The following is a 57671-nucleotide window of genomic DNA, read 5'->3' as shown; positions in this document are numbered from 1 at the left end:
GACTTCGCGGCAGATCTTGCGCGTCACCGCCTCGTTATCGCCCGTGATGACCTTCACCGCAACGCCGTGCTGATGCAGGGCGGCGATGGCCGTGGCGGCCGTGTCCTTCGGCGGATCGAGGAAGGCCAGGCAGCCGATAGCCGTAAGGCCACTTTCATCGCCCACGCCATAGGCACGCTTCGCCGGCGGCTGATGCTTGATCGCAACGACCAGCACGCGAAGGCCATCCTCGTTGAGACGACGCGTCATCGCCTTGATGTCGGCGCGCATCTCGTCCGTCATCGGCAGAATCTCGTCGCCCGCCTTGACGCTGACGCAGATCGACAGCATCTCCTCGACCGCGCCCTTGCACACCAGCAACTCGTTGCCGTCACCATTGCCCAGCACCACCGACATGCGGCGACGCTGGAAGTCGAACGGAATCTCGTCGACGATGCGGTAATGCGCCGCGGCCTCTTCGAGATCGCGATGGGCCAGCACCGCCTTGTCCATGAGGTTCTTCAGGCCCGTCTGGAAGCGGCTGTTGAGGTAGCCGTACTCCAGTGCCTCGTCCGACTCTTCACCGTACAGGTCGAGGTGGCGTTCGAGCACGATCTTGTCGAGGGTGAGCGTGCCGGTCTTGTCCGTGCACAGCACGTCCATCGCGCCGAAATTCTGGATCGCGTTGAGGCGCTTGACCACGACCTTGCGCTTGGACATCGCCATGGCGCCCTTGCCCAGGTTCGCGGTGACGATCAGCGGCAGCATTTCCGGCGTCAGGCCAACGGCGACGGAAAGGGCGAACAGGAAAGCCTGCAGCCAGTCGCCCTTGTCGACCCAGTTGATGAGGAAAACGATCGGCACCATCACCGCCATGAAGCGGATCAGCAGCCAGCTGACGCTGTTCACGCCACGATCGAAGCTGGTCTGCACGCGCTGGCCGACGATGGTTCGGGCGAGTGAGCCCAGGTACGTGCGCGAACCGGTCGCGACCACGACGGCGCTCGCGGTGCCGCTGACGACGTTGGTGCCCATGTAGCAGACCGTCGGCAGATCCAGCGGATTGTCGTGCTCGTCGCGGCCGCCGAATTCGGCCACTTGTGCAGGCGTGGGAGCCGCTTTCTCCACCGGCAGCGATTCGCCGGTGAGGATGGCCTGGCTGATGAAAAGGTCTTTCGCGCTGAACAGGCGCAGGTCGGCGGGCACCATGTCGCCCGCGGCGAGATGCACGATGTCGCCGGCAACCAGTTCGCCGACCGGCACTTCGATCCGTTCGCTGTGACCATCGGACGCACGGCGGGTCACGGTGGCGGTATTGCGCACCATGGCTTTGAGCTTCTCCGCGGCCTGCGACGAGCGGAACTCCTGCGTGAAACTGAGCAGCACGCTGATGGCAACCATCACCGCGATGATGATCGGGCCGGTAAGGTCTTCGTCATCGGTGAACAGCTGCACGCCGGCGAGCACCAGCAGCACGATGATGAAGGGGTTCTTGAAGGCGCGCAGGAGCTGGCGCGACCAGTGCGGTGGCTTCTCGTGCGATACCTCGTTGGCGCCGTCGCGGTCGAGGCGCTCGGCGATCTGTTCTTCGTTAAGGCCGGCAGCGCTGGTGTCCAGCGCGGCAAAGAGGGCCTCGTTATGGCGGAATGCTTCCAATGCGACGGCGACGCGCACGGGGGCGGACGCGCCCTTGCCGGCCGCCTTGCCCGCTACGGTCTGGGTGGAGTGCTTCAACATGACTCGCTTCCATGATGCTGGTGGTGCCCGGGCGGATCAGCGAGTCGGCGGCGTCTTCGCCGCGAATCCTGATCGCCTGCTAAAGCCGCATGTGCGGCCCGCGCCATCCCACTGGCGGGGGCCACCCTTTGCGCGGCGCAAGGCTGGCGGGGATGCGATGCATCAGTGGCTCGAGACCAGGCGCAGCGCCGGCTTGGCAGCATGTCCGTGCCAGCGGGCTTCCGGACGCTGGCCCTTGGTGTTGCTCGTCCAGTGCATGTCGATGACCTGCGCCTGGGGCTTTTCCAGGGGCGCGGGGACGGTGATCGTCCAGGCACGGCCAACGGACGCACGGCGGCCGCCCGCGAGGGCACGACCTGCGGTGCGCAGACGGAAAAAATCGCGAAGGAGCTTCATAGCCCATCTCCTCGTAACGGCGCCTGGGGCAGCCGTCAGGGATGGGCCGGTCTTCCCTAGTCGAGGAAAGCGCCGGCCGACCGCAGGCGGTCGCCGCAGGCAATCAGCTTGTATTGCAATGCCGGCACCCGATGCTCGCGGATGTCGACGTTGCGACTAGGGTAAACGTCCATATGCCTTGGTTTGGTCGGACAGGAATGTCCACAGGCGCAGCGCGCCGGCGGGCGCGCGAATTGTCTTGCTGCGGTGCGGGAGTGTCAAGCCTAAATGGCTGATCGCGGAGCGAATGTTCTTGCGTTAAGGCGCGGTAGGGATTGGGCGGCCCGACGCCGCCCGATCCGGCCGCAAGCGTCACCGCCCTCAGGCGGCGCGCTGGAACTCGAGACCCTGCTGAACCAGCGGATCGACCAGCCAGTGGTCGGCCAGCAGGAAGGCAAACAGCGCCATCAGGTACACGATGGAGTAGTTGAACACCTTCATCGCGTAGAACTCGTCCGGCGGATTCAGGAGCCGCACGGCGTAGTAAAGGAACGCCAGGCCCAGCACAACGGCGCCGGCCAGGTACACGATGCCGCTGTAGCCGGTCACCGCCGGAAGCAGGGTCACGACGAACAACAGCACGGTGTAGAACAGCACGTGCCAGCGCGTGTACACCACGCCATGCGTCACGGGCAGCATCGGCACCTGCGCACGCGAGTAGTCCTCGCGACGGAAGATCGCCAGCGCCCAGAAATGCGGCGGCGTCCACACGAAGATGATCAGGCACAGCTGCAAGGCGAAGGCATGCATCTCACCCGTGACGGCCGTCCAGCCCAGCACCGGCGGGATCGCGCCGGCGAGGCCACCGATCACGATGTTCTGCGGCGTGGCGCGCTTGAGGTAAGCGGTATAGACCACCGCATAACCGATCAGGCCGCCGAAGGTGAGCAGCGCCGTCAGCGTGTTGACCAGGAACACCAGGACCAGCATCGAGATCACGCCAAGCGCGAGCGCAAATGCCAGCACCTGCTTCGGCGTGAGTTCACCCGTCGCCAGCGGGCGATGCGACGTACGCGCCATCACCTTGTCGATGCGCTGATCGATCAGGTGATTGAAGGCAGCCGCCGACGCGGAGGCGAGCCAGATACCGATGGTGCCGAACACCAGCGCGCGCCACGGCGGAATGCCCGGCACCGCGAGGAACATGCCAATCACCGCACAGAACACGAGCAGCGCGACGACGCGCGGCTTGGTCAGCTCGAGAAACGCACGGAAGGAATGCAGCAAACTGCCGCGTGCAACTGCCTTAGTCATGGCCCGTCCCCTGCAGGCTTTCGGTTTTCTGGGTGCGTGCCAGCGTGGCGATCAACACCGCCAGCAACAGTGCCGCCACGCCGTTATGCAGCGTTGCCACCGGCAGCGGCAGGCCGAAGTGCACGTTGCTGATGCCGAGCACGACCTGGCAAACGAGCACGACGCTCAACAATACGGCGAATGCGCGAAGGCCGCGACGCGAGGCGCGGAACGCCAGCCACAGCACATAGCAGAACACCACGAGCGCGCCGATGCGATGCGCAATCTGGATGGCGCTTCGTGCGGCCATGTCGAGCACGCCGCCTTCGTAGTTCACGCCGATACCGCGCCACAGCACGAACGCTTCCTTGAAGTCGGTCGGCGGTGCCCACTGGCCCAGACACTTCGGGAAGTCGGTGCCGCAGGCGAGTGCGGCGTAGTTGGCGGACGTCCAGCCGCCCAGCGCGATCTGCGCAATGAGCAAGACGATGCCCAGCACGATCCACTGGCGCAGATCGGCGAGGCCATGGTCCGGCGCACCGAGTCCGGCAAAGCGCAAGCCGGCATAGGCCAGCAAAGCGAACGTGGTGATACCGCCCAGCAGATGACCCATCACGACAATGGGTTTGAGCAGCAGCGTCACCGTCCACATGCCAAGCATGGCCTGGAAGATGATCACGGCCAGGGCAAGCACACTGATGCGCCATGCGCCCGGTCGCTTCAGCCCGATGGATGCCAGCAAGGGCAGGCCGATGGCGAAGGCGGACAACACCGACGACCACACGTGTTCGCCGCGCATGTACATGGTGACGCCGATCGCTGCGAAAATCGCACCGGCAATCACGCACCAGCGCGCCCATGCGGTACGCCAGCTCGCGATCAGTGCGAGGGCGAGTACGAGCATGCCCAGCGTGCCCGCGAGGAAGCGATGCACCTGCTCACGCCAGGCCTTGTGCGTTTCAAAGGGGCGATCAGGAAACGCTTCGTTGGCTTGCACGATTTCGTGTTGATGCTCCGGCCACGCGACTTTGCCGTAGCAGGTGGGCCAGTCAGGGCACGACAAGCCAGCGTTCGACAGGCGCACGAACGCGCCAAACATCACCACGCCGAACGCGAACACCGCGGCAAGCAGCGCAATGCCGCGCAGGATCTTGACGGTGCGGGGAGCCATCAGCGAATCACCTTCTGAAGGTCCTTGCGCAGACCGGTGGGATCGAAGCCTTCAGGATACAGCGCCAGCGCCGTGCCGTTGGATTCGACCAACAGCGCCGACACGCTGTCGGGCTGGGTGGCGCGCCACGATGCGAGCTTCGCGTCGACATCGGTGCCGAGCTGCCACTGGAAGTCGACATTCGCGTCGGGCAGCCATGCGCCCTTCTCCACCTTGCCAACGGCCGGAGCGTCGCCGACCAGCAGCAGGCGCAGGCGCGGCGCATTGCGATTGAGCGTGACACGTGCGGCGGCCATCTTGTTGAGCGTTTCCACGCAATGCGCGGCGCAGCCCGGTCCCGGCATGGCGATCAAGGTCAGCTGCGGCTCGGCGTTACGCCAGGCCCAGTCGCTGCCGGTCGCCGTCTGCACGCGCAGCTTTTCTTCCTCGAAGTTGCGCTGCGGCGTGATCGGCAGGCCGTTGGCCTTGCCGGTCGGCTGCCAGCCACTCAGGGTCAGCAGGCCTGCAGCAAGGATCGGCGCGATGAACACCGCCATGACGAGAATGAGTTTGAGGCGGCTGCTGCGCTGCGCCGGGTTTGCGGGCTGATTCATGGTGAGTCCGACTTGGGCTTTTTTCGCTTGCGATGCAGGATCAGGAAGATCACCACCGCAGCAACGGCGAAGGTGAACCACTGGAAGGCGTAGGCGCGATGACGCGCGGGCGGCATCGACGAGAAATCAGGCTGGTGTTCGCGCACGTAGATCGCGGCGGGATCGGCATCGAGCGACACGACACGCGGGTACAGCGGCTGACCGAGGTCGCGGGCCACCTGCGGGATGTCGAGATAGATCGTGGTTTTCGGCCAGGCGGTCTGGCGTGACAACGCATCGCCGCCCATCTCGAAGCCCACGCCCGGCGCCGGCTGGTACAGGCCATGGACATCCTGCGGACCTTCGGGAAGCGCGGGTATCTGCGGCGCCTTGTCGGTGCCATTGCCCGGCAGGAAGCCCAGGTCGACCAGCACCCACTGTGTCATGCCTTCGGGGCGGAAAGGCGCATAGACCTCCACGCCGCCACGTTGGTCATGCCGCGGGTTGTCGAGCAGGTAGAGGCGGTCGGCCAGGTAGGTGCCACGCAGGCGAACGCGGGGAAAACCATCGTCGGCCGGGGCCGTAGCGACCGCGGCAAAATCGCGCAGTGGCGCGGTTTCCGCTGCGGCATAGCGCCGCAGAATTTGCTCTTTTTCGTTGGCACGGTCGAGCTGCCAGACGCCTAAACGCAGGAACAGCAAGGTTCCGGCGAGCGTCAGCAACACCGCCCACCAGGCGGGACGCCTCAACAGGCTCATGCAGTGCCACCGCAAGCGGCCGCTATACTGCGAATGTCAACGTCGTTCGGGCCAATCACGTGGAAACCATCTACAAATACGCGCTGGTGATCCTGCTGCTGGTGGTGCTGTTCAATCTCGGTCAAGCGCTGTATTTCATGATGACCGACAAGGATGGCAGCAAGCGCACGGTGTGGGCTTTGACCCGCCGTATCGGGCTTTCGGTGCTCCTCATCCTGATGGTCGTTCTCGGCATCTGGATGGGCTGGCTGCACCCGCACGGCGTGGGTCAGTAATTGTAACTGCCCGCCCGCCTTCGCGCTCCGGGCGCGACAAAAGCGCGCGGGTGTTGTCGGCCTTCAGCCCTGGGGAGGGTTGAGAGGCCCCGGCCCGAGGCCGATCCCTCCATCGCGGGGCTTTGACCCGAATCGAAACACTGGCCTGCCTAGCGCCATGCCGGGCCGAGCAGCCACGCCTTCTTCATTCTTCCCGTCACGGCTTCCGTCGCTGGTTGCCTCGGCCCGGCTCTCGCTTCGAGCATCCGTTCCTATGAGCACCCTCCCCTCATCCCACCCTTCGGGCCATCGTCTTCCCGCTTGTTAAGCCGGTTACATCTTTGCGCCCTCCCCGCGTACCCCGGCGGGGACGAGGCATAAAAAAAGCCCGCCAGTGGCGGGCTTTTTCGTACCTCGATCCCTGAGGATCAGAGAATGTAGACGAACATGAACAGGCCGAGCCAGACCACGTCCACAAAGTGCCAGTACCAGGCGACCGCTTCGAAGCCGAAGTGGTTTTCCTTGGTGAAGTGGCCCTTGGCGCAGCGCAGCCAGATGATCGCCAGCATGATCGTGCCCAGGGTCACGTGCATGCCGTGGAAGCCGGTGAGCATGAAGAAGGTCGAGCCGTACACACCGCTCTGCAGCGTCAGGTTCAGTTCCTTGTAGGCCTCGATGTACTCGTGGGCCTGGAAGTAAAGGAACGTGGCGCCCAGCAGGACCGTCAGGCCCAGGAACCAAAGGATCTTGCCGCGGTGACCGGCCTTGAGGGCATGGTGCGCGATGGTGATCGTGACGCTGGAGGTGAGCAGGATCAGGGTGTTGAGCAGCGGCAGGCCCCACGGAGCCACCGTCTGGAAATCGCCACCGATGCGGGCCGGGCCGCCACCGCCATTGGAACCCCAGGCTGCCGCGTAGTCACCCCAAAGGAACTGGTGGGTCAGCACGCCATGGCCTTCGCCGCCGAGCCACGGCACCGCGAACATGCGGGCATAGAACAGGGCGCCGAAGAAGGCGGCGAAGAACATCACCTCGGAGAAGATGAACCACAGCATGCCCATGCGGAACGAGGTGTCCACCTGGTGGTTGTAGCTACCTGCGAGGGACTCACGAATGACCGAACGGAACCAGCCGAAGAACATCAGCAAAATGCCGATGAAGCCGATCGTCAGCAACGACTTGCCGAAGCCAGCCTGACCCGGTTCTGCGTTGAGCCAGTGAGCGGCACCGAACACGGTGACGAACATGACCACCGCTGCCACGATCGGCCAGTAGCTCTTGGTCGGTACGAAATAAGCGCCTTGCTGATGACCCATGGTGAGATCCCCGTGGACTTCTCTTGTTACTTAAACCCCGCCAAACCGCGCGGGAAATACAAAACCTTTGGCCTTACGAGAACTTCAGCATCTGAATGATCGAGAGCGCGAAGATGGCGATGGCAATAGCTGCCGCAATGATCGCCGTACGTCGTGCACTTTTCTTTCGAGCTTGCTTGACCGCTTCCGCGTCTTGCCGGTTCATCGTATGCCTTGCCTAATCCGCCCCGGTCGCTAGCGGCCGGGGCGTTTATTTACTGATCAGTCATCGACGTGGCCGTGAGCCAGTTCGTCGTCATGAATGACCGGCGGGACTTCGAAAGTGTGGTACGGCGCCGGCGACGGCACGGTCCACTCCAGACCCTTGGCACCTTCCCACACGCGGTCGGTCGCCTTCTTCTTCGAGAACCACACGGCGTGGATGATGACGCCAACGAAGATGAGCTGCGAGGCGCCGAACAGGAAGCCGCCGATGGAGCTGATCATGTTGAAGTTGGCGAACGCGACGTTGTAGTCCGGGATACGACGCGGCATGCCGGCCAGACCCAGGAAGTGCTGCGGGAAGAACAGGACGTTCACCCAGATCACGCTGTTCCAGAAGTGCATCTTGCCCCAGAACTCGCTGTACATGTTGCCGGTCCACTTCGGCAGCCAGTAGTACGCGCCAGCGATGATGGCGAAGACAGCGCCGGTAACCAGCACATAGTGGAAGTGAGCCACCACGAAGTACGAGTCGTGGTACTGGAAGTCGGCCGGAGCCAGCGCCAGCATCAGGCCCGAGAAGCCACCGATGGTGAACAGGATGACGAAGGCGACCGCGAACAGCATCGGGGTCTCGAAGGTCATCGAGCCGCCCCACATGGTGCTGACCCAGTTGAACACCTTCACGCCCGTCGGCACGGCGATCAGCATCGTGGCGTACATGAAGAAGATTTCGCCACCGAGCGGCAGACCCACCGCAAACATGTGGTGAGCCCACACGATGAACGACAGGAAGGCGATCGAGGCAATCGCGAAGACCATCGCCTTGTAGCCGAAGATGGGCTTGCGCGAGAACGCCGGGATGATCTCAGACACCAGGCCGAAGGCCGGCAGGATCATGATGTACACCTCGGGGTGCCCGAAGAACCAGAAGATGTGCTGGAACAGGACCGGGTCACCGCCACCGGCGGCATTGAAGAAGCTGGTGCCGAAGTACTTGTCGGTCAGCAGCATCGTGACCGCACCGGCGAGGACCGGCATCACGGCAATCAGCAGGAACGCGGTGATCAGCCAGCTCCACACGAACACCGGCATCTTCAGCAGGTCCATGCCCGGAGCGCGCATGTTCAGGATGGTCGCGATGATGTTGATCGCGCCCATGATCGAGCTGATACCCATCAAATGGACCGCGAACACCAGGTTGGCGACCGAGTCACCCTGCAGCGACAGCGGCGGGTACATGGTCCAGCCACCGGCGGGGCCACCGCCCGGCATGAACAGGGTGGACAGCAGCATCGCGAAAGCGAACGGCAGGATCCAGAACGACAGGTTGTTCATGCGCGGCAACGCCATGTCCGGCGCACCGATCATCAGCGGAATCATCCAGTTGCCGAGGCCGACGAAGGCCGGCATGACCGCACCGAAGATCATGACCAGCGCATGCATCGTGGTCATTTCGTTGAAGAAGTACGGCTGGACCAGCTGCAGGCCGGGCTTGAACAGCTCGGCGCGGATGACCATGGCGAAACTGCCGCCGATGAAGAACATCAGCAACGAGAAGACCAGGTACAGCGTGCCGATGTCCTTGTGGTTGGTGGACATGCACCAACGCACGAAGAAGTTCTTCGGCGCGCCGTGATGATCGTCGTGGTGATCGTGGGTGGCTGCGTGGGCCATGGCCTTGCACCTCTACCTAAAGCGAAAAACGTGAGACTGCCGGAAGCAGCGGATCAACCCTGGGGGGCCGTGGCGGGAGCAACCTGTGCGGTGGCCGGCGCAGCTGCGGTCGAAGCGGCGGCGGGCGCGGCCGGAGCGGCCGGCTGCTTGGCAGCCTGCTCCTTGGCAGCGAGCCACTGCTCGAACTCAGCCTTCGGCACGGCCTTGACCACGATCGGCATGAAGCCATGGTCCTGACCGCACAGTTCGGCGCACTGGCCGCGGTACACACCCGGCTCCTTGATATTGGTCCAGGCGGCGTTGACGATGCCCGGGATCGCGTCCATCTTCCAGCCGAGCGCCGGCACCCACCAGGAGTGGATGACGTCACCGGCGGTGATCACGAAGCGGATCTTGGTGTCGGTCGGGACGACCAGCGGCTCGTCCACGTTCAGCAGATACGTGTTGTAGCCGTCGACTTTGACTGCATACGGGTCCATGCCCGACTTCAGCTGACGGGTTTCGTCGCTCTCGCGGTCGAGCTTGGACATGAAGCCGACCTTTTCCACGGCCTTGCCCTGGTAGTCGACATAGTCATAGCGCCACTTCCACTGGTAGCCGGTGACCTTGACGGTCATCTGCGAGCCGGTGGTGTCGGCGAAGGTCTTCAGGCCACCGGTGGCCAGGTAGGCCAGCACGATCAGGATGATGACCGGAATCGTGGTCCAGACCACTTCCAGCATGGTGTTGTGCGACCACTTTTCGGCCACGGCACCGCGCGACTTACGGAAGCGGAACATGGCGACGAACATGGCGCCGAACACCAGCACGCCGATGACCACGCAAACGCCAAGCGCGACATTGTTGAGGAAGTACGGCTCCGACGACCATTCGGTCACGCCGCGCGTCATGTTCAGCTGTCCCGGTTCGGGATTGGCCCATGCCGCGCCACAAAAGAGCGCGCAGGCCATCGCCACCCATGCCTTGATCCTGATGCCGCCAGATGTCATGTCTTGCACCTTTGTTGAACCTACCTGCGCGGCTGGTGGTTGATCTCCGCCAGCAGCACCATGAGTCTCTTTGACAGCTCGGCGCGTTCCCCCTCATTGAGGAATGCCCCGATCTCCAGTTCGCGCCCGTGCGAGCTCAGCAGCAGACGACGGCGTCCGGTCCCTTCCTTCAGCTGCACTCGCACCCAGTAAGGCTGGAAGCGCGCACTGCGGCGGGCTGGCAGGGATTGCACCTCCAGCGACGACGTGTCGAGGGTGATGCGCTCGCTGCGGTCCCCGGCCCGCCAGGCTACGCCAAGGGCGAAAGCCACCGCGGAGGATTCGACCAGGGCGAACAGTGGGGCAAATACATTGCCCTGCCACGCGCCCAGACCGGCCGTTGTCAGCGCCAGAGCCGCCAGAACCATGATCAGTCGACGCAGATCGCGCCGACTGAGGGCGCGATTGGGCTTGAGCCACAAAGTCGCGCACGGCAGGCCGGCGGCAGCTGGTCGAAGCACGATCATGGGTATACCGGCGTGCCTGGAACCCGCGAATGATAGGGCGCGGGGAGGCTTCGGGCAAGAATGACGCAGTGCGTTGACGCGAATCAGCGTGCTGCGACCGCGTGCGCCTCCGCATGGACCCAAGCAAGTCCAATAAGAAATTCCGAATGCTCTCAACGCAGATTCGGACATCGTCACCACGCTTCCCGGCTCGGGCCTACCCTCCGGCACCCGACGGGGAGCACGGGACCGACCCACGCCCGGTCGACGCCGGCATGCCCCATGGTCCGGCCCGATCCCCCGCAGGCTCACCCCTGACGCGCCAAGGGCGTACAATCGGTGGATTCTGCATCCCCCACCCCATTGACAACCGTGACCCAGCCCATTCTCAGCCCCGAAATCCCCACCGGCGCCGAGCCGGCCCGCGCGCGCATTACTGCCGCCTGGCTGCGCGACGAGACCGAAGCGGTCAACGACCTGCTCGCTCAGGCCACGCTGCCCGCCATTGAACGCGAAAAAGTGATCGACCTGGCCGCCGACCTGGTGACCCGTGTGCGCGCCCGCGCCAAGGACCAGAGCGCGGTCGAGTCCTTCATGCGCCAGTACGACCTCTCCAGCGAGGAAGGCGTGCTGCTGATGTGCGTCGCCGAAGCCCTGCTGCGCATTCCCGACAAGTCCACGGCTGACAAGCTCATCCGCGACAAGCTCGGCGAGGCCAACTGGGAAAAGCATCTCGGCAAGAGCGAATCGCTTTTCGTCAACGCCTCCACCTGGGGCCTGATGCTCACCGGCAAGCTGGTGAACCTGGCCGAAGACACGCGCCACAACGTCACCGGTGCCCTGCGTCGCCTTGTGGGCCGCGCGGGTGAACCGGCGATTCGCCTGGCCGTGCGCCAGGCCATGCGCATCATGGGCCATCAGTTCGTGATGGGCCGCAGCATCAACGAGGCACTGGATCGCTGCGCACAGAAGGAATACGCGATGTATCGCTATTCCTACGACATGCTGGGCGAATCGGCGCTCACCTCGGAAACCGCCGAGCGCTACCAGCAGGATTACCGCAACGCGATCGCCGCCATCGGCGGACGCGGCCCGTTCGCGAACCACACCGACGCGCCGTCCATCTCGGTCAAGCTGTCGGCGCTGCATCCGCGTTACGAAGTGGCCAAGCGCGAGATTGCCCGCCGCGACCTCACCGCCAAGCTGCTGGAACTCTCGCAGCTGGCGATGAAGCAGGGCATCGCCCTGTCCGTCGACGCCGAAGAATGCGATCGCCTGGAGCTGTCGCTCGACATCATGGGCGACGTCTTCGCCCATCCGTCGCTCGAAGGCTGGAACGGCCTGGGCATCGTGGTGCAGGCGTACTCCAAGCGCACGCCGTTCGTCATCGACTGGCTGATCGAAACCGCGCGCGCCGCCAAGCGCCGCTGGTACGTGCGCCTGGTGAAGGGCGCCTACTGGGACGCCGAGGTCAAGCGCGCGCAGGAAAACGGCATGCCCGGTTACCCGGTGTATACGCGCAAGCCCAACACCGACGTGTCCTACCTGGCCTGCGCACGCAAGCTGTTCGATGCCGGCATCGAGCTGATCTACCCGCAGTTCGCCACGCATAACGCGCATTCGATCGCCGCGATCAATCATCTGTCGCAGGGTCGTCCGTACGAGTACCAGCGCCTGCACGGCATGGGCACCGATCTGTACGCCGAAGTGATCGGCCCGCAGAACCTCAACGTTCCGTGCCGCGTTTACGCGCCGGTCGGTACGCATGAAGACCTGCTGCCGTACCTCGTGCGTCGTCTGCTTGAGAACGGCGCCAATACCAGCTTCGTCAACCGCGTGGTCGACGAATCGCTGCCGGTGCGCGAACTGGTCGCCGATCCGTGCGAGACCGTGCGTGCTTTTGCCTCCATCCCCCACCCGCGCATTCCGCTGCCGGTGAATCTCTACGGTGAACTTCGGAAGAATTCCATGGGCGTCAACTTCTCCAACGACAACGAACTGAAGGCTCTGGCCGAGTCCATCAACGCCAAGTCCGGCCCGTGGACCGCGACCCCACTCGTTCCGGGCGCCAACAGCGCCGGCGCGACTGTTCAGGTCACCAACCCGGCCGATCGTCGCCAGGTCGTGGGTAGCTATGTCACTGCCGACAGCGCCACGGTCGAAAAGGCACTGGGCAACGCCGTCGCTGCGCAGCATGCGTGGGATCGCCTGCCGGCCGCCAGCCGCGCCGCCATCCTTGAGCACGCTGCCGACCAGCTCGAAGCCCGCCGCGCCGAATTCATCGCGATGTGCGTGCGCGAAGCCGGTAAGAGCCTGCCCGACTCGATCGCTGAAATCCGCGAAGCGGCCGACTTCCTGCGCTACTACGCCACGATGTCGCGTCGTCACTTCGCTCATCCGGAACAGCTCCCGGGCCCGACCGGCGAGAGCAACCAGCTCTTCCTCAACGGTCGCGGCGTGTTCGTGTGCATCAGCCCGTGGAACTTCCCGCTCGCGATCTTCCTCGGCCAGGTCAGCGCCGCGCTTGCTGCTGGCAATGCCGTTATTGCCAAGCCCGCCGAGCAGACCAGCCTGATCGGCTACGCCGCCGTGAAGCTGCTGCAGGACGCCGGCGTGCCGGCTGACGTGCTGCAGTTCCTGCCCGGCGACGGCGCCACCGTGGGTGCCGCCCTCACGCGCGATCCGCGCATCGCTGGCGTGGCCTTCACCGGCTCGACCGAAACCGCCTGGGCGATCAACCGCGCCCTCGCCGCACGCAACGCGCCGATCGCCGCACTGATCGCCGAAACCGGCGGCCAGAACGCGATGATCGCCGACTCCTCGGCGCTGCCCGAGCAGATCGTCAAGGACGTCATCTCGTCAGCGTTCCAGTCCGCCGGCCAGCGTTGCTCGGCCGCGCGCGTGCTGTTCGTGCAGGAAGACATCGCCGACAAGGTCTGCGACATGCTCGCCGGCGCCATGGCCGAGCTGAAGGTCGGTGACCCGGGCCAGCTGTCGACCGACGTCGGTCCGGTGATCGACGAAGACGCGAAGAAGATCCTTGTCGACCATGCCGCGCGCATGGACAAGGAAGCGAAGAAGATCGCCGAAGTGGCCATCGACGCCGACGTGGCCGCGAACGGTACGTACTTCGCGCCGCGCGCCTACGAAATCCCGTCGCTCGCCACGCTGACGCGCGAAATCTTCGGCCCGGTGCTGCACGTGATCCGCTGGAAGTCCGATGAACTGGGCAAGATCGTCGACCAGATCAACGCTACCGGTTTCGGTCTGACGCTGGGCATCCACAGCCGCATCGACGACACGGTGGAGTTCATCCAAAGCCGCGCCCGCGTCGGCAACTGCTACGTCAACCGCAACCAGATCGGCGCCGTGGTCGGCGTGCAGCCGTTCGGCGGCGAAGGCCTCTCCGGCACCGGCCCGAAGGCCGGCGGCCCGCACTACCTGTTCCGTTTTGCCGGCGAGCGCACGCTCACCATCAATACGACGGCTGCCGGTGGCAACGCGAGCCTGCTGACGATCGGCGAGTAATTCGCAAGGTCGGTTGGAAAAAAAACCGATTGGAAAAAAGGAACCGCGCTCATGGCGCGGTTTCTTTTTTTGTGCACGTGGAAAGTTTCGTCACTTCTGCGCAGGCGTATGGACCGAAGACGTGGCGACAGGTATGTCAGGACATGGTTGAAACCTCTGCCGTAACGAGCAGGTCAGGTGGGGTATCGCACCGATAAACGTCGCGGCCACTGGATGCCGGCCTTCGCCGGCATGACGGCAGGGTGGAGAGGATGAGACGGTCATCGAGTGTGATCGCCACTGGGTGCCTGCCTTCGCAGGCAAGACGGCATTCTTGGGATATGCCGTGAAAACGTGCGTGGTCGCCCATGGACGACGGCGCGGGATTGTGCGCGAGAGCCATTGCGGTGGGCGGATAGCAAACAGTCGGACGTTAGTTGGCCTCACCGGTAATCACTTGAGACCGCGTGTCCCGTGAGACACGTATCTAACGTGAGCGCACACCGCTCTCATGCCATTTTCTTTGGGTTACTTTTCTTTTGGGCAAGCAAAAGAAAAGTGACTCGGCCGGCGGCAGCCGGTCGAAACGCCCGCTGCGTAAGCGGCCCGGTCGCGGTATCGCACAGATGAGCGTGATCGCCCCTGGATGCCGGCTTTCGCCGGCATGACGACGTGAGAGGGTGAGGCGACAACCGTGTGTGGTCGCCACTGGGTGCCTGCCTGCGCAGGCATGACGGTGTTTTTGGAGCTTGCAGTGAAACTGTGCGTGGTCGCCCCTGGATTATTCGCTGCGCCCATCCCTTCCGGACCGATGTTGGGTCGCCCCCCAACCCCGCTTTCGGCGGTGGGGCGGATAGCCAACGGTCGGACGTTAGTTGGCCTCACCGGTGATCACTTGAGCCTGCGTGTCCCGTGAGACACGTATCTAACGCAAGCGCACCCCCGGGCTCTTAGGCCATTTTCTTTGGGTTACTTTTATTTTGGGCCAGCAAAAGAAAAGTGACTCGACCGACGGCAGTCGGTCGAAACGCCCGCTGCGTAAGCGGCCCGGTCGCGGTATCGCACAGATGAGCGTGATCGCCCCTGGATGCCGGCTTTCGCCGGCATGACGACGTGAGAGGGTGAGGCGACAACCGTGTGTGGTCGCCACTGGGTGTCTGCCTGCGCAAGCATGACGAAGATGGGGAGTGTGAGGCGACAGGCGAAGGTCCCCGCCGGGCTCCGGGATGGCATGGATGGGGTGGCGACCTTTACTCCCACCCTCTCTTTAAACGCAGGCAGAAGCCCAGTGGCGATCACACCAGGTTGTCGCCACGCGCTGTCATTCCTACATCAGTACGGTACCGGCGTAATCAACGCCCGCTCCGCCTTGCACTGCCCTTCCGGCATCGGCGCCGACGACGCACGCACCGCATCGAGCTCCTTCTTCGCCGCCGCAATGTCCGCCTGATACGCCGGCTCCATCTGCACGCGCATCATGATGGTCGCGCCATTCAACATGCCCATCTGAATGGCGCTGAGATTGTGCGCACCGCACACCACGCGGCTTTCGGCGTAACTGCGTGCGCGCAGCATGATCGGCGTGATGCGATCAGGCGCCAGCTCCGACAACACGGTGCCCACGGTCCAGCCCCAGGTGGAATGGCCCGACGGATAGTCGAAGCTGTTCTTCAGACGATCCTTGGCCTGGCAGATGTTGCCTTCGTCGATCAGGAACGGACGCAGGCGCTGGTTGGTCTTCTTCGCCGGGCCGGTAATGCGGTCCGTATCGACTTCCACGCGCTTCAGTACCTGCGTGAGTCTGGGCAAGCGCGCGCTGTCGAGCGACACGCCCACGGAGCAGCTGAAGTCCTGCAGCATGTCCGGGATATCGGTCTTCACATCGCTGGTGGCCAACGCCCAGCGCGGCGAGCCTTCGAGCTTGCGCGTCTGGCGGAACACCTCGCGATCGGCCTCGTAACGCACCGAGCCTGCCTGCGGAGCCGCTGGCAGCACCTCGGCCATGGTCAACTGCGTGGGTTCAGCCAGATAACCTGGCGGCCGGCCGTTCTGCGTCGTCTCGGCTGGCTTGGGGCTCGTCGCCGTGCACGCGCCCAGTGCCAGCACACACAGGCCCAGGCCCATGGTTCGTATCGTTGCGCGTGCGTGCGTCATGCCGTTTCCTCCCAAGCAAACGGTTGATGTAACCCGCATCGGTCCCGCGAGGCAAACTGCCAAACGTCATACGCGTGGCAGTGAATCGCGGCGCGGACGAGACGCACCCCGCTGGCGCCGATGGTGCAACGCGAAAGCAGGCCCCCGCGCTCGCGTGCTATAGAAGTCCCCTTGTCGCCGGCCGTGGCCGGCATGTTTCCAGGGGTTCAACACACGATGGCACGTCCAGCCGCCCTGGTCGGCGCAGCGCCGGCCACTGTCCATCCGTCTCTGGCGGAGGACCCGCGTTTCACCGCCGCCGAGTTCCCGCCCAACAAACTGCTCTATCTGATGCAGATGGGCGATGCGCTGGGCATCGACAGTCGCGCGTGGTTCGCGGGGCTGGCCCTGACGCGCGCGCAGCTGGCGGATCCTGCCCTGCGCGTGTCGTATCGCCAGGCCAGCGTCTTCGTGCGTCGCGCACTGCAGGCGCTGAGCGTGCCGGGCGCGGGCCTGCGCATCGGCAGCGAAGGCACCATTGGCGGCTTCGGCCTGCTGGGCCTGGCGATGATGACCTCGCGTACGCTGGGCGAAGCCATGATGGCGGGCATCGCGCATCACAAGATCTGCGGCTGCCTGCTCGAGCTGAACATCGAGACGCTCAGCGAGCGCGAGGTCGCCCTGGTCGCCTGGCCGCGTTTTGGCGATACCGAACTGTTGCCTTTCTTCTGCGAGGAGCTGTTCGCCAGCTGCGTGATGATCGCGCGCGAACTGGTCAGCGCCGACCTGCGCCCGACGCGGCTGGAGCTGGCCTATCCCGAGCCGGCCTATGCAGGGAACTACCAGGACGTCTTCGGTTGCGAGGCGCGCTTTGGCGCCGCGCAGTGCCGCATGGTCATCGACACGCAGTGGCTTTCCCGCCTCTTGCCCGGCCACAACCCCCTGACCGCCAAACAAGCCCTGGCCCTGTGCGCCCAGCAAATGACGCCCGATGGCGGCGAACCGCACCAGGAAATCGTCGCGGCCGTCGAACGCCTGCTGCGCAGCCAGCTGCGCGACCAGCCGCGCCTGCAGGACGTGGCCAAGACCCTCAATCTCAGCGAGCGCTCGCTGCGCCGCAAGCTGGCCGAGAGTGGCCGCATTTTCCGCGAGATCCACGATCGCGTCCGCGCCGAACGCGCCCTGGAACTGCTCCAGGCCGGCGCGCTCAGCGTCGCCGAGATCGGCTCGGAAATCGGTTTCAGCGACCCGCGCGAGTTCCGCCGGGCGTTCAAGCGCTGGACGGGGATGCCACCCCAGGCCGCGCGACGCGCCGCTTGAGCACGAGCCCGGCTTCGGCCGGGCTCTTCATATCGGCCGGGCAATTTCCATCCACCCCTGACTCCTTACACCCTCCCCCGATCTTGGCCCTTTTGCCCCCCTCCCCTTGGCCGTTTTACCCTCCCTCCCGGGCCTCTGTTGAGCAACAGTGAAGGTCGGGCTGCCCGCGGGCGGCAATGTCTTAGGTTTCGGTTCCTGGGGAGGTACACCGGACATGCGTAAGTTGATTCTCACCGTCGCCATCGGCGCGGTTCTGGCGGGTTGCAGCGGCGGCGAACAGCCGGCAGCACAGAGCGATGCCGACGCGGCCTTCAACGCCAAGCTGCAGCAGCAGTTGCTTGATGCCAAGCCGGGCACGGTCATCGATATCCCGGCCGGTCATTACTCGCTCAAGCGCGGCCTCAGCCTGCGTACGGACGGCGTGACCATCCGCGGCGCCGGCATGGACAAGACCGTCCTGTCCTTCAAGGGCCAGGTCGTGGGTCCCGAAGGCCTGCTGGTCAATGCCAGCGACTTCACGATCGAGAACCTCGCCCTGGAAGACACCAAGGGTGACGCGCTCAAGATCAACCAGGGCAAGAACATCACCATCCGCGGCGTGCGCGTGGAATGGACCGGCGGCCCGAAGACCACCAACGGCGCCTACGGCCTGTATCCGGTGAAGACGCAGAACGTGCTGATCGAGGATTCCGTCGTGATCGGCGCATCGGACGCCGGCATCTACGTCGGCCAGTCGCACAACATTGTCGTGCGCCGCAATCGCGCCGAGTTCAATGTCGCCGGCATCGAAATCGAAAACTCGGTCAATGCCGACGTGTTCGAGAACACCGCCACCAACAACACCGGCGGTATCCTGGTCTTCAACATGCCGAACCTGTCGCAGGCCGGCAAGGCCACGCGCGTGTTCAAGAACCAGGTGCATGACAACAACACCGGCAACTTCGCCGCCAAGGGCGCCGCGGTAGCCAGCGTGCCGGCCGGCTCGGGCGTCGTGGTGAACTCGAACGACAAGGTGGAGATCTTCGACAACGACGTCGCCAACCACCAGACGGCGAACGTGATCATCTCCAGCTACTTCTCGACCAACTACTACAACGCCAAGGGTGTCGCGGCCGATTACAACCCGTACCCGAAGGGCATCTACGTCTACGACAACCGCTTCGGCCCGGCCGGCGAATCGCCCGACGGCATGAAGCTGAAGATGCTCAAGACGGCCGTCTATGGCGTCAGCGGCAAGTTCCCGGACGTGCTGTGGGACGGTTACGCCGATACGAAGTCGATGGTGAACGGCAAGCTGCCGGATGACGATCGCATCTGCATCGTCGGCGCCAATGGCGTGCTCAACGCCGATGGCCCGAACGATTACAAGAATCCCAGCACCGATACCAAGCCTTACGAGTGCACGCTGCCCAAGCTGCCGCCCGTGGTTCTTGAGCCGGCACCGAAAGCTTGAGGTAGACGTTGATGTGGATGAAGTCGTTGAAGCGCACGGCGGCACTTGCCGCCCTGCTCTGCCTTGCCGCGTGCAACCGCGGCATGGATCCGGTTGCCTATCACGCCGATGGGCGACCGGCGAAACTCAGTGAATGGCACGTGGTGGAAGTGCGTGGCGGCAAACTGGTGCTGAACCAGGGCGTCGTCCCGTACGACCTCAACACGCCGCTGTTCACCGATTACGCGCACAAGCTGCGCACGGTGTGGATGCCCAAGGGCGAGTCGGCCAAGTACAACCCGACCGACTCCTTTGACTTCCCCGTCGGCACGGTGATCAGCAAGACCTTCTATTACCCGAAGGTGGCCGGTGGCCAGAAGGACGACGTCGCGCGGACCTACGACAGTTCGAAGGACTTCGCGGGCGAAGGTCTCGACCTGGCCAACGTGCGCCTGATCGAAACGCGCATCCTCGTGCATCGCCCGGATGGCTGGGCCGCGATCCCGTACTTGTGGAACGACAACCAGTCCGATGCGGATCTCGCCCGCACCGGCGCCGTGCTGCCGTTGACTCTCGTGGCCGACGACAAGTCGCGCGAAGACTTCAACTACGTCATGCCCGACGAAAGCCAGTGCGCCAGCTGCCACGCCCAGGACTGGGTGTCGCGCAAGGTGCATCCGATCGGCCTGAAGGCGCGTCACATCAATCGTGACTACCACTACGCCGATGGCAACGAAAACGAGATCGCGCACCTGATGAAGGTGGGTTATCTCACTGGCGCACCGGCACCGGCCGAGGCACCGCGCAATGCCAACTGGCAGGACCAGCACGCCTCGCTCAACGAGCGCGCGCGCGCCTATCTCGACATCAACTGCGGCCATTGCCACAACCCCAACGGTGCGGCCAATACCACGGGACTGACGCTCGACATCAGCGCCCCCGATGACGATCGCCACATGGGCATGTGCAAGCCGCCGGTCGCGGCTGGCCGTGGCACGGGCGACCACATGTTCGACATCGTGCCGGGCAAGCCCGACGACTCGATCCTGCCGTACCGCATGAACTCCGCCGAGCCGGGCGAAATGATGCCCGAGATCGGACGCAGCACCGTGCACAAGGAAGGCGTTGAACTGATCAAGGCGTGGATTGCGGCGCAGCCGGGAACCTGCGTCACGCTGCGCTGAACGCGTTGAGGGGAATCCACCACGCCGGGCGGGGGCCCGGTGTCGACTCTTCCCGTCTTGCGCCGGAATGGGGGCGCGCAGGGCGGGAAGAGGGGTGGTCTTCGGCACGCACCATTCGAATAAACAAGGCAAGAGAAGCCAGGCAGCCGCCCATGCGGCTCACCGAAAAGGGGAGAAGTTGGTGATGAGCATTCGTCCACGTCCGTTGTCCATGTGCCTGCGCCAGTTGCTGGGCGGCACCGCATTGCTGCTCTGCATGCAGCCGGCCTTCGCCGACGACACGCCGCAATCGCAGGACAACACCGCCGCGCAGACGAATGCGCCGGCTACCGATTCGAAGGCCGATCCGAACAAGGCCAAGCTGCTCGACAACATCACCGTGACCGCGCAGAGCCGCAGTCAGGAAATGCAGTCGGTGCCGATTCCGCTGCAGATCGTCACGGCCAAGCAGATCGATACGCTCGCCGCGACCGACATCAGCAAGATGGACATGTTCGTTCCCGGCCTCGTGGTCGGCGGCGACCAGCCCACGCAGCCGCGTTATCAGTTGCGCGGCATCTCGACGGGTGACTTCGGCGTCGGCACCGAGCCGGCGGTCGGCGTGTACATCGACGGTGTCTATGCCGCGCGCTCGGGCGGCGCCATGCTCGCGTTCAACGACGTCCAGCGCATCGAAGTGCTGAAGGGCCCGCAGGGTACGCTGTTCGGTCGCAATGCGGCGGCCGGCGCGATTTCCATCGTCACCAATGAGCCCAGCGATCACCTGGAGCTGAAGGGCCGCGTGCGCCTGGGTAACGAAGGCAAGCGCTACGCCGACGCACTGATCAACCTGCCGATCAACAAGGACATGGCCCTGCGCGTCAGCGCGCTGACCAACCAGAGCGAAGGCTGGATCAAGGACGCCGCCACCGGCAAGCGCTACGGCAAGGACGACGACTGGGGCACGCGCACGGTGTTCCGCTGGAACTTCACCGACAACACCCGCATGCTGTTGTCGTGGGATCACGAAAAGCTCAACCAGGCGCCGCAGCCGGCCATCGGCCTGATTTCGCTGTCGAATGACACGAACCAGCGCCCGCCGTTCCCCGCCGATCCGAACACCTATCTCAACCCGCTACACGCCCCGCTCTACAACGACGCGGTCGGCGCCGCCGAAACGCGTACCTTCAATGGCGTGACGCTGTCGTTCGATCATTCCTTTGGCTGGGGCAGCCTGGTGTCGACGACCGCATGGCGCGGTTTCGACACGCTCAACAAGGGCGATTACGACGGTACCAACCACATCGTTTCCTACCTCGATACCGCCAACATCGAGCACAACAACAGCTGGTACCAGGAGTTCAAGCTCTCCGGCACCACCGGCATCGCCGACTGGGTGGGTGGCGTCAGCTACTACCAGGAGCAGGCGCGCCAGACGAGCCAGACGAATATTTTCACCGATAGCCTCGATACGATGGCTATGAACCTGTACCACCTGGATGCGCCCCCGCTGGCTTCGATCGGCGAAGGGCTCACAGCTTTGGGCTTGCCGGTTTCGCTCCTTGGCGACCCCTGGCACGAAGCCATCAGCAACGAAGGCAAGTTCAAGGCGTACGCGGCGTTTGGCGACGTTATCTGGCACGTCACCGATCGCTTCAACGTCACGACGGGTATTCGCTACACGCGCGATGAGAAGCAGTTCTCCTGGTACAACATGCCGCGGAGCGCACCGCAATACGATGCGACTGTCGCCATGCTCCAACAGGCTGGCGTCATCGCCATGCTTCCGCCAGAAGCGCAGTTCGCACTCGCCCAGTTCAGCAACAACGTGATCTTCACCGACGCCATCGGCGTTCCGGTGCAGAAGAAGAACACCTGGAACAACGTCAGCCCGCGCCTGGTGCTCGACTACAAGTTCACCGATGACGTGATGGGCTACTTCTCCGTCACCAAGGGCTACAAGGCCGGCGGCTACAACAGCGTGCAGGTCGGTTCGCAGTTCGCGCCGGAAAAGGTCATCAACTACGAAGCCGGCGTGAAGACGGTCTTCCCCGAGCAGAACCTGATGCTCAACAGCTCGGTGTACTACTACCGCTACGACAACAAGCAGTCGCTGACGCTCGATCCCAACACGGCCGGCTCCGGCGTCCCGCGTTACCTTGTCAACAGCACCGACCAGGAAGCGAAGGGCCTGGAGGTCGAAGCGCTGTGGCAGCCGATCACCGGCCTGCGCCTGAACTTCACCGGTGCCTACATCGATGCGACCTACCGCAAGGCCATGGCCGATTCGGGCGTGGACCTGACCGGCCAGCCGACGGGCGAACCAAAGTTTTCGTACACCGCCGGCGTCGGTTACACCTTGCAGGGCGTGTTCGGTGGCGCGATGGAGTTCGACCTGAACTACGGCTACCGCGGTCCGACGCGCTGCAATGACGACTCGCGCCTGCAGGGCACCTGCGTGATCAGCCCGAACTTCAAGGTCGGCGAAAGCCAGCAGCGCACCGACGCACGCATCGACTGGCGCGCACCGGGCGATCACTGGGGCATCGGCCTGTTCGCCAACAACCTGTTCAACAACCGCTACGTCACCGGCGTGAACAACATCAGCACCACCGTGTTCGGCACGCCGTTCGCTTCGGTGACGCCGCCGCGCACCTGGGGCGTGGAGTTCCGCGCCAAGCTGTAAGGCATCGCGTTCGCTACGCGTGCCTCAACGGAAACGTCATCCCCGCGCAACCGGGGATGACGTGGAATACGTGAAAGTCATTGATTGTTTGCCATGTTGACCGCATGGAGACACGCCTATGCAAACGTCCTTGCCACTGGATCCCGGCCCGCGCCGGGATCACGCCGACGAGATGCTCAACCGCGCTGCCGATGGCAGCTTTCGAAGCGTACCCATGAACGACACGAACGAGCTTTCCGTCCTTCTCCAGCGCATGCGTGATGCCCACGGGCGCGATCCGATGCCGGCCTGGGCTGTCCGCGCCAAGCGTTTGCGCGCACTCGAAACACTTATCGTCGAGCATCGCAACGAGATCGCCCGTGCCATCGACGCCGACTTCGGCGGTCGTCCTGGCGAAGAAACCGATCTGCTGGAGATTTTCCCAAGCCTCTCCGGCGTACGTCACGCACTCAAGCACGGCCGCCGCTGGATGAAGCCGCGCCGCAGCCTGCCAGGCATACTTTTCATGCCCGCTCGCAACGAGATGCTGCCGCAGCCGCTGGGTGTCGTCGGCATCATCGTGCCCTGGAATTACCCGTTGTATCTCGCCGTGGGTCCGCTGGCGGATGCACTGGCCGCCGGCAACCGGGTGCTGGTGAAGATGAGTGAGTTCACTCCGGCGTTCTCGGAGCTCTTCGCCAAACTGGTGTCGCGTTACTTCCAGCCCGACGAAGTGCATGTCGTGACAGGCGATGCGTCGGTGGCGCAGGCGTTCTCCGCGCTGCCGTTCGATCATTTGTTGTTCACCGGCTCCACGGCCGTAGGTCGCCACGTGATGAAGGCGGCGGCCGCGAACCTCACGCCGGTCACGCTGGAGCTCGGCGGCAAGTCACCGGCGATCATCGGCCCCGGCGCACGCATGGACAACGCCGTCGAGCGCATTCTCGTCGGCAAGCTCTTCAACGCCGGCCAGACCTGCATTGCACCCGACTACGTGCTGGTCCCGCGCGAGCGCATGAGCGAGTTCGTTGGCCGCGCGCGCGAGATGGCGCAGAACCTGTATCCCCTGCCGACTGAGAATGATCAGTACGCGAGCATCATTTCAGAGCGCCAGTACGCGCGCCTGGCCAAACTGCGTGATGACGCGGTTGCTTCGGGTGCCCGCGTGGAAGCGCTGGGCCAGGGCCAGGATCGCGCTGCGCAGCGACGCATGATGCCGGTGATGTTGACCGACGTGCGCGACGACATGTCGGTGATGCAGGAAGAGATCTTCGGCCCGTTGTTGCCCCTGGTGCCGTACGACTCGCTGGACGAGGCGATTGCCTATGTCACGTCGCATCCGCATCCGCTTGCGCTCTACGTGTTTGAAACCGACGCCGCGCTGATCGACAAGGTGCTGACCCGCACTTCCGCCGGTGGCGTCAGCGTCAACGACACGCTTTATCACATTGCGCAGCATGAGCTGCCGTTCGGTGGCGTGGGTCCGTCGGGCATGGGCGGGTATCACGGGGAGGCGGGGTTCCGCACGTTCTCGCATCTGAAGCCGGTGTTCCGGCAGGCGCGATTCAACGGGGCGGGGTTGCTGAATCCGCCCTACGGGGCGCGCTTCAAGAAGATGCTTGGGATCATGTTGAAGCGGATGTAATCGGGGATATCCGCGCCCATCACTGCCGTCATTCCGGCTTTCGCCGGAATGACGGGAAAAGAAAACCCCGCCAATGGCGGGGTTTTCTTTTTCTCCATTCCGATCTTCGATCAGAACTTGTACTGCGCCGAGATGCTCAGCAGATTGCCGTAATCGTCCGACTCGCCGGTGAGCACGTCGCCGGTGGAGCTGGCCACCTGCATGTGCGCCTTGTTCACGAAGATGTGGGCGTACGAAGCATTGATCTCGAAGTTCTGCGTGGCCTTGTAGCCGACGCCGACCGAGAAGAACTGGCGGGTCGAGTCCGGCACGCGCGGGCTGCGGGTGGAGGCATGCGTCGGGGTCGAGTCAATCGCGATACCGCCGCGCAGGGTCACCTTCTCGTTGAGGTAGTAGTCACCACCGATCGAGGCGAACCAGGTGTTGCGCCACTGGTAGTTTTCAACCGTCGGCGGCTGGGCCGGGTTGGCGTAATCCACTTCCAGCGTCTTGAACACGTCCCACTTGGTCCAGGCCAGGTCCATGCCGAAGCCGAACTTGTCTTCCTGGTGCCAGTAGCTGGCCGAAGCCGTGGCCGGGGTGGTGAAGTCGGCGGTGCCGGCGGTGTGCGTGAACGGCAGACCGTTGGCGAACAGGCCGGCGGCCAGCGGGTTGGCCATCAGCGCCTGCACGTTGCTCGGCACGGTGAAGTTCGCGGTGCCTTCGAGCTTGTGCGAGATCTTCGAGCGGTAGTTGAGCGCCAGCTTGTCCTGCGGGCTGAGCTTCCAGAAACCACCGACCTGCCAGCCGTAGCCCCAGTCGTCACCCTTGATGCGGGCATAACCGTCCGGGCCGCCGTACGGGGTGGCAGCGGCCACGCCCTGGATGATCTGCTGGCCGACAGCCAGCGGGATCTGGCCAGCCTGGATGCCCTGGGCAACCTGCTGCTGGATGCCAAGACCCACGGCATTGAAGTTGATCGCCGAGGTCAGCTCAGCGGTGGTCTTCTGCGCGATGAAGCTGGCGCCCAGCGCGAAGGTGTCGGTCACGTCGAACGACGCCGACAGGGTCGCGTCGTACGACTCGAACTTGGACTTCACGCCGTTGTAGCGACCCACCCAGTTCTTGTCGTATTCGGTGACGAAGCCGAACGGCACCGAGAAGCCGGCGCCCAGGTGCCAGCGATCGCTCAGCTGGGTGGCGAAGAACAGGGCCGGAACCGGCAGGGTGGTACCGGCGTCGCCGCCGTTGTTGCCGGAGATCGGACGACCCACCACGTCGTGGGCCGAACCGCTGAACTTGGTGCTGAAGTTGATGGCGGTAACGTCAGCCTGGAAATAGGTGCCCTTGAGTTCGGTCATCGCGGCGGGGTTGTTCACCACCACGGACACGTCACCACCGGCAGCAGCCGAACCGGCATAGGCGCGGCCCAGGCCCTTGGCGCTGTTTTCCTTCAACTGGAACGCGCTGGCCTGTGCGGACTGCGGGGCAGTCAGGGCACCGATGACGGCCAGGCTAAGTGCGGCAAGCGCGAACGGACGAGCCGCGCGCGAAATGGAACGAGAGAACATCTGCATCGGATAGCTCCTGCTTATCGTTGATCCGGCTCGGGAACAGTCGAGTGTAACGCTTTATTTACAAGCATCGTTACGGGGGCCTATCGGCACAAAAATTCATACGCGCGTTTGACACCCCTGCCCGGCACTGTGCCGGCTGGCCCTGACCCTTGCAAGTGCGGTTGCAGCAAAGGCCGGGGTTCGGGCGTGTTGCGCTCCGTTCGTGACGGATAGGCGCATGATCGGCACCGCACGCGTTGACCCCGGACGTAACTGAGGGGACCATGGCGGATTGCCGATGGCGCCCGGATTCGCGGGCGGCCGTTGCCTTTCCTCCATCGGGGTTCCTTCCATGCAGTGTTTTGTCTACGCGAGCCAGCGCAAGACCGATACCTATCTGTGGCTTGCACGCCGCGACGACTTTGCCATCGTGCCGGCCACGCTGACGACCATGCTGGGCCAGCTGCGCTTCGTCCTCGAGGTCCAGCTCGACCCGGAACGGAAGTTGCCGCAAGAAGATGCCCGCGCGGTGCTCGATCACCTGAGCACCCAGGGTTGGCATCTCCAGGTGCCGCCACCGCAATCGCTGACGTCGGCCAATCATTTGCCGTACAACGAAGCGCCGCAGGATCTTTCCGACGAAGCCGGGAAGCGTTGAGCTGTTAACGCGGGATTACCTTCTGCCGTTCTGACGATTCCTATACTCCCCGACCATGTCCTATTCCAAATTGCGCCGCCCGACGCCTTTCCTTCAGGCCCTTCTGTGGTTCGTTCCCGGCCTGATCGCCGTGGCGATCGCCGCACTGAGCGACCATCCGCTGTCGCTCATACCGTTGCTGCTGGCGAATGCCCTGACGATGGCGGCGGTATCGCACGCGATAGGCTTCGATCCGGAACCCCATTTCCTGCGCACGGTGATGCGCCGGGGCGCGGCGCATCTGGTGATGACCTCCGCCTATGTGGTGCTGGTGTTCGTGCTGGTGGCCTGGCCCATGCTCAAGCTCAGCCAGGAACACAGCCTGGGCGCGACGCTGATGCTGGCGGCGTCCCTGGTGATCGCGCTCGCCGCGCTGTGGCGCATGTGGCCCGCGTTTGGCCTGGTGTATCTGTGGGACGACGCCTATCCGCCGCAGAGTGATGGCTCGTGGATTTTCACGGCCGTCGCGCGCAGCGTCGCCTTCGGCAAGCACCTGTCCCGGGAAGAACGCTTCTTCACCCATTTCCTGCCGGCGGCGCTCGCGTTGCTGGTGCTGGCGTTCACCGCCATCGTGCTGTCGGGCCTGTATGGCGTGCTGCCGTCCGAGCTGCGCATCACCGCGCTGGCTATCTATGGCGTGGTGCTGCTCCCGTTGTGCTGCCTGATCATCGCCAACCGCACCTTGCGCGCCTTGCTCTGCGAGGGCCGCCGCCCTTTAAGGCAACCGGCGGGCGGCGTCGAGGAACCGCGCCGCGCGCCGGTTCCGAAGGCCGCGCCGCCGGTGCTGAGCGAGGAAGAACGCACCGCCGGAACGCCGGAACAGGCACAGGCACTGCTGGCAGCGACCCGCGACGGTGATATCGAGCGGGCCCTGGCCCTGGTCGAAGCCGGCGCCGATCCGAACACGGCACCCGAAGCGGGCGATCGCGACCAGCGTCCGGTCCTGATGCTCGCCGCGCTCCTCCCCGACCCGCGCCTGCTGCGCGCCCTGATCGCCAAGGGTGCCAACGTCAATCATTCCAGCGGCGGCTTCACCCCGCTGCTGGCGGCCACGCGCGACAGCTGGCATGGCCGCCCGGATGCGGTGATGACTTTGCTGGCCAATGGCGCCAGCCCGCTGGCTACCGATCTCGAAGGCAACACGGCGCTGCACGGGGCCGTGCTCAGTGGCGAGCCGATCGTGGCGGCGATGCTGCTCGATGCGGGTGCGCCGGTGAATGCGCTCAATCGCCAGCGCGTCAGTCCGCTGGCGGCCGCCTGCCGTGCGGCCAACTGGCCGCTGGTGAAGTTCCTGCTTGAGCACGGCGCCAAGCCGACCGTGCCCGATGGCGAGCCGGCGCTGGTCGCCGCCGCCGGCATCGCCGACGACGATGTCGAAGGCGTGCGCATGTTGCTCAAGGCCCGCGCCAGCGTGAACGCCGTCGATGCACGCCATCGCAGTGCGTTGATGGAATCGGCCAGCGAAGGTCATGAACAGATCGCGCGCGTGCTGTGCGCGGCGGGAGCTGACGCTTCGCTCATCGACCAGCGCGGCAGCACCGCCTTGATGGAAGCGGCGCGCGCCGGTGCCGTCGGCATCGTGCAACTGCTCGCCGAGGCACAACCGGATGCGCGCGTGCGCGACAGTCATGGTCGCGATGCGTTGACGCTTGCCTGCCAGTCGCCTCACGCCCACGCAGAGACCATTCGCGCGTTACTCGCGCTCGGCGCGGAGCCCAAAGCGCTGGGCAGCGATGGCCGCAGCGCACTCGATCATGCGGCCGCTGCCGGACGCTGGGATCTGGTGACCCTGCTCGATCCCGAAACGCCGCTGCCCACCAACCTGCGTTTCGACGAAGCCATGCCGGAGGGCGCCGACAGCCCGGCGCATCTGCTGGACGCGCTGCGCTTCGGCCATTGGGCCGTGGTCTCCACCTTCGTGCACCGCGTGCGCGAGTGGTCGCAAGGCCAGCTCGCCCAGCTCTACCTGGACCTCGCCGGCCCTGGCCTCGGCGCCGCGCGTCGTTGGCTGCTCGATCATGCGCTGACCGCCGAAGCGCGTTTGCAGCCGCAGCTGGTCGACGACGCCGACATGGTGGAGGGCGGCGATGTTGCGCTGCCGCCGCTGGGTCGCCGCCTGTTCGACGCACTGCTGCTGCAGCTGCCGACGTCCATCGAAGCGGTGCAGGACCTGCTCGACGCCGGCGCATCGCCCGCCGGCACCGGCCTGCTGGCGCAGGCGCTGCAGCGTCTTGACGGCAGCGCCAACAGCAACGCCTTTGCCTTGCGCCTGATCGAAGGCGGCGCCGATCCGTTTGGCCCGGATGCGCGCGAACGCACGCCCGTCCACCTCGCTGCCGCACAGGCCCAGCTGCCCGTGCTGCAAAACCTCCTTGCCCGCGGATGCAACCCCAACACGCGCGATGCCCAGGGCCGCACGCCGCTTTTCGCCGCCCTCGAACATGGCCAGGCATCCTTGCCGCTGGTGCGCGTGCTGGTGGCGCACGGCGCGGATGCGGAAGCCACGGACGCCAATGGCGAAACGCCGATGGGCCTGGCCTTTGAGCATGGCGATGTCGAACGCTGGCTCGACTGGGGCGAGTGGCCGCGCCCGACGCGCACGCTACGCGAAGAAGACCTGCCCGCCGCCGCGGCGGCCGGTGGCCTCGCCGCCGTGGAACGCCTGCTCGAACTCGGTTTCAACGTGAATACGCATGACAGCAAGGGCGCCACCGCACTGCTGCACGCCTGCGGCATGGGTCATCGCGAGATCGCAGCGCGCCTGCTCGATCACGGCGCGGATATGGGCCTGGGCGCACGCAATGGCATGACGCCACTCGTCGCTGCGGTCAGCGGCCGTCGCGATGCACTCGTCGCCCTGCTGCTCGAACACAACGTCGCGGTTGACCAGCGACTGCCCGGTGACGCCACCGCGTTGATGGTGGCCGCTGCGATGGGCTTCCCCGACATCGCCGAGCAATTGCTCGATGGCGGCGCCGACATCCAGGCGGTGGATGCCCGTGGTCACAGCGCACTTCATGCCGCGGCGCAGTTTGGCTTCGAGCACAACGACAGCCTGCGCGCCCGTCGCCTGTTCGATGCGCTGCTCAAGCGGGACGCCGACGCGAACCTCGCCGATAGCGAAGGCAAGTCGCCGCTGCTCCTGCTGCTGGGTGCACATCTGCGCCCGGGCAGCGATTGCGATCCGACCCATGTCGGCGCCCTGTTGCCGGTGTTGCTCGACGCCGGCGCACGCATCGAACAGGCCGACCAGCGCGGCGTGACCGCCCTGCACGCCTGCGCGATGCATGCATTGCTGCCGCCCGCACGCGTACTGCTCGCACGTGGCGCCGATCGCAGCGCCGCCGACGCCTTTGGTCGCACGGCCGCCGATGTCGCTCGCCACCTGGGCTTTGTCGACATCGCCCACGAGCTGGCCGCACGTCAGGGCGCCATGCCAAGCGTGCGCCAGACACTGCGCCAGCCGGCCAGCGAGTAAGCCCCGACGAGGCACTTGGCCGGCATGCCGGCCGTGCCTTAGGCTGGATCCGCTTGTTCTGGCGAGTTCGGGGGGACTCATGACGCTGCGCCACGATGCGTTCAAGCCGCTGATGGTCTCGGCGGCTTTTTTGTTCTTGCTTTGCGTATGCGCCGATGCCGCCGGAAAGCGGGGCGACAAGGTCGCGCCCGCCGCAGCCAGCAGCATCAACGCGCCCGCGCAACTTTCCCCGCTTTCGCCCGACGCGCCACAGGACAAGCCGCGCGTCCTGGAGCGTGATGCCATCGATGCCTTTCGCGCAGCCACGGCGCCCTATCGCGAGCAGGCGAAAGCCGCCTATCCCGCCGCGAAGTCCCGCTATCTCGCCGGGCTACCCGCGGGCCAGCATTTCTACGTCACCGTCACGCTGCACTCCGCAGGCAAACAGGAATCCGTCTTCCTTGAAGTGCTTTCGATCAAGGATGGCGTCGTCCGTGGCCTGCTCGCCTCGCAGATGCAGTTATTGACCGACTACCAGCCAGGCCAGGCGATGGCGGTTTCCGAATCAGACATCGAAGACTGGACCATCACCTACCCGGATGGGCACGAAGAAGGCAACTTCGTGGGTAAGTTTCTTGATACCTATCAACCGCCGGGTGGGTGAAACGAAACGCGCGGGGCCATGGATGAAACCGGTGGAGGCATGCACTGCCGGCCAAGGGACTAGCGGTCGCCTTACCATCACAAGGAGCTACAGGTGAAGCAGGAAATCCACGTTGCCGGCGTGAAGTTCATCGTTGACGATCCCAACGGCAACCTGGCGCAAGTCCAGGCGCACGAACGCAAGGTCGCACACGAGGACTGCGCCCCGGTCGAAGTGACGGTGCGCGAGGCGCGCGAGCGGCAAGCTCAAGTGGTACCCAACACCTACGACCCCATCGGCAGTATCCGGGGCCGCACCATGGTGTTCGAGGCGATGGCGGACCAACGCATGGGACCCTTTGGACTGATCGTCAGCTGGTTCGCCATCGGCCTGCCCTGCGCGCTCGCCCTGTGCTTCATCGCCACACTCGAGTGGCAACACCTTGCATACCTGCAGGGTCCGGTCGGCCACGACATCATGCGGGCGATAGCACTCCTTGGTGCGGGAATCATGGTCGGTGCGATCCTGAGTCTTCCTGTGCGCGCGACGCTCGGGTATGTGCGCAGACGCAGGGGCGCTTGAGGCACCCGAACGGACGCCCTTGCCATCGAAGTCACATGCACCGTGCTTACTATCCGGCGACTGAAGCCATCGCGGAGCAACCGTCCGTGCATCCCTCACAGGCCATGACGCAAAGTGCATCGCGCCTGATCCATGCCGATCCGGGCACGATCTATCGCGCCTTTCGCGGCAGGGACGCCATGGCGCACTGGCTCGCGCCGCGCGGCGCCAAAGCCGTGATCGACGTGTTCGAGCCGGTTCCCGGGGGACGCCTCGCCATGACGCTCATCTTCGAGAACGCGCCTGGCAAATCGTCCGAACACACGGACGAGATCACCGGACGCTTTGTTGATTTCGCACCTGATCGCCGCATGGTCATGACGGTCGAATTCAAATCCACCGACCCGACGTTCGCCGGCACGATGACCATGACGTGGCAATTGGATGCTCGTCCGGACGGCACACAGGTGACCGTCGAGGCAACGGACGTGCCTGCGGGCATCGATCCGCGCGACCACGAGGAAGGCATGCGCTCGACGCTGGCCAACCTCGCCGCCTACGTCGAGTGATCAGCTTTCGTCGCTGACGGTATTTTCCACCTTCGCGGTTTCGCGCTCTTCCTTCGCCGCCGGATCGTCGTCGGCATCGAACAGGTGGATGAGGTCCTTGAGGGCCTCCTGCGAGGTCTGCACCAGGCGGGTTTCGTCGTCATAGACGAGGTACTGCGCCTTGAGCAGCTTGACGTCATGCTGGCGGAACCGCTCGACGCGATCGGCCGCCAGCTCCGGCGAAAGCCCCAGCGCTTCGAGCGTCTTGCGCGTCATTTTCAGGCTGGAATAGAACGTTTCGCGCACCGGCTCCTCGACACCCAGGTCCATCAGGCGGAAGACGTGCTGGCGATTGCGTGCGCGCGCGACGATCTTCAGATGCGGGTATTGGCGGCGCACCAGGCGCGCGATGCGCAGGTTGGCGTCCGGGTCATCGGTGGCCAGCACGAACACTTCCGCCTGGTCGGCCTGCGCCGCGCGCAACAGGTCCGGGCGCGCCGGATCGCCGAAGAACAGCGACGTGTTGTTGAAGCGGCGCAGCGTGTCCATCTGCTCCACCGAGGATTCCAGCGCCACGAACGGGATGCGCTGTGCGCGCAACGTACGACCCACGATCTGACCCATGCGCCCGAAGCCGGCGATGATCACGCGCGGCGGCGCGGTGTCGATGGTGTCGTATTCGCGATCGGGCTTCTTGGCCTTGGTGTCGATGAGGCGACCGACCGCCGCCACCATCAGGGGCGTGATCGCCATCGACAAGGTAATGGCCAGCACCACCGTGCCATGCAGCGACGGACGGATGATGTTCTGCTCCAGCGCCTGCTTGAGCACCACGAAGGCAAACTCGCCGCCACACGCGAGCAGCACCACCATGCGCAGCGAATCGGCATGATTGAGGCCACCCACGATGCGTCCAAGCGGCCACAGCATCAGCGCCTTGGTCAGCAGCACCGCGGCCGTCACGCCAAGCACCAGGCCCGGCTTGGACAGCAGCAGGTGCATGTCCATCGACATGCCCACGCTGATGAAGAACAGGCCAAGCAACAAACCCTTGAACGGCTCGATCTGTGATTCGAGGTCGTGGCGATATTCCGAGTCGGCCAGCAGCACGCCGGCAAGAAAAGCGCCGAGTGTCGAGGACACGCCGACCTGTTCCATGATCCAGGCGGTGCCCAATACCACCAGCAGCGCCGTGGCGGTGGACACTTCCTGAGCATTCGCGCGCGCCACGAAACGGAACACCGGCCGCAAGAGATAGCGACCGCCGACGATGACCACGACGATGGCGCCCACGGTGCGCAGGGTGGCGTGGACATCCAGACCATGAGCCGACGACGTGCTCGCCAGCAAGGGCACGGCAGCGATCAGCGGAATGGCGGCCAGGTCCTGGAACAGCAGGATGGCGAAGGTCTGGCGCCCGTACGCGGAGCCGGCCTCTTTGCGTTCAGCGAGGATCTGCAATCCGAATGCCGTCGATGACAGCGCAAGACTGCCACCAATGATCGTGGCGGCGTTCGCGGTAAGGCCCAGCAGGAAATAACACCCGGCGCCAATCACCACGCTGCACGCGAGCACCTGCAACAGGCCCGTGCCGAAGACCTGCCGGCGCATGACCCACAAACGCTGCGGCGAAAGCTCCAGGCCGATCACGAACAGCATCAGCACGACGCCCAGCTCGGAGATCGTCGCCACGCCTTCGGTGTCACCCACCAGCCCCAGCACCTGCGGCCCGATCACCACGCCAGCCAGCAGGAAACCCATCACGGCGCCAAGCCGGAAGCGTTTGGTCAGGGGTACGACGACCACAGTCGCCAACAGGAACACCAGCGCGGTGTTGAGGAAGGAGTGGTTTTCCACGTACGCGCCCAACAGCGGAGGGATGGGCGATTATTTCACGGTGCTACGCACCGTGCGAATCCGGCGACGGGAGCCGGCTGTGAAGCCGCCCGCAAAGCGGGCTATGAATGGTGAATGGTGAATAGGAAATGCGGGCCAAGGTGGCCGTGAGCCGCTCTTCCCTGTTCACCATTTACAGCGACGCGCAGTGAGCGCCCTCACAGGGGCGCGTCAATGCCCCGGCCTCACTCGCCCTTGAGCCAGCGCGCGGCGTCAATGGCGTAGTACGTCAGGATCGCGTCAGCACCGGCCCGCTTGAAGGCCACCAGCGATTCGAGCACCACGGCTTTCTCGTTCAGCCAGCCATTCTGCGCGGCCGCCTTCAGCATCGCGTACTCGCCGCTCACCTGGTAGACGAAGGTTGGCATGCCGAAGGCGTCCTTCACGCGGCGAAGTACATCGAGATAAGGCATGCCGGGCTTCACCATGACGGCGTCTGCGCCTTCAGCAATGTCCAGCTCCACTTCGCGCAGGGCTTCGTCGCTGTTGCCCACGTCCATCTGGTAGGTGTGCTTGTCACCCTTGCCCAGGTTGGCGGCCGAACCGACGGCGTCGCGGAAGGGGCCGTAAAAACTGGAGGCGTACTTGGCCGAATAAGCCAGGATGCGGGTGTGGATGTGACCGGCCTCTTCGAGCGCGTCGCGGATGGCGCCGATGCGGCCGTCCATCATGTCCGACGGCGCCACGAAATCCATGCCCGCCTCGGCCTGGGCCAGCGACATCTTGATCAGCGCCTCGATGGTCGGCTCATTCATCACGTAGCCGTTCTCGTCGATCAGGCCGTCCTGGCCGTGGGTGGTGTACGGATCGAGCGCCACGTCGCCGATCAGGCCCAGCTGCGGATACTTGGCCTTGAGCGCACGGGTGGCACGCTGCATCAGGGCATCCGGATTCCAGGCTTCGCGCGCGTCCTCGGTCTTCACGCCGTTACCGGGCGAGGGGAACAGCGCCAGCGCCGGGATGCCCAGGCGCACGCACTCGCCCGCCAGATCCAGCAAGCCGTCGATCGACAGGCGCTCCACGCCCGGCATCGAGGGAACCGCCTCACGCTGGCCTTCGCCTTCGATCACGAAGGCCACCATGATCAGGTCGCTCGGCAGCAGGGTGTTTTCGCGCATCAGTGCGCGGGAGAAGGCGTCGCGGCGCATGCGGCGCATGCGGATGGCGGGGAAGCTCATGGCGGACTCTCGGGGTACGAATTCGCCCATTTTAGACCCTCGCGCCCTCTGCCTGCCGGATGGGGGCACTTTGCCGCGGCCGGAATCTCTCGAATGACAGCCTCAGGCGGGAAGCAGCACCCAGTTCCCGTCATCCAGCCGCTGGCGGCGCAATGACAGGCCGTAGACCGTCGACAACACCTCAGGATCCAGGGCATGGGCCGGGCTGCCGTGGCGCAGCAGACGGCCCTGGGACAGCACGGCGACATCGTCGGCATAGCGCAGGGCCAGGTTCAGGTCATGGAGCACGGCGATCACTCCAAAGCCACGCGTGGCCATCACGCGGGCGCGCTGGAGCACGAAATGCTGGTGGGCGATGTCCAGGCCAGCCTCAGGCTCGTCCAGCAACAACCAGGGATGGGCTTCCGGCGCATCCCACACCTGGGCCAGCACGCGAGCCAGCTGCACGCGCTGCTTTTCGCCGCCGGATAACTCCGGATAGGCCCGGCCGCGCAGATGCCAGGCGTGTGCCGCGCGCATCGCCGCGTCGACAATGTCGCGCTCGGCGCTGTCGCCGCCTGCGGACGCATGGGCGCTGCGGCCCAGATGCACCACTTCCTCGGCCAGGAACGAAAAGCCCAGCTGCACGTGCTGCGAGAGCATGGCCCGGCGTCGCGCCAGTGCATGCGTCGACCAGCGCTGCAAGGGCTGTCCGTCGAGCGTCACCGCACCCATCGAGGGCGCAAGCAGGCCCGCGAACAGGTTGATCAGGCTGCTCTTGCCCGCGCCGTTGGGCCCGATCAGGACCAGCACGCGACCCGGCCGCGCGCGCAGGCTCACATCCTGCAGAATGCGACGCCCGCCGCGCGTCAGGTGTATGCCACTGACCGCCAGTTCGCCGGCGTGTTCATGCGAGGCCAGCCAGTCGATCGCCACGTTCATGCACCTTCTCCTACGCGATGGCGCAACAACAGCCACAGGAAGAACGGCCCACCGATCAGCGCCGTCAGGACGCCGATAGGCAATTCCGCCGGCACCACGACGACGCGCGCCAGCGTGTCGGCCGCCACCAACAAGGCTGCACCGCCCAGCGCCGAAGCAGGCAGCAACAGACGGTGATCGGGCCCCCAGATCAGCCGAAGCACATGCGGCACGACCAGGCCCACGAAGCCGATGACGCCGGTCATGGCGACCGCCGCGCTGACCATCAACGCGACCAGCACCACCAGCAAGGGCTGCAATCGCCCGGGACGAAAGCCCATCAGCGTCGCTTCGTGCTCGCCCAGCAGCAACGCATTAAGCGCGCGCGCCAGTTGTGGCAGCACCAGCAGCGGCGCGAGGATCAACGGCGCCACCAGACCGATCTTCGACCAGTCACTGCCGCCGAGGCTGCCGAGCGTCCAGAAGGTGAGATCGCGCAACTGGTTTTCGCTGGCGAGGAACGTCAGCATGCCGACGCCGGCCATCGCCATCGCATTGATCGCCACGCCGGCCAGCAACAAGGTCGCCACGCCTTGCCGGCGTCGACCGATCGCGTAGACCAGCGCCGTGGCGGCCAGCCCGCCCACGAACGCCGCCGCGGCCACGCGATACGACGCGGATCCTTCCGGCAGCCATGCACCGAGACGATGCCCCAGCACGATCATCCCCACCGCACCCAGCGCCGCGCCGGCCGACACGCCGATCAGCCCGGGATCGGCGAGCGGGTTGCGAAACAGGCCCTGCATCGTCGTGCCACCGCAGGCAAGCGCGGCGCCCACCAGTACAGCCATGCCAACTCGCGGCAAGCGCAGCATCAGCACGACATGGTCCTCGCTGCTCAATGCATCACCCGCGATCCATCGTCCGATGGCACCCGTGACCTGGGCGATGGAGATGTCCATGGCGCCGCTGTTGAGCCCCCACAAGGACGTCAGCACCAGCAATCCGGTGAGCGCCACCAGCGCCAGTGATCGCGCCTGGCGAATCACCGGCGCTGGCATGACGGCCGAATTCACGGCGCGGCCCCGGCGAGCGTCTGCTGCAGTTCGACGGCCTCGGCGGCATTGCGCGGACCGAAGCCCAGCAAGGCCTGGCCGTCGATGAACAGGATGCGCTGGGCTTTGCCCGCAGGCGTCTGTGTGACACCGGGGAGTTTCAGTACACCCTCGACACCACCGACATCCGTCGCGCGTTCACGCATCAGCATGATCACGTCCGGCGCGAGCGCCACCATCGCTTCGGGCGAGACGGGTTTGTAGCCTTCGAAGCGGGCGGCAACATTGGTACCGCCGGTCAGCGCGATGACGCGATCGGCCGCCGTGTGCCTGCCTGCCGCCATCGGGCTTCCTGCGCCGGCGGACATCAGGAACACCACGCGCGGATGACGCTTCATCGACGCGACGCTGGCACCCAGCGACTGGTAGTGAGCGCTCATGCGCTGCGCCAGCGCCTCGGCCTGCGCCTTGCGATCCAGCAGCTCGCCGATGCGGCGAACCTTCGCGAGCGCATCGTCGGGGCTGCGCGACACCGGCAACATTTCCAGACGCGCACCAGCCTGCCGCAACTGCTCGATCACCGCCGCAGGGCCCGCGTCGTGCGTGGCAATGATCAACTGCGGATGCAGGGCGAGGATGCCTTCGGCGCTCAACTGCCGCACATAGCCGACATTGGGCAGTTTCTGCGCCGCTTCGGGCCACAGGCTCGTGCTGTCGACGCCAACCAGGCTTGATTCGGCGCCCAGTGCATAGATGGTTTCGGTGATGTCGCCGCCCAGCGCGACGACGCGAACCGGCGTTTCGGCAGCGGCGCGGAAACTGGTCAAGGCGACGATCGCAGCGATGCCGAGGAAAGCCATGCGCCGCAGAAGCGACAGACCCAGCTTAGCCATGATCCACCTCCGCTCGCGGAAGCGACGCCACCAGCACACGCCAGTCCTCGCGCTCCGGAATGCCCGGCTTGCGCTTGCCGAAGAACTGCACGATCTGTTGCCCCTTCGCGTCGTACAACTCCAGCGAGGTCACGGCGCCTTCCGGCGACGGCTTGCGCACGACCCAGCTCTGCACGATGTGGTCTTCGCGCAGATGCAGGTTGAAGTCAGGATCGAGAATGTTGAGCCATGGTCCCATGGGCTTGATGTGATGCACGGGCCCGGTGTGGATCTGCACCACGCCCGGCGAGCCGACGAACACCATGATCGGTAGTTCGCTGACCGAAGCCTGTTCGAGCATGACGCGCACGGCGCTGTTGTCGACACGATGTGCGAATTCATCGCCCACCAGGCGCAATGCCTGCGCACGCGTCACCTGCTGGCGCCGCAGCAGTGCAAAGAAATCGTGCGGATCGCGCATCGCCCGCCAGCCGTCCTGCAGGGCCGCGACATCAATCGCGTTGTCCTTGAGCACTTCCGGCAGCGGGTCGGCGACGGTCCGCGCTTCGAACAGCGGCGTCTGCACAGCCGCATTGAACTTCGCCACCAGCCGCGACCACGCCTCCGCGTCGGTCTGTTCGGTCTGGTAGATCTTGTGCACCGCGGTGCCATCGCTATCAAAGAACTGCAGGCTGTTGAGGACGCGACCGCGTGACTCCTCGCGCACCGCAAAGCCGTACTTCCAGTGCTTGAGGAAAATGCGCAGATCGATCGCTTCGTCCAGCACCACGCCCATCATCGGGCCGAGATCGACGTTGTTGAAGCTGCCCTTCTTCTCGTGCACACAGCTATCGTTGCGCGTCAGCACCATCACGTAGCCGACCGAGGGGAGGTCGCGGATCAGGTCCGCCCAAGGGCCTTCAAGCCGCACGACGCCCTCGCCGCAGCGACTGGCCACCACTTCGCCTTCGCTCACGCCAAGCTTCTCGGCAAGATCACGCGCGCGCAGGTTGGGCTCGGCTTGCTTCAGGGCCGCCCATGCATCGCGCAGCTGGGCTGGCGGAAGTTCCACGACGGAGGGATTCACGTTTTCGTTGAGCATGTTGTCTCCTCGCTCACAGAGCGATGCGTGCGGCGATGCTGAAAGTGCGACCGGGCATGGTGAGGCGATCGGCGGGAATGCCACCGGTGCCGGCATCGTTGGCGCCGTTGCCGGTAATCAGGTTGCCCAGCACGCCGCTATTGAGGTTGCCCCAGTCCCAGTACTTGCGGTCGGCGAGGTTGGTCACGCCGGCGTAGAGGGTGAGGTTCTTGACTGGCTCGTAGTGGCCGTACAGATCGATCGTGGCGTAGCCCGGCGGGCGGAAGGCCGTCGGCAGCGAAAGTTGCGTATGACGACGCACACCGGTGCCGACCAGCTCGGCGCCCCATTGCGTCGCGTCGTACGAAACGCCCAGCACCAGCTTGGCCGGATCGACCGTATTGAGCGGGCTGTAGCCATCACTGCCCGGTTCGATCAGTTTGCCGCTGGTGATCGACGCGCTGCCCTTGAGCTGCCATCCCTGCAAGGCATCGGCGAAGGTCTCCAGCCGCAACGCACCGCTGGCTTCGGCGCCCTTGATCACCGCGCGCGGCGCGTTGACCGCCTGGAAGAACATGTTGACGCGCGCGCCGGGCGCCATCTGATACGCCCAGTCTGGCACCTGCGCGGCAGGCAAGGCATAACCGGACCAGATGAAGTCGCGGTACTTGTTGTAGTACGCAGCGACGTTGAACCAGCCGGCCGTGCCGTGGCCGCGGAAGCCCAGCTCCAGGCCCTTGCTGGTTTCAGCCTTGAGGTTGTTGTTTGGCAGATACGCGATGTTGATGCTGGCGATCGGTTGTTCGTTCCACGCGCCGGCGATCTCGCTGTAAAGCGGCGGGCGGAATCCCTGCGCGTAGTTGCCGTACACGCTGTAGACGTCGTTGATGCGCCAGATCACGCCGAGCTTCGGCGAGGTATGCGTCTTCTCGTAGTTCTGCGCGACAAAGGTGGGGTTGTACTTCTGGTACAGCGCGTCGTTGTCCGGCTTGTACTCGTAGCGGTCCACGCGTACACCGGGCGTGATCTGCAAATGCGAGTCGAGCAGCGTGATCTCGTCTTCGGCAAAGACCGACCAGCGATCGGTGTCGCTCTTGGGGATCAGATGCATCGGATAGCGGCCCGGCATGTAGGGCGTGGTGGTGCCCGTGGCTCCTGTCGCCTTGCTCTGCCCATAGCCGCTGGCCCACGAATCAGCGGTGGTGCGCGAAAGCTCGACACCGTAGCTGATGGATTGGGCGACCGCGCTGTCGTCACCCAGCCGCTTCACTGCGACAAGCTTGCCGCCCATGACGCGTTCGCGCAGTGGCATGTTGTTGAAATTGCGGCGGTAGGCTGCCGTTTCGGTCTGCGTATCCGTGGTGCTGCGGGCGTTCTGCGCGTAGACGTTCCATTCCAGTGAACTGACGATCGGCGAGTCGATCGCGGTGTATTCCTGCCCGACGCTGCCGCGCACACGACGATTCTCGTCCTGCGAGTGGTAGTAACCCACCGCGCCGCCCATGGCGGACCAGCTGTTGGTTTTCGTCCGCAGCTGCGAGCCTTCGACGGTGACGCGATCCAGCCGTCCCTTCGCGGAGGTGTGCACGTATTTGGCCAGGAAACTGTCCAGGCCATAGGTCAACGGATCGGGACGCGTGCGCGCGGCGCCGTAGCCGCCGATGTCGCCCTTGTTGTCGGTCTCGTGGCCTTCGCGGTGGTTGAAGATAAAGACGATACCGTTCTGCGCGTTGCCACCCGCCAGCGTCGCCGCGGAGCTCAAGCTGCGGTCGGTGGTGTCGTATTGCTCTTTCAGCGAGAGATAAACGTGGCGGCCATCGGTGAGGTAATCGACCGGATCCTTCGTGCGCAAGCTCACCATGCCACCCAGCGAATCGGACGGATAAATGGCCGACGCCGGACCGCGTACGATCTCCACCTGACGCACGGTGTCGAGATCCACGAAGTTGCGGCCCGCACGGAAGCTGCCGCCACCGACGCCCGCACCAAACGACGAAGGCATGCTCACGCCGTCGATTTCGATACGCGTGCGGTTACCCGACAGTCCACGGATATTGAAGCTGTCCAGACCAAAGCGACCGGCCGTACCGATCACCGACACACCCGGCTCATAGCGCACGAGGTCGCGGATATTGCTCACCAGATGCTCGTCCATCTGCTGACGGCTGATCTGCGTGACCGTGCCGGGCGTGTTGAGCTGCAGCGACGAGCTGATCGCCGTCACCTGCACTTTCGGCAGTTCGGTGGTGTTCTCGGCAGTGGCGGCGCTGTCGTCGGCGCGCACCGGCGCGACCAGGACGGCGAAAATCACCGCGGCAAGCGGTGTAAGGCGAAACATGGACATGGTGTTCCTTTGCCAGGCGTGTTTGCACACGGCGTTGCTGGCAAAGGCAGGCGTTGCGCCTGCGGCTGGCGGCCGGTTCGTTATCGGGGGTGTGAGCTCTTAGATGAGAATGACTCGCATTCGAATAAATTGCAAGCAGCGTGAGACAAGAGCGGAGGGTCGCCCCTTCGGGGCTGTAAACGGTGAACGGTAAGAGCGGGGGCCGCTCTGGCTCTTACCGTTTACTGTTCACCGTTAACAGCGCGCAACGCGCGCGACTTCACCCGATACGCTGCCCGGAGGCTGCATCGAAGAAGTGGAGCTTCTCGGGCGCGAACCCGAACGTCATCGATGCACCCGGCAACGGCAGCGAACGGGGCGCAACGCGCGAAACCAGCTCCGTCGTGCCGTGGCGCAGATTGAGAAAGACTTCATTGCCCACAGGCTCGATGACTTCGAGTTGGGCTGAAAGCGAACCGTGGTCGGAAGGTTGCAGATCTTCCGGGCGCACGCCCACGACCACTTCCTTGTCCAGCCAGTTCGCCAGCGCGCTCGTCGGTGGGAGTTCGCCCAGGGCCACGGTGCTTTCGGGCGTTTCCAGACGCCCGTCAGCGCGCAGCGTGCCGCGAAACAAGTTCATCGCCGGGCTGCCCAGGAAACCGGCGACGAAGAGATTGGCCGGTTTGTCGTAGAGGTTCATGGGCGTGTCGATCTGCTGGATCACGCCGCCGTTGAGCACCACGATGCGCTGGCCCAGTGTCATCGCCTCGATCTGGTCGTGGGTGACGTAGACCATCGTTGCGCCGAGTTTGCGGTGGATGCGCGCGATCTCCACGCGCATGGACAGCCGTAGTTTGGCGTCGAGGTTGGAGAGCGGCTCGTCGAGCAGGAACACCGATGGATTGCGCACGAGCGCGCGACCGAGCGCGACACGCTGGCGCTGACCGCCCGACAACGCCGCCGGGCGTGAATCCAGGCGCTGCTCCAGTTCAAGCATGCGCGCCGCGTCCGCCACGCGCCGGTCCACTTCCGACGTCGGCGTGCCGCGCAGGCGCAGGCCAAAGCCAAGATTCTCTGCGACGGTCATATGCGGATAAAGCGCGTAGTTCTGGAACACCATGGCGATATCCCGATCCTTGGGCGCCACGTCATTGACCACCCGATCGCCAATGCTAAGCGTGCCGCCGCTGATGGATTCCAGGCCGGCGATCATGCGCAGCAGCGTGGTCTTGCCGCAGCCGGAGGGCCCTACCAGGACCAGCAGCTCGCCGTCGGCGATGTCGAAACTGGCGTCCGCCACGCCGACATGGCCGTTGGGATACACCTTGCGCAGCTTGTCCAGACGCACTTGGGCCATGCCTGATCCTCTCCCGTGGCCGAGTCATCGGACCACACTGACAGCCGACGAGCCAGCCCGGAAACCGGGGCAAACCCTGACCCGCCGGTCGGACTGCACAAGCGGGGAACATTCGGATATTCTCCAATGTAAACGTTTACATCAAGCCGCGATGCGGCATCGAGGGCTCTCCCCATGACCCAGACCTACCGTTTCCCCGATGGCTTCCTCTGGGGCGCCGCGACCTCCGCCTACCAGATCGAGGGCTCCCCGCTGGCTGACGGCGCCGGCCCCAGCATCTGGGAACGCTTCGCGCATACGCCGGGAATGATGGTGGGCGGGGATACCGGCGACGTCGCTTGCGACCACTACCGTCGCTACAAGGACGACGTCCAGCTGATGAAGGCGCTGGGCCTGCAGGGCTATCGCTTCAGCATCGCCTGGGCGCGCGTGCTGCCCGAGGGCACCGGCCGGGTGAACCAGAAGGGCCTGGATTTCTACAAGCGCCTGGTCGACGAGCTGCTCGAGCAGGGCATCGCACCCAACGCCACCCTGTTTCACTGGGATCTTCCGGCGGCGCTGGACGACCGCGGCGGCTGGCTCAACCGCGACATCGCGCACTGGTTCGCTGAATACGCCGAAGTGATGTTCAAGGCGCTGGACGGACGCGTGCAGCGCTGGTCCACGCTCAATGAGCCCTGGGTGGTGACTGACGGCGGATACCTGCACGGCGCGCTCGCGCCCGGACATCGCAGCAAATACGAAGCGCCGATCGCCGCGCATAACCTGATGCGCGCCAGCGGCGCCGGCATCCAGGCTTACCGCGCGCATGGCAAGCATGAGATCGGCGTCGTCTTCAATATCGAGCCGAAGTATCCGCATTCGCAAAGCGAGCAGGACCTTGCCGCCACGCGTCGGGCGCACGCCTACATGAACGAGCAATTCGCCGACCCGGCCCTGCTGGGCAGCTATCCGCCGGAGCTGAAGGAGATCTTCGGCGATGCCTGGCCGGAATTCCCGGCCGACGACTTCAAGTTGACTCAGCAGAAGGTCGACTTCGTCGGCATCAACTACTACACGCGCGCCGTCGTGAAACACGATGAAAATCAGTATCCGCTGAAGGCGTCGCCCGTGCGCCAACCGAACAAGACCTACACGGAAACGGGCTGGGAAGTGTTCGAGCAGGGCCTGACCGACACGCTGACCTGGTTCAAGGACCGCTACGGCGATATCCCGCTCTACATCACCGAAAACGGCTCGGCCTTCTACGATCCGCCGGTGGCCGAAGCAGCCGTACTCGACGACCCGCTGCGCACCAACTACCTGCGCAAACACCTCAAGGCCGTACACGACGCCATTCAGGCCGGTGTCGATGTGCGCGGCTACTACGCCTGGTCGCTGATGGACAACCTCGAGTGGTCACTGGGTTTCTCCAAGCGATTCGGCCTGTACCACGTGGACTTTGCTACCCAGAAACGTACGCCCAAAGCCACCGCCAGGTTCTACACGCAGGTCATCGAGAGCCACGGCACGGCTCTTGATGACTAAGCAAAGCCTTAGACATCACGAACATTCGGAACAGTAGGGTCCCGCAGTTCCTGAATTCGTTTGCAGCCTGTCATCCTTCGGTCGTCTACTGACGTACACTCAGACGTTTCCCCACCCGCCGCCAAGCGCGGCGGACAACAGGGACCGACCCCAGGCCCACGCCACGTGGCGGTGCGACCTGACCCGTTGCCAGGATTGTTCATGAGATCTACCGCCAACGCCGCCATCACGCTGCTCGCTGACCTGGGCGGCACCAACGTTCGCTTCGCTCTCGCCGATCCCACCCGCCCCACGCCGCTGCTGCTCGACAGCGTGCGCCGTTACCGCGTGAAAGATTTCCCGTCGCTGGCTGAGACCATCCGCCAGTACTTCGCGGACACGGGCAACCATGCGACGCGCGCCGTGATTGCAGCGGCCGGCCGTATTGCCGATGGCGAAACGGTGAAGGTCACCAACAATCCCTGGGCGGTGTCGGCGCATGGCCTGCAGGCCGAGTTGAAACTCGACTCCGTGCGACTGGTTAACGATTTCGCCGCGCAGGGCATGGCCGTGCCGTTGCTGCGGCACGACCAGCTTGAAGCCGTCGGTCCGCAAGCGTTGCCGCATCTCGGTGCCCATCACACGCAGACTTTCGTGGTGATGGGCCCGGGCACGGGCCTGGGCGTTGCAGGTCTGCTGCTGCGTGAGGGCCGCTGGACAGTGCTCGAAACCGAAGGCGGCCATGCCGGCTTTGCCGCGCACACGGCGGAAGACGTCGAAATCCTGCATCGCCTCAACGCGCGCTTTGGTCGCGTCTCCAACGAACGCATGATCTGCGGCAATGGCCTGGTGAACCTTTACCTCGCCCTCGCCGACATCCACGGTTTGCCCGCCGAGGACTACACGCCGGAAGACATCACCGACCGCGCCAACGCCGGGACCGATGCCCTGTGCATTCGCACGGTCGAAACGCTGGCCGGCATCTTCGGCAGCGTCGCCGGTGACCTGGTGCTGAGCCTGGGCGGCTGGGAAGGCGTGTTCCTCACCGGCGGCGTGCTGCCCATCCTGCTTCCGTGGCTCAAGCACGGCGGCTTCCGTTCGCGCTTCGAAGCGAAGGGTCGTTTCCAGGAAACGATGGTGCAGGTGCCGACGATCGCCATGACGCATCCGGAGCCGGGCCTGCTTGGCGCAGCGGCATTCGCGGTGCTTGAGAGCGGCCTGCCACTGGTACCCGCTGGCGAGTGAGTTCGCCCGCTGCGCGGGCTGTAAACGGTGAACGGTAAGGGCGACCTGCATGTTTGCCCGTGCTTGCCTTGCACCGTTTACTGTTCACCGTTCACCGCGTGCACCAGCACGCGACCTCACGTCCCGCGCGGCTTCGCCCGGTGCGTCGCCACCGCCGTCCACGGATCATCTGGCCATGGATGCCGTGGATATCGCCCCTTCAGTTCCTTCTTCACTTCCGGATACGTGCGTTCCCAGAAGCCCTTGAGGTCCTGGGTCACCTGGATGGGGCGTCCCGCCGGTGACAGCAGATGCAAGGTCACCGGAATGCGTCCGCCACCCACGCGTGGCGTGTCGGCCAGGCCGAATAACTCCTGCAACTTGACCGCCAAGACGGGCGGTTCGCCGGGCGCGTACTCGATGCGGCGCGTCATGCCGCTGGGCACGGTCATGCTCTCCGGCGCCTGTTCGTCCAGCGCACGACGCTGGTCGTAATCGACCATGGAGGCCAGCGCCTGCGACAGGTCGTCGACGCCGATCGCGTCGATGCGCCGCTTGCCCGTGAGATACGGACCAAGCCAGGCCTCCAGCGAAGCCAGCAAGGCTTCGTCGGACACGTCCGGCAATCCGAGCTCGGGCATCCACGCGCGCAAGGCCTGCATGCGCGTACGCAACCGGCGGGCGTTTTCACTCCAGGGCAAGGCATCGATGCCCTTGTCGCGAATCGCCGACAACAGCGCGGGCAAGGCATCCTCGGGCTGTGGCGGCACACTGCGACGCGCGATCACGATCGCGGCGAAGCGCTGCTCATCGAAGGCTTCGACGACGTTGCGGTCATCGTTCCAGCGCACGGTGCGCTCGCGTCGGAACAGCGTGCTGAAGTCACGCTCGAGTGCACGCACGTCCAATGGTGCTGCCGCGAGAATCAGGCTGTCGCGCGCGTCGAAGCGCAAGTCCAGAGCCACCAGCCAGGGCTCGCCCAGCAAGGCCGTCTGCTCGTGCAATCGCGCGCCGCGGCCATTGGCCAGGGTGTAGCGCAACGGATGGTTGTCGTCGCGACGCGCGACGCGATCCGGAAACGCGTGCATCAACAGGTCGCCCACGGCGTGACTGTCCGGCACGCCACTGGCGGGTGAACGGACGTCCAGACGCTTTCGCCATCCCTTGCTCGCCTGCTCGATCGCCGCCAGTGCGCCGGCATCGGCGCCACCTCGCGCACCCGCCGCATGGCGATCGCGCCAGGCGTGCAACGCCAGCAGGCGTTCGCGGAAGTCGTCGCTACGGGCACGCTCGCCCCGCAAGGGTGAACGCGCATCCATCAGGGCGAGAAGATCGGCGACCAGGGCCTGCAGTTCCGGCGGCGCGCGCAATGCTGCCGCACCAAGCCTCGGCGTGGCGCCCAGCTCAAGCATGCGGCGTCCCAGCGCGGTGATGCCACCGAGCGCATCGAGGGCGCCAAGCATGACCAGCAATGCGCGGGCCTGCGCCAGAGCGCCGACGGGCGGCGCATCCAGCCACGGCAGATCCGCACTGCCCCAGGACGCCAGCTCCAGCGCGAGTCCAGATAGTTCGGCCTGCGCAATCTCCGCCGTGCGCGCCACATCGAGGCGCTTGCTCTGCGGCCACAGGCGATACGCGGTGCCTTCGGCGACACGACCTGCACGGCCCGCGCGCTGGTCAGCCGACGCCTGCGAAATGGTCACCGTTTCGAGCCGCGTGAATCCCGAACTCGGATCGAAGCGCGGTTCGCGTGCCAGGCCGCTGTCGACCACGGCGCGAATGCCCGGCAAGGTCACGCTCGACTCCGCCACGTTGGTGGCAAGCACGATGCGACGCATGCCGGGTTCGGCCGGACTCAGTGCGGCCTGCTGCTCGGCCAGCGACAGCTCGCCATGCAGCACGACCACATCCACGTCGTCGCGATCGAGTGACTGCGTCAGCACGGCTTCGGCACGCGCTATTTCGCGTCGGCCGGGCAGGAACGCAAGCACGTCGCCGTCGTTTTCCTGCAGCGCCTGCCGCGTGACGCGGGCAAGATGATGTTCAACGGATTCCTGCGCGCGTGCCGGCGGATAGTCCATCCGCACGGGAAAGCTGCGGCCAGGACTTGTGATGCGCGGCGCGCCCAGCCACTGCGCGATGCGCTCGCCGTCCAGCGTCGCCGACATCACCACGATGCGCAGCTGGGGTCGAAGCGTCGACTGCACGTCCAGCGCCAGCGCCGCGCCAAGGTCGGCCGCCAGATGACGTTCGTGGAACTCGTCGAACAGGATCGCACCGTAAGCGCCGAGCTCCGGATCGTCCTGGATCATGCGCGTGAGGATGCCTTCGGTGACGACCTCGATTCGCGTCGCGGCCGTGATCTTCGACTCAAAGCGGATGCGATAACCGACCGTCTGGCCCAGCTCCTCGCCACGTTGTTTCGACATGAACTGCGCGGCCGCACGCGCGGCGATGCGGCGCGGCTCCAGCATGAGTATCTTGCGCCCGCCCAGCCAGCTTTCATCCAGCAGCGCCAGCGGCACCTGCGTGGTCTTGCCGGCACCAGGCGGCGCCTCGAGCACCAGGCGCGGGTGCGCGGCGAGCGATGCCCGAATACCGGGAAGGATGGCCGCGATGGGAAAAACAGGGGTACTCATCGCCGGCATGATACCGGCGAGGAACGCCCGCCGGTGTCGGGGGCGTTCCTCGTAGGTCGCTTAGTGGGTGACCGGCGCGGTGACAGCTGGCGTCGTGCCCACTGGCACCGCGTGCAGCGGCGCAAGCGATTCGAACTTGAGCTGGTACTCGTCCGTTACCTGCTTGGCCTCTTCGCCATTGGTGATCACCTTCGGGGTGATCAGCACGATCAGTTCCGTGCGTGCCTTGCCGCGGCTCGTGGTGCCGAACAAGCGACCGAAAATGGGCACGTGGTTCAGGCCCGGCACGCCGGTGTCGGTGTTGTCTTCGTTCTGCTGGATGAGGCCGCCCAACAACACCGTCTGACCGCTTTGCACCGCCACCTGCGTCGCCATGGATCGCTGGGAGATCGTGGGATTAGTGGCACCGGCTGGCGTCGTGGGTGAGCTCACCTGCTGCTGGACGTTCAGGTACACGAGGCCACCCGGATTCACGCGCGGCTGCACGCTCAGGATCACGCCCGTGTTGAGGTAATTGACCTGGTTATACGTCGCCGTCCCCACGCCCGGGTTCACGCTGGTCTGGTTGATCGGCACCTGGTCGCCCACTTGGATCTGCGCAGTCTGGTTGTTGAGCACGACCAGCGATGGCGCGGACAGGGTCTTGGTATTGCCGTTGGTCTCCATGGCGTGCACGGCGACCTGCAGATTCTTGTTGATGAACGAGTAGAAGAACGAATCGGTGCCCGGCCTGAACGTGGCGCCACCGCCGCCAATCGCCCACTGCTGCTGGTTGCCCGGCTGGCCCGGCGTGTAACCGCCATTGCCATCCGGCGAACCACCGATCAGGCCTTCGAGGTACCACTGCACGCCAAACTGGAACTGCCCGGTGAGTTTCACTTCGAGGATGCGCGTTTCGATCTGCACCTGCAGCGGCGTGTTGTCGAGGCGGCGGATGGCCGATTCGATTTCCTCCCACTGCGAAGGACGCGCACGCACGAGCAGCTGGTTGTTCGAATCGACCGAGCTGATGCGCACGCTGCCGTCTTCGGAAACGTACTGCTGTCCACCCGACTGTCCGCCGCCGTTATTCGGCGACGCGCCAAATGGCGAGCCGATGCTGGTGCCGGAAGAGCCAAAGCCGCTGTTGTTGTTGCCAAAGCCCGCGCCGGCATTAAGCCCCGGCATGCTGCCGTTGGTGCCGACCAGGCCGCCATTGGTGTTGCTGCCGAAACTGCCGGCCGTGCTGCCCATGCCGCTGGCCGAACCCATGGCGTTATCGGCACTGCCAAGCGTCCCCGACGACAGGCCCGGGCCCACCTTCGCGCCACCGCCGCCGCCGTTACCGGCGTTGTTGGTATAGATCTGCGCAAGGTACTGGGCGAGATCCGAGGCCTTGATGTTGCGCACGTCATAGACAAACAACTGCGGGTCGTTGCCACCACCGTTGTCGATCTTCGTGATCCAGCCACCGATCTCACGCAGGTAGTCGGACTGCGTGGTGATGACGACCAGGGCGTTGGTGCGCTCGATCGGAATGAAGCGGAACATGCCCGCCAGCGGCGTATCGCCCTTTGCGCCGAACATGCCGTCGAGCTTGGGCATCAGGTCGGCCACATTTGCGTGCTGCAGGTTGAATACACCCACCGACATGCCACGCAACCAGTCGACGTCGAAGGTGGTGATCGTGCGCTGGTAGTTTTCCAGCTCCTGCGGCGTGCCCGACAAGACGATCAGATTGCGCGAGGGATCAACCAGCAGAACGGAATCAGCGCGCGCGAACGGCTTCACCAGCTTCTGCATCTCGTTCGCCGAGATGAAGCGCAGCGGAAAAAGGCGCGCCTGCAGGCCCGCGCGCGGCGCCATGGCGCCGAGGCTCGGCACGATCCCGCCGGATACGGCGTCCTTGGACGGCAACACGGTGTAGGTGCCATTGCGCAGCACCAGCGCGTTGCCCGTCCACGACAGCAGCGTTTCGAGAATCGGCAACGCCTGCGTCGAATCGACCGGCTGCGAGGTGGAGAACGAAATATTGCCCTGCACGCCTGGCGTGATGACGTAGTTCTGCTTGAGCAGGTCGCCAAGGATGGCTTTCACCACGGCCTGCACCGGCTGGTTCTCGAAGTTGAAGGTCACCGCGCCTTCACCGGCAGCCTGCGGCTTCGGCGTCGCCAGTGCGCTGGGACGGATGAAGGTGCCGGTGCCGGCGTTGATCTGCGACGGGATGACCGTTTCCGGCGGCGGCGGCTGTCCGGTATTGATCGGATGCGGCTTCGGGGCCGGCTTCTCGGTGCCCGCCATCGCTTCGCGCTGGAGCATGCCGTCATCCGGTGGCTTGGGCAGCGCCTGGCAGCCGGCTAATCCGAGGGCCACCGCCAGGCTACTGAGTCGAAGAGCGGACGTAAGGAATGGGCGGGACATAAATCAATGTGCTCCTTCTGGTGTGCCGGCAGCTTGCTCGGCACGGCGCTTCTGGATGGCGGCCTTGAGTTGTCGAATACGGTCGGCTTGCAGCGATTCGTCGCTTTGCGGCGGGCGTGGCGCGTTGCTATCGGGCGACGGAGCCGCCGATGTCGCACGCGCGGTACCGTCACCGCCGGCCTGGAATGTCATGTGATTGCCGGTGCCCGGCGCCACGCGCTGCATGGCGCCTGCCGGCAAGCCCAGTGCAGGGACGCTGGCCGAAGCCTGGGTCGCGGCAACCTGCTTGGGGGCATCGATCGGTGCGCCGGCGGGCAGCTCCAGCTCGGTGCGACCGCTGCCGGATTCGAACACCGCTGCGCGCGGCTTCAGTTCGACCAGTTTCCAGCTGCCATCGGGCAGGGTCTCACCTTCACGAACACGAATGTCGCTGTCGCCACCCTTGGCGTGCAGCAACGCCATGCGCAGGCCCGGCGTCATGATGATGCCGGTCAACTGCATGTCACCGAGATTGGCGCCGCCCTTGGCCGCGCGCGTCACCGGCTTGCGATCGGGATTGAACAGGGGCTGCTGCCAGACCGCGGCGAACTGCGCCAGGGGCACGGGTACCGGGAGGTTGCCGGCGCGCGCATCGGGCAGTTCAGCGGGGGTCCTGGGGCTGTCCCAGTGCACGCCACGTCCCACGCCGGCCATGAGGACGAGGCACACCACGGCAAGCCCAATGACCGTCCCGGCAAGGACGGGCGTCAGGCGACGCTGGCCGGCGGCGTTCACGAGTCGTCTCCCGGCGTCGCGACGGGTGCATTCGCCGCACCTGCCGCCTTGGTCTGGCGGATATAGCCACTCAGCGTGAACTGCACTTCGAGCGGCAGCGCGTTGTTTTGCTGCGCCGCCACCGGGTTGCGGTAGATGCTCATGTCATCGATGAACAGATAAGGCGAGCCCTGCTCCAGCTGCTGCAGCGCGCCGGCCAGCGGCTGCACGTCGCAACGCAGGCTGATGCTCACGGCCACTTTGCGATACGGCTCGTTGGCCGCGGCGGTCGGATTGGGAACGGGCATTTTCTGGGTGACATCGCAGCTACCGCCTTCCGGATGCGCCGCGACCACATCGACCACGCGCTGCATCAGGCCAGCTGCGGCAGCACTGGGATTGTCTTCCGGCAGGAAAGCCTGGCTGGCCGCCTGGCCCTGCCCCAGCATGGCGATGCGCTTCTGCAGTTCCGGTTTCTCGGCGATGGCGGCGGCGAAGCGCGACTGCGTATCGCGCAAATCGGCCATCTGCGAACGGATGTCCAGCAACGGCGACACGAACCAACCGTGCAGCAAGACGAAGTAGCCGGCGATCAACACCACCAGCAACAGGAGGATGGCGGCGATACGGCTGTCGCGCGGGCTCATGATGGGCATCTTCATGGCGCACCCCGCGCGCTTGCGGCCGGGGCCGGCTCGACCCTGCCCGCATCAGGTTTGCGCATGCGTGCCACCAAATAGAAGCGCTCCTTGCCCGTCGACGGATCCGCCTGGATCGTGCCCTGGAAGTTCACGTCGGTAATCACCTGGGATCCCTTCAGCGCATCGACCAGGCGCGCGGCCTGGGGACTTTGCCCCTGGAAGCCGATCTGGCCGGTGTTGTCGATGCTCAGGCGTTCAAGCCATGCGCTTGTTGGCAGTCGCTCGCTGATGTCTTTCATGACGGCCAGCGCCGACACGGTGTTTCGCTTGCGCGCGGCAAGGAAGCCCGCCGCACCGGCGTTGTCCTGCAATTGCTGGCGCAAGGCTGCCACCTGCTGCGCTTCACCGCGCAGGGTTTCCACCTGGCTCTGCATTTGCGCCAGCACTTCGCGGCGATTGTGCAGCCACTGCGCCAGCACCAGCCCCACGAGCAGGACACAGGCAGTGGCCAGGATGAGATTGATGCGGCGACGCGGGTTGGCGCGACGCGGCGCAAGTTCGGGGGGCAACAGATTGGTGCCGTGGCGGGTAACACCATCGGCGACATCCACCGCATCGACGGCGATGCCCAGGTGCTCCAGGCGCGCCAGCAGCGGATCGAGCACAGCGCGCGTCACCACGACCAGTTCGGCCATCAGGCGGCCGCCACTGGGTGGAAAATCGAGTTCGCGGATGTCGTAGCGCACCTGGTCGATGCGGAACGGCGTCTGGCGATCCATTTCAAAGGCGCCCACGCGATGCAGCGTGTCGCGCGCGGCCATCGGCAGGCTCAGCGAACGACGCAGCACCATGCCGGCGGGCAGGCACAGGGCCAGGCGCAGGTCTTCGCGATCAACGCCGCGCAAGGCGTCGTTCAATGCGACCTGCTGGACGGTGGCGTCCCCCTCGTCACTCCACCGGGCCAGCACCTCGGCGTGGCCGGAGCGACGCACCTGCCATCCGCCGGGCGTCGGCTCGATCAGGAACCAGATGGCGCCCGACTGCAGGGCGTGGCGCCAGCGATCGGGCAGCATGGCCGCCAGCTCCTGCCCCCACCATCCAAGGAATCGCGGCAATGGCGAGGCACGCCAGGCACGGCGCAGGCGCTCGAACTGCGGTTGCAGCGCGTTCGTCTTATTCACTCCCCTTCACCCTCCCGCCAGCGCAGCACGGCGTATGGCTGTGCTCCGGACCTGGCTCCCTGCAACCGCACCGTGGCACGCAAGATCGAGCGCGTTCCATCCGGCAGGGTCGCCTCTGAGTAAATACTATGCGTCACTCCCCGACCGCCGCCTAGGGTGGCGTTTACACCTTGCTGAGCCCTTGCCGCCAGCAGGGTCTGCGCCTGGGCCGGCGTCATGCCCGGCACGGCCATCAGCGCCAGGGGCGGTGCGAACGTTGGTTCGGGCGCGTTGCGGCCCGACCACAGCGTCACCTGCGAGGCGATCTTCTGGTAGATCGCCGGCTCCATGCCCAACACCATCTGCAACTCCTCCACGCTGGCAAAAGGCCCATGTCGCGGCTTGTAATCTCGTCCGGCCATGCCGTAGGCGCCCGTCTGGCTACCGGGAAGGACGCCGAAACTGCGCCACTCCACCACCCGGTTGGCCAGCTCGCTGGCCTGGCCGTCCGGCACGCCGGCAGCGCGGAACAAGCCGCCAAGGACATCCGGCGACGCGCTGTTGATGTCAACTTTCCCGCTTTCATCGACCACGCGCAGCGTCACCCGGGCGTCTTCGTACGTGAAGGTGTAATCGCGCCCGTCCGGCATCCAGCGCGTAGCCGGCGACGGATCCTGCAAAGCGTAGATCGCCCGCATCACGCCCGCCTCCGCGGCGTAATGCGCGCGGGCCTGCGAAAACTGATAGCGCGCCTGCAAGCCCTCCGTGCGCGCGAGCGCGGCATAACTACCCAGCAGGATCGCGAGCAGCGTGCATGCCCAAAGCACCACAAGCAGCGCGACACCGCGCTGGGGGCGACATGCCATGGCTGGCGCGTTCGTCATTGCACCACCGGACGATTGAGGCCCTGCAACAATCCCTGGCCCTGGCCGAACGCCGCGGTCGGGTCCACGCGCAGGGGGGCATCGAGGCGCGGCCAGTCGTAGTGTCCGCGCAAGCTGAGTTCGACGCGCACGATGCTGGGCAGCAGTCGCTGGTCGTCCCAGTGCCCGGACCAGCTGCCGCGCTGCTGGAACGTGTCGGGCGTGCGATAGCTGAAATGGCCTTCGCGAATGCCGTCCATCAGGATTTCCGGCTCGCCCAGTGCCTGTGGCGGGCTGCCATCCGGTGGAATCAGCGCGAAACGTGCCTCGAGGCGCTGGAATCCCTTGCCGTCCGACACCAGTTTCCATTCCTGCAACTGCGGACCGAGCTTGCCCAGATAGCCGGGCAACGGCGCGACGAAACGCATGGTCGTCGCATCGCCGGCAAAGTAGAGATTTTCGCCGCGGTCGTTGCGCCCCTGCGGCACGGCCTGGACCTGCTGCAATTCCTGTCGCATGAACTGCTGCGCCGAACGCAACTGATCCAGTTCGCCGATCACTTGCGTGCCACTGGTGACGCTGTGCGTGGCCGTGCGAATACCCGAGTACACGCCCAGCAACAACAGCGCCAGCAACACCAGCGCGCCGAGGACTTCGAGCAAGGAAAACCCCCGCACGCGCGCCTTCACGGCGCACCCCGCACACCCGGGCTGTTCGATGCGGGCTGCACGAAGCGCAACGTGCTGAAATGCGCGGAGCGTTCGCGATGCGGCGCGCCCCAGCGGACATCCAGATCGAGCTTCACCATCTGCAATGGCGACGGCATGCCCGGATCGACATCGGCGGGACGCCACGGCGCGACAACGAGGTGCCAGCGATACTGATCGTCGAAGCGACCGTCGCTCTGGCCGGGCGTCAGGTCGGTGCCGACGTCGGCCGTGTCGAGCAAGGTGCGCGCCCACATAGAAGCGCGGGTGTAATCGGCAGCGTTCTGCGACAGGCTCATCGAACCGCCCGCCACCTGCATCAGTGCGGTGAACGCGATGGCCAGCAGGAAGATCGCCGCGACGACTTCCAGCAGGCTGAAGCCGCGCGCGGGTCGCAGGGACGGCATGGTCATCATGTCGCGACCACGGACACGGCACCCGTCAGCCACGACACGTTCACCAGCCACTGCCGACGTTCGCGTTGCAACGTGATGTGGCCACCGGTGGAACTGCCATCGGGAAAGAACCGGATGCGACCCGTGGTCGCGTTGGGCTGGTCTTCCTTCGCGCTGGTGATGCTCAGTTTCATGCCTTGCGGCAGTCGCACGTCGCGCTTGTCGGCACCACGATAAACGTGGTGCACCGTATCCACTTCGAACACCTGCGCCTGGCCGCTGACGATGGCGCGCGCACGCGTCGCACGCAGCGCCGCCGCCATTTCGCCGCTGGCGGCGTTGACGCGCGCACTGGCAAGGCCCTGCGTAACCGACACCGACACGGCGGCCGCCGCAATGCCGATCAGCAGGATCACCACCAGGATTTCGAGCAACGTGAAGCCGCGCACGCTGCGACGCGCACGCATGGGACGGCGCGACGCGCGAACACGAAGCGATACACCCGACAAGGGTGCCTCGCCCGAATGGCCCATGTCTGCCGTCAGGAACATGCTTACTGCCAGTTGCCCACGTCGGCGCTATAGCCTTCGCCGCCGGGCTGGCCATCCTGGCCGTAGAAGATCAGGTCGAAGCTGCCATGGTCACCGGGCGCCTTGTAGCCGAACGGATGGCCCCACGGATCCTTCAGGTCGGATTCCTTGGCGTACGGACCCTGCCAGTTCCGTGCCGTGGCGGGCTTGGTGACGAGGTCTTCCAACTGGGGTGGCGGCGCGCCGTTGTCGAGGGCGTAGTTCTCGATCTTCTGGCCCAGCGTGGTCAGCTGCGCCTTGCCGGCGCCGTACTTGCCCTTGTCGACGTTCTTGCCGACCTGCGTGACCACCACCGCACCGATGATGCCAATCAGCACGATCACCGCCAGCATTTCCAGCAGGGTGAAGCCGCGAACGGCGGTGCCGCGAATCTGCCTGTTCTGCATGTATGTACCTCGTGTCATCGATGGGGAGTGGGGGGCGGCGACAAGGGCCGGGCCCTATTGGATATTGCTGGTGAGGCTGAGCAGGGGCAGCAGGATGGCGGCCATGATGATGGCCACCAGCACCGTCATCACGATGGTCAGCGCCGGCACCAGGGCGGCGAGCAGGCGATCGATGGCGCGCCGGCTTTCCAGCTCGAACGTATCGGCCACCTTGAGCAGCATCGTGTCCAACTGGCCGGCCTCCTCGCCCACCTGCACCATTTGCAGGGCCAACCGCGGAAAGCGCTGCGATTGCGCCAGCGCAAGGCTCAGACCCGAGCCACCCTTCACTTGTTCCGCAGCCTGCTCCAGCGCCTGGTCCAGCGCGCGGTTGGAGGTGACCTGGCGCGCAATGGTGAGCGCCGACAGCAGCGGCACGCCGTTCTTCACGAGGGTGCCGAGAGTTCTTGCGATGCGGGCTGTTTCTACCTTGAGCATGAGCGGGCCGGCCACGCGCACCTGGAGCAGCCTCGCGTGCCAGGCCAGGCGGGCTTCCGGGTCACGCAGCCGCGCGCGCCAGAGCGCCGCGCCACCGACGACGACGATCAGAATCAGCCACCACCACGATTGCAGCAGCTGCCCCAGCGCCAGCACGACCTGGGTGATCCACGGCACCGGCACCTGCATGTCTTCGAAGATCGGCACGAACTGCGGCACGACGTAAGCGAGCAGAAGCACCAGCGAACCGAGCACGCCGACCATCAGGAAAGCCGGGTAGATCAGCGCATTGATGATGCTCCCGCGCAATTGCTGGGAGCGCTCCAGGTATTCGGCCAGGCGCCTGAGGGTTTCTTCCAGCGAGCCACCCGCTTCGCCCGCACGTACCAGGCTGATGTACAGCTTGGGAAATACCCCGTGTTCTTCATCGAAGGCCTGCGACAAGGGCACACCGCCGCGCACGCGGTCGCGCACGCGCTCGACCATGCGCCTGGCGTGCTCGGCTTCGGGCAGATCCATCAGGATGCCCAGCGCGCGATCCAGCGGCTGGCCGGCCCCCAGCAAGGTGGCCAGCTGGTGCGTGAATTGGGCGAGCTGGTCGCCGGTGAACGGGCCGCGCTTGAACCACCCTGCGATGCCCATGGCGCTGCCCACTTCCGTCGCCGGGCGCGCCTCCAGCGGCGTATGCCCCTGGTCCTGCAGGCGTGCGATGACCTCGTCGATGGTCGACGCTTCCATATCGCCCTGCACGATGTCGCCGGAATCGGTGACGGCGCGGTAGTGGAATTGGGTCATGAGTGGGAAAGGGTGAACAGTGAATGGTGAACAGCGCGAATGGAGTGCGTCGTAGCTCGAAGCGGATTGCCGCGCGCAGGACGCCTTGGTTTAGGTTTCCTGAGTGACGCGGAGGACTTCTTCGATGGTGGTGATGCCGGTAACGGCTTTGGCGATGCCGTCCTCATACATGGTGCGCATGCCTTCGGCACGGGCCTGGCGTTCGATTTCGCCGGCATCGGCGCGCTGCATGACCAGGCGACGGAGGCTGTCGGTCATCACGAGGAACTCCATGATGGCGCGGCGGCCGCGATAACCTGTCGGATTGGCGGCGCTGCTGCCGGGCTTCCACAGACGGATCGGGCGCTCGTCGGTGTATTT

At 65.1% G+C, this 57671-nt stretch carries 47 protein-coding genes (2 of these 47 running past the window's edge); 14 read left to right on the top strand and 33 right to left on the bottom strand.

The window, feature by feature from the left end:
• From mgtA to EYV96_RS12140, 6 genes are all read right to left on the bottom strand, one after another.
• Nucleotides 1-1716, bottom strand: partial view of a magnesium-translocating P-type ATPase gene (mgtA, locus tag EYV96_RS12165; protein WP_131151824.1) — the 5' portion only. It extends 951 nt beyond the left edge of the window; only the first 1716 of its 2667 coding nucleotides appear in the window; its start codon is at nt 1714-1716; its stop codon lies off the left edge, out of view.
• A 162-nt stretch (nt 1717-1878) separates the two neighbouring features.
• Nucleotides 1879-2112 carry a hypothetical protein gene (locus EYV96_RS12160; protein ID WP_131151823.1) on the bottom strand — a complete coding sequence of 78 codons (234 nt, stop codon included), beginning with the start codon at nt 2110-2112 and terminating at the stop codon, nt 1879-1881.
• Nucleotides 2113-2472: 360 nt separating this feature from the next.
• Complete coding sequence (cyoE, locus tag EYV96_RS12155) at nt 2473-3405, bottom strand: heme o synthase (RefSeq protein WP_131151822.1); 933 nt, start codon at nt 3403-3405, stop codon at nt 2473-2475.
• Entirely contained in the window at nt 3398-4555 is a 1158-nt protein-coding gene (locus tag EYV96_RS12150; RefSeq protein WP_131151821.1) for a COX15/CtaA family protein, read from the bottom strand. The genes cyoE and EYV96_RS12150 overlap by 8 nt, the downstream gene beginning before the upstream one ends.
• Entirely contained in the window at nt 4555-5148 is a 594-nt protein-coding gene (locus EYV96_RS12145) for a hypothetical protein (RefSeq protein ID WP_131151820.1), read from the bottom strand. Before EYV96_RS12145 ends, EYV96_RS12150 begins: the two co-directional genes overlap by 1 nt.
• Nucleotides 5145-5885, bottom strand: a complete 741-nt coding sequence (locus EYV96_RS12140) for an SURF1 family protein (protein WP_131151819.1) — start codon at nt 5883-5885, stop codon at nt 5145-5147. The genes EYV96_RS12145 and EYV96_RS12140 overlap by 4 nt, the downstream gene beginning before the upstream one ends.
• A 59-nt stretch (nt 5886-5944) precedes the next feature.
• Between EYV96_RS12140 and EYV96_RS12135 the strand changes: the two genes are divergently transcribed.
• The gene (locus EYV96_RS12135) at nt 5945-6160 is read left to right on the top strand and encodes a twin transmembrane helix small protein (protein WP_131151818.1); all 216 of its coding nucleotides are present in this window, start codon (nt 5945-5947) and stop codon (nt 6158-6160) included.
• A 407-nt stretch (nt 6161-6567) separates the two neighbouring features.
• Here EYV96_RS12135 and EYV96_RS12130 read toward each other — a convergent pair whose 3' ends face one another.
• The 5 genes from EYV96_RS12130 to EYV96_RS12115 form a co-directional block, all read right to left on the bottom strand.
• Nucleotides 6568-7455 carry a cytochrome c oxidase subunit 3 gene (locus EYV96_RS12130; RefSeq protein WP_131151817.1) on the bottom strand — a complete coding sequence of 296 codons (888 nt, stop codon included), beginning with the start codon at nt 7453-7455 and terminating at the stop codon, nt 6568-6570.
• A 73-nt stretch (nt 7456-7528) separates the two neighbouring features.
• On the bottom strand, nt 7529-7660 hold the full coding sequence (locus EYV96_RS19030) for a hypothetical protein (RefSeq protein ID WP_276320318.1): 132 nt from the start codon (nt 7658-7660) through the stop codon (nt 7529-7531).
• Between the two features lie 56 nt (nt 7661-7716).
• Nucleotides 7717-9333 (bottom strand): cytochrome c oxidase subunit I, encoded by a 1617-nt coding sequence (gene ctaD / locus EYV96_RS12125; RefSeq protein WP_131151816.1) that lies wholly within the window; start codon nt 9331-9333, stop codon nt 7717-7719.
• 53 nt (nt 9334-9386) lie between these two features.
• Nucleotides 9387-10322, bottom strand: coding sequence for a cytochrome c oxidase subunit II (gene coxB / locus EYV96_RS12120; RefSeq protein WP_131151815.1), 936 nt, complete (start codon nt 10320-10322; stop codon nt 9387-9389).
• A gap of 20 nt (nt 10323-10342) precedes the next feature.
• Nucleotides 10343-10828, bottom strand: coding sequence for a DUF2244 domain-containing protein (locus EYV96_RS12115; RefSeq protein WP_240732487.1), 486 nt, complete (start codon nt 10826-10828; stop codon nt 10343-10345).
• 351 nt (nt 10829-11179) lie between these two features.
• Here EYV96_RS12115 and putA point away from each other — a divergent pair, with 351 nt between their 5' ends.
• Entirely contained in the window at nt 11180-14335 is a 3156-nt protein-coding gene (putA, locus tag EYV96_RS12110; protein WP_131151814.1) for a bifunctional proline dehydrogenase/L-glutamate gamma-semialdehyde dehydrogenase PutA, read from the top strand.
• A gap of 1311 nt (nt 14336-15646) precedes the next feature.
• Here the strand turns inward: putA and EYV96_RS12105 are convergent.
• The gene (locus tag EYV96_RS12105; RefSeq protein ID WP_165488671.1) at nt 15647-16468 is read right to left on the bottom strand and encodes an acid phosphatase; all 822 of its coding nucleotides are present in this window, start codon (nt 16466-16468) and stop codon (nt 15647-15649) included.
• 216 nt (nt 16469-16684) lie between these two features.
• Between EYV96_RS12105 and EYV96_RS12100 the strand changes: the two genes are divergently transcribed.
• From EYV96_RS12100 to EYV96_RS12080, 5 genes are all read left to right on the top strand, one after another.
• Complete coding sequence (locus tag EYV96_RS12100; RefSeq protein ID WP_131151812.1) at nt 16685-17767, top strand: AraC family transcriptional regulator; 1083 nt, start codon at nt 16685-16687, stop codon at nt 17765-17767.
• A 214-nt stretch (nt 17768-17981) separates the two neighbouring features.
• On the top strand, nt 17982-19220 hold the full coding sequence (locus tag EYV96_RS12095) for a parallel beta-helix domain-containing protein (protein ID WP_131151811.1): 1239 nt from the start codon (nt 17982-17984) through the stop codon (nt 19218-19220).
• Between the two features lie 17 nt (nt 19221-19237).
• On the top strand, nt 19238-20383 hold the full coding sequence (locus EYV96_RS12090) for an SO2930 family diheme c-type cytochrome (protein ID WP_131151810.1): 1146 nt from the start codon (nt 19238-19240) through the stop codon (nt 20381-20383).
• Between the two features lie 184 nt (nt 20384-20567).
• On the top strand, nt 20568-23048 hold the full coding sequence (locus EYV96_RS12085) for a TonB-dependent receptor (RefSeq protein WP_131151809.1): 2481 nt from the start codon (nt 20568-20570) through the stop codon (nt 23046-23048).
• Between the two features lie 172 nt (nt 23049-23220).
• Nucleotides 23221-24672, top strand: coding sequence for a coniferyl aldehyde dehydrogenase (locus tag EYV96_RS12080; RefSeq protein WP_131152439.1), 1452 nt, complete (start codon nt 23221-23223; stop codon nt 24670-24672).
• A 110-nt stretch (nt 24673-24782) separates the two neighbouring features.
• On the opposite strand, the gene EYV96_RS12075 is transcribed toward EYV96_RS12080, so the two are convergent.
• Complete coding sequence (locus tag EYV96_RS12075) at nt 24783-26228, bottom strand: OmpP1/FadL family transporter (RefSeq protein ID WP_131151808.1); 1446 nt, start codon at nt 26226-26228, stop codon at nt 24783-24785.
• Between the two features lie 331 nt (nt 26229-26559).
• Here EYV96_RS12075 and EYV96_RS12070 point away from each other — a divergent pair, with 331 nt between their 5' ends.
• The 5 genes from EYV96_RS12070 to EYV96_RS12050 all read left to right on the top strand — a co-directional run bounded on the left by EYV96_RS12070 (nt 26560) and on the right by EYV96_RS12050 (nt 32134).
• On the top strand, nt 26560-26865 hold the full coding sequence (locus EYV96_RS12070; protein ID WP_131151807.1) for a YcgL domain-containing protein: 306 nt from the start codon (nt 26560-26562) through the stop codon (nt 26863-26865).
• 55 nt (nt 26866-26920) lie between these two features.
• The gene (locus tag EYV96_RS12065; RefSeq protein WP_131151806.1) at nt 26921-30382 is read left to right on the top strand and encodes an ankyrin repeat domain-containing protein; all 3462 of its coding nucleotides are present in this window, start codon (nt 26921-26923) and stop codon (nt 30380-30382) included.
• A 79-nt stretch (nt 30383-30461) separates the two neighbouring features.
• Nucleotides 30462-31025, top strand: a complete 564-nt coding sequence (locus tag EYV96_RS12060) for a DUF2314 domain-containing protein (protein ID WP_131151805.1) — start codon at nt 30462-30464, stop codon at nt 31023-31025.
• Nucleotides 31026-31118: 93 nt separating this feature from the next.
• Nucleotides 31119-31586, top strand: a complete 468-nt coding sequence (locus EYV96_RS12055; protein ID WP_131151804.1) for a hypothetical protein — start codon at nt 31119-31121, stop codon at nt 31584-31586.
• A 35-nt stretch (nt 31587-31621) separates the two neighbouring features.
• Nucleotides 31622-32134, top strand: a complete 513-nt coding sequence (locus tag EYV96_RS12050) for an SRPBCC domain-containing protein (RefSeq protein ID WP_205746161.1) — start codon at nt 31622-31624, stop codon at nt 32132-32134.
• Here EYV96_RS12050 and EYV96_RS12045 read toward each other — a convergent pair whose 3' ends face one another.
• The 8 genes from EYV96_RS12045 to EYV96_RS12010 form a co-directional block, all read right to left on the bottom strand.
• Nucleotides 32135-33970, bottom strand: a complete 1836-nt coding sequence (locus tag EYV96_RS12045) for a monovalent cation:proton antiporter-2 (CPA2) family protein (protein WP_131151803.1) — start codon at nt 33968-33970, stop codon at nt 32135-32137.
• Between the two features lie 224 nt (nt 33971-34194).
• Complete coding sequence (gene hemB / locus EYV96_RS12040; protein WP_131151802.1) at nt 34195-35187, bottom strand: porphobilinogen synthase; 993 nt, start codon at nt 35185-35187, stop codon at nt 34195-34197.
• 102 nt (nt 35188-35289) lie between these two features.
• Nucleotides 35290-36108, bottom strand: coding sequence for a heme ABC transporter ATP-binding protein (locus EYV96_RS12035; protein WP_131151801.1), 819 nt, complete (start codon nt 36106-36108; stop codon nt 35290-35292).
• Nucleotides 36105-37163, bottom strand: a complete 1059-nt coding sequence (locus EYV96_RS12030) for a FecCD family ABC transporter permease (protein WP_240732485.1) — start codon at nt 37161-37163, stop codon at nt 36105-36107. The genes EYV96_RS12035 and EYV96_RS12030 overlap by 4 nt, the downstream gene beginning before the upstream one ends.
• Nucleotides 37160-38035 carry a heme/hemin ABC transporter substrate-binding protein gene (locus EYV96_RS12025; protein ID WP_131151800.1) on the bottom strand — a complete coding sequence of 292 codons (876 nt, stop codon included), beginning with the start codon at nt 38033-38035 and terminating at the stop codon, nt 37160-37162. Before EYV96_RS12025 ends, EYV96_RS12030 begins: the two co-directional genes overlap by 4 nt.
• Nucleotides 38028-39116, bottom strand: coding sequence for a hemin-degrading factor (locus EYV96_RS12020; RefSeq protein ID WP_131151799.1), 1089 nt, complete (start codon nt 39114-39116; stop codon nt 38028-38030). Before EYV96_RS12020 ends, EYV96_RS12025 begins: the two co-directional genes overlap by 8 nt.
• Nucleotides 39117-39129: 13 nt before the next feature.
• The gene (locus tag EYV96_RS12015; RefSeq protein ID WP_131151798.1) at nt 39130-41439 is read right to left on the bottom strand and encodes a TonB-dependent hemoglobin/transferrin/lactoferrin family receptor; all 2310 of its coding nucleotides are present in this window, start codon (nt 41437-41439) and stop codon (nt 39130-39132) included.
• A 259-nt stretch (nt 41440-41698) separates the two neighbouring features.
• Nucleotides 41699-42775, bottom strand: coding sequence for an ABC transporter ATP-binding protein (locus tag EYV96_RS12010; RefSeq protein WP_131151797.1), 1077 nt, complete (start codon nt 42773-42775; stop codon nt 41699-41701).
• Nucleotides 42776-42949: 174 nt separating this feature from the next.
• Between EYV96_RS12010 and EYV96_RS12005 the strand changes: the two genes are divergently transcribed.
• Nucleotides 42950-44302, top strand: coding sequence for a GH1 family beta-glucosidase (locus tag EYV96_RS12005; protein WP_131151796.1), 1353 nt, complete (start codon nt 42950-42952; stop codon nt 44300-44302).
• Nucleotides 44303-44503: 201 nt separating this feature from the next.
• Complete coding sequence (gene glk / locus EYV96_RS12000) at nt 44504-45526, top strand: glucokinase (protein ID WP_131151795.1); 1023 nt, start codon at nt 44504-44506, stop codon at nt 45524-45526.
• Nucleotides 45527-45642: 116 nt separating this feature from the next.
• Here glk and hrpB read toward each other — a convergent pair whose 3' ends face one another.
• From hrpB to gspE, 12 genes are all read right to left on the bottom strand, one after another.
• On the bottom strand, nt 45643-48144 hold the full coding sequence (hrpB, locus tag EYV96_RS11995; protein WP_131151794.1) for an ATP-dependent helicase HrpB: 2502 nt from the start codon (nt 48142-48144) through the stop codon (nt 45643-45645).
• A 60-nt stretch (nt 48145-48204) separates the two neighbouring features.
• Nucleotides 48205-50544: a type II secretion system secretin GspD gene (gene gspD / locus EYV96_RS11990; RefSeq protein ID WP_131151793.1), complete on the bottom strand. Its 2340-nt coding sequence runs from the start codon at nt 50542-50544 to the stop codon at nt 48205-48207.
• A 3-nt stretch (nt 50545-50547) separates the two neighbouring features.
• Nucleotides 50548-51318: a general secretion pathway protein GspN gene (locus EYV96_RS11985; RefSeq protein WP_131151792.1), complete on the bottom strand. Its 771-nt coding sequence runs from the start codon at nt 51316-51318 to the stop codon at nt 50548-50550.
• Nucleotides 51315-51959, bottom strand: coding sequence for a type II secretion system protein GspM (gspM, locus tag EYV96_RS11980; protein WP_131151791.1), 645 nt, complete (start codon nt 51957-51959; stop codon nt 51315-51317). The genes EYV96_RS11985 and gspM overlap by 4 nt, the downstream gene beginning before the upstream one ends.
• Nucleotides 51956-53119 (bottom strand): PilN domain-containing protein, encoded by a 1164-nt coding sequence (locus EYV96_RS11975; protein WP_240732483.1) that lies wholly within the window; start codon nt 53117-53119, stop codon nt 51956-51958. The genes gspM and EYV96_RS11975 overlap by 4 nt, the downstream gene beginning before the upstream one ends.
• Nucleotides 53116-53964, bottom strand: coding sequence for a type II secretion system minor pseudopilin (locus EYV96_RS11970; RefSeq protein WP_240732482.1), 849 nt, complete (start codon nt 53962-53964; stop codon nt 53116-53118). The genes EYV96_RS11975 and EYV96_RS11970 overlap by 4 nt, the downstream gene beginning before the upstream one ends.
• A 14-nt stretch (nt 53965-53978) precedes the next feature.
• The gene (locus EYV96_RS11965) at nt 53979-54638 is read right to left on the bottom strand and encodes a prepilin-type N-terminal cleavage/methylation domain-containing protein (RefSeq protein WP_131151789.1); all 660 of its coding nucleotides are present in this window, start codon (nt 54636-54638) and stop codon (nt 53979-53981) included.
• Between the two features lie 8 nt (nt 54639-54646).
• Complete coding sequence (locus EYV96_RS11960) at nt 54647-55075, bottom strand: type IV pilus modification PilV family protein (RefSeq protein ID WP_131151788.1); 429 nt, start codon at nt 55073-55075, stop codon at nt 54647-54649.
• A gap of 5 nt (nt 55076-55080) precedes the next feature.
• Entirely contained in the window at nt 55081-55530 is a 450-nt protein-coding gene (locus EYV96_RS11955) for a GspH/FimT family pseudopilin (RefSeq protein WP_131152435.1), read from the bottom strand.
• A gap of 86 nt (nt 55531-55616) precedes the next feature.
• Entirely contained in the window at nt 55617-56039 is a 423-nt protein-coding gene (gene gspG, locus EYV96_RS11950) for a type II secretion system major pseudopilin GspG (protein WP_131151787.1), read from the bottom strand.
• Between the two features lie 54 nt (nt 56040-56093).
• Entirely contained in the window at nt 56094-57311 is a 1218-nt protein-coding gene (gene gspF, locus EYV96_RS11945) for a type II secretion system inner membrane protein GspF (protein ID WP_131151786.1), read from the bottom strand.
• 90 nt (nt 57312-57401) lie between these two features.
• Nucleotides 57402-57671, bottom strand: the final stretch of a protein-coding gene (gene gspE / locus EYV96_RS11940; RefSeq protein WP_131151785.1) for a type II secretion system ATPase GspE. It continues 1464 nt past the right edge of the window; only the last 270 of its 1734 coding nucleotides appear in the window; its start codon lies off the right edge, out of view; its stop codon occupies nt 57402-57404.

The sequence above is a fragment of the Dyella terrae genome (assembly GCF_004322705.1).
GTDB classification, from domain to species: domain Bacteria; phylum Pseudomonadota; class Gammaproteobacteria; order Xanthomonadales; family Rhodanobacteraceae; genus Dyella_D; species Dyella_D terrae.
This window is presented reverse-complemented; position numbering and strand designations above follow the sequence as displayed.

Bases quoted from the DNA above. Each gene is read 5' to 3' on its own strand.
- hrpB (WP_131151794.1), bottom strand. From the start codon at position 48,144: ATGAGTACCCCTGTTTTTCCCATCGCGGCCATCCTTCCCGGTATTCGG.
- EYV96_RS12115 (WP_240732487.1), bottom strand. From the start codon at position 10,828: ATGATCGTGCTTCGACCAGCTGCCGCCGGCCTGCCGTGCGCGACTTTG.
- gspM (WP_131151791.1), bottom strand. From the start codon at position 51,959: ATGAAGATGCCCATCATGAGCCCGCGCGACAGCCGTATCGCCGCCATC.
- EYV96_RS12025 (WP_131151800.1), bottom strand. From the start codon at position 38,035: ATGGCTAAGCTGGGTCTGTCGCTTCTGCGGCGCATGGCTTTCCTCGGC.
- coxB (WP_131151815.1), bottom strand. From the start codon at position 10,322: ATGACATCTGGCGGCATCAGGATCAAGGCATGGGTGGCGATGGCCTGC.
- EYV96_RS12090 (WP_131151810.1), top strand. From the start codon at position 19,238: ATGAAGTCGTTGAAGCGCACGGCGGCACTTGCCGCCCTGCTCTGCCTT.
- EYV96_RS12075 (WP_131151808.1), bottom strand. From the start codon at position 26,228: ATGCAGATGTTCTCTCGTTCCATTTCGCGCGCGGCTCGTCCGTTCGCG.
- EYV96_RS12145 (WP_131151820.1), bottom strand. From the start codon at position 5,148: ATGAATCAGCCCGCAAACCCGGCGCAGCGCAGCAGCCGCCTCAAACTC.
- EYV96_RS12130 (WP_131151817.1), bottom strand. From the start codon at position 7,455: ATGGGTCATCAGCAAGGCGCTTATTTCGTACCGACCAAGAGCTACTGG.
- EYV96_RS12020 (WP_131151799.1), bottom strand. From the start codon at position 39,116: ATGCTCAACGAAAACGTGAATCCCTCCGTCGTGGAACTTCCGCCAGCC.
- EYV96_RS12050 (WP_205746161.1), top strand. From the start codon at position 31,622: ATGCACCGTGCTTACTATCCGGCGACTGAAGCCATCGCGGAGCAACCG.
- EYV96_RS12005 (WP_131151796.1), top strand. From the start codon at position 42,950: ATGACCCAGACCTACCGTTTCCCCGATGGCTTCCTCTGGGGCGCCGCG.
- EYV96_RS12070 (WP_131151807.1), top strand. From the start codon at position 26,560: ATGCAGTGTTTTGTCTACGCGAGCCAGCGCAAGACCGATACCTATCTG.
- EYV96_RS12150 (WP_131151821.1), bottom strand. From the start codon at position 4,555: ATGGCTCCCCGCACCGTCAAGATCCTGCGCGGCATTGCGCTGCTTGCC.
- EYV96_RS12160 (WP_131151823.1), bottom strand. From the start codon at position 2,112: ATGAAGCTCCTTCGCGATTTTTTCCGTCTGCGCACCGCAGGTCGTGCC.
- EYV96_RS12100 (WP_131151812.1), top strand. From the start codon at position 16,685: ATGGCACGTCCAGCCGCCCTGGTCGGCGCAGCGCCGGCCACTGTCCAT.
- EYV96_RS12060 (WP_131151805.1), top strand. From the start codon at position 30,462: ATGACGCTGCGCCACGATGCGTTCAAGCCGCTGATGGTCTCGGCGGCT.
- EYV96_RS12035 (WP_131151801.1), bottom strand. From the start codon at position 36,108: ATGAACGTGGCGATCGACTGGCTGGCCTCGCATGAACACGCCGGCGAA.
- EYV96_RS12080 (WP_131152439.1), top strand. From the start codon at position 23,221: ATGCTCAACCGCGCTGCCGATGGCAGCTTTCGAAGCGTACCCATGAAC.
- EYV96_RS12095 (WP_131151811.1), top strand. From the start codon at position 17,982: ATGCGTAAGTTGATTCTCACCGTCGCCATCGGCGCGGTTCTGGCGGGT.
- gspD (WP_131151793.1), bottom strand. From the start codon at position 50,544: ATGTCCCGCCCATTCCTTACGTCCGCTCTTCGACTCAGTAGCCTGGCG.
- ctaD (WP_131151816.1), bottom strand. From the start codon at position 9,333: ATGGCCCACGCAGCCACCCACGATCACCACGACGATCATCACGGCGCG.
- EYV96_RS12015 (WP_131151798.1), bottom strand. From the start codon at position 41,439: ATGTCCATGTTTCGCCTTACACCGCTTGCCGCGGTGATTTTCGCCGTC.
- EYV96_RS11970 (WP_240732482.1), bottom strand. From the start codon at position 53,964: ATGGCATGTCGCCCCCAGCGCGGTGTCGCGCTGCTTGTGGTGCTTTGG.
- EYV96_RS12010 (WP_131151797.1), bottom strand. From the start codon at position 42,775: ATGGCCCAAGTGCGTCTGGACAAGCTGCGCAAGGTGTATCCCAACGGC.
- hemB (WP_131151802.1), bottom strand. From the start codon at position 35,187: ATGAGCTTCCCCGCCATCCGCATGCGCCGCATGCGCCGCGACGCCTTC.
- EYV96_RS19030 (WP_276320318.1), bottom strand. From the start codon at position 7,660: ATGAACCGGCAAGACGCGGAAGCGGTCAAGCAAGCTCGAAAGAAAAGT.
- EYV96_RS12085 (WP_131151809.1), top strand. From the start codon at position 20,568: ATGAGCATTCGTCCACGTCCGTTGTCCATGTGCCTGCGCCAGTTGCTG.
- EYV96_RS11960 (WP_131151788.1), bottom strand. From the start codon at position 55,075: ATGCCGTCCCTGCGACCCGCGCGCGGCTTCAGCCTGCTGGAAGTCGTC.
- gspG (WP_131151787.1), bottom strand. From the start codon at position 56,039: ATGCAGAACAGGCAGATTCGCGGCACCGCCGTTCGCGGCTTCACCCTG.
- EYV96_RS12140 (WP_131151819.1), bottom strand. From the start codon at position 5,885: ATGAGCCTGTTGAGGCGTCCCGCCTGGTGGGCGGTGTTGCTGACGCTC.
- gspF (WP_131151786.1), bottom strand. From the start codon at position 57,311: ATGACCCAATTCCACTACCGCGCCGTCACCGATTCCGGCGACATCGTG.
- EYV96_RS12105 (WP_165488671.1), bottom strand. From the start codon at position 16,468: ATGACGCACGCACGCGCAACGATACGAACCATGGGCCTGGGCCTGTGT.
- glk (WP_131151795.1), top strand. From the start codon at position 44,504: ATGAGATCTACCGCCAACGCCGCCATCACGCTGCTCGCTGACCTGGGC.
- EYV96_RS12065 (WP_131151806.1), top strand. From the start codon at position 26,921: ATGTCCTATTCCAAATTGCGCCGCCCGACGCCTTTCCTTCAGGCCCTT.
- EYV96_RS11955 (WP_131152435.1), bottom strand. From the start codon at position 55,530: ATGCGTGCGCGTCGCAGCGTGCGCGGCTTCACGTTGCTCGAAATCCTG.
- cyoE (WP_131151822.1), bottom strand. From the start codon at position 3,405: ATGACTAAGGCAGTTGCACGCGGCAGTTTGCTGCATTCCTTCCGTGCG.